Annotated in this window: 52 protein-coding genes and 1 riboswitch (2 of these 53 cut by a window edge); of the genes, 20 read left to right on the top strand and 32 right to left on the bottom strand. The window is 52.3% G+C overall.

The features are described 5' to 3' along the window. Both ppk1 and ppx read left to right on the top strand, forming a co-directional pair. Window positions 1-449 carry the end of a polyphosphate kinase 1 gene (ppk1, locus tag VFA_RS22245; RefSeq protein WP_004729458.1) on the top strand. Its footprint begins 1,666 nt before the window's first position, so the window shows 449 of its 2,115 coding nt (coding positions 1,667-2,115); its start codon lies beyond the left edge, outside the window; the stop codon is at window positions 447-449. Next, window positions 424-1,938 (top strand): exopolyphosphatase, encoded by a 1,515-nt coding sequence (gene ppx, locus VFA_RS22250; RefSeq protein ID WP_004729460.1) that lies wholly within the window; start codon window positions 424-426, stop codon window positions 1,936-1,938. Before ppk1 ends, ppx begins: the two co-directional genes overlap by 26 nt. 67 nt (window positions 1,939-2,005) lie before the next feature. Here the strand turns inward: ppx and VFA_RS22255 are convergent, their stop codons facing one another. Genes VFA_RS22255 through phoB form a run of 3 tightly spaced genes read right to left on the bottom strand, consistent with a single transcriptional unit; the run spans window position 2,006 to window position 4,965 of the window. After that, on the bottom strand, window positions 2,006-2,959 hold the full coding sequence (locus VFA_RS22255) for a PstS family phosphate ABC transporter substrate-binding protein (protein ID WP_004729462.1): 954 nt from the start codon (window positions 2,957-2,959) through the stop codon (window positions 2,006-2,008). Beyond that, window positions 2,956-4,254: a phosphate regulon sensor histidine kinase PhoR gene (gene phoR / locus VFA_RS22260; protein WP_004729463.1), complete on the bottom strand. Its 1,299-nt coding sequence runs from the start codon at window positions 4,252-4,254 to the stop codon at window positions 2,956-2,958. Before phoR ends, VFA_RS22255 begins: the two co-directional genes overlap by 4 nt. A gap of 21 nt (window positions 4,255-4,275) precedes the next feature. After that, window positions 4,276-4,965, bottom strand: a complete 690-nt coding sequence (gene phoB / locus VFA_RS22265) for a phosphate regulon transcriptional regulator PhoB (RefSeq protein WP_004729465.1) — start codon at window positions 4,963-4,965, stop codon at window positions 4,276-4,278. 215 nt (window positions 4,966-5,180) lie between these two features. Here phoB and rdgC point away from each other — a divergent pair, with 215 nt between their 5' ends. From rdgC to VFA_RS22280, 3 genes are all read left to right on the top strand, one after another. Continuing rightward, window positions 5,181-6,095, top strand: coding sequence for a recombination-associated protein RdgC (gene rdgC / locus VFA_RS22270; protein WP_004729467.1), 915 nt, complete (start codon window positions 5,181-5,183; stop codon window positions 6,093-6,095). Between the two features lie 156 nt (window positions 6,096-6,251). Continuing rightward, on the top strand, window positions 6,252-7,652 hold the full coding sequence (trhP, locus tag VFA_RS22275) for a prephenate-dependent tRNA uridine(34) hydroxylase TrhP (protein ID WP_004729469.1): 1,401 nt from the start codon (window positions 6,252-6,254) through the stop codon (window positions 7,650-7,652). A gap of 2 nt (window positions 7,653-7,654) precedes the next feature. Continuing rightward, complete coding sequence (locus VFA_RS22280) at window positions 7,655-7,909, top strand: YfhL family 4Fe-4S dicluster ferredoxin (protein ID WP_014205669.1); 255 nt, start codon at window positions 7,655-7,657, stop codon at window positions 7,907-7,909. Between the two features lie 176 nt (window positions 7,910-8,085). Here the strand turns inward: VFA_RS22280 and VFA_RS22285 are convergent, their stop codons facing one another. From VFA_RS22285 to VFA_RS22300, 4 genes are all read right to left on the bottom strand, one after another. Beyond that, window positions 8,086-9,507: an MDR family MFS transporter gene (locus tag VFA_RS22285; protein ID WP_004729473.1), complete on the bottom strand. Its 1,422-nt coding sequence runs from the start codon at window positions 9,505-9,507 to the stop codon at window positions 8,086-8,088. A 144-nt stretch (window positions 9,508-9,651) separates the two neighbouring features. Continuing rightward, a complete protein-coding gene (locus VFA_RS22290) occupies window positions 9,652-10,320 on the bottom strand; it encodes a ChrR family anti-sigma-E factor (protein ID WP_004729475.1) in 669 nt (222 codons plus the stop codon). Continuing rightward, window positions 10,317-10,901 (bottom strand): RNA polymerase sigma factor, encoded by a 585-nt coding sequence (locus tag VFA_RS22295; protein ID WP_038152801.1) that lies wholly within the window; start codon window positions 10,899-10,901, stop codon window positions 10,317-10,319. The genes VFA_RS22290 and VFA_RS22295 overlap by 4 nt, the downstream gene beginning before the upstream one ends. 176 nt (window positions 10,902-11,077) lie before the next feature. After that, window positions 11,078-11,656, bottom strand: coding sequence for an LON peptidase substrate-binding domain-containing protein (locus VFA_RS22300; protein WP_038152803.1), 579 nt, complete (start codon window positions 11,654-11,656; stop codon window positions 11,078-11,080). A 328-nt stretch (window positions 11,657-11,984) separates the two neighbouring features. Between VFA_RS22300 and VFA_RS22305 the strand changes: the two genes are divergently transcribed. From VFA_RS22305 to csdA, 4 genes are all read left to right on the top strand, one after another. Beyond that, window positions 11,985-12,800 carry a nucleoside-specific channel-forming Tsx family protein gene (locus VFA_RS22305; RefSeq protein WP_049781814.1) on the top strand — a complete coding sequence of 272 codons (816 nt, stop codon included), beginning with the start codon at window positions 11,985-11,987 and terminating at the stop codon, window positions 12,798-12,800. 106 nt (window positions 12,801-12,906) lie between these two features. Further along, complete coding sequence (gene panE / locus VFA_RS22310) at window positions 12,907-13,797, top strand: 2-dehydropantoate 2-reductase (protein WP_004729482.1); 891 nt, start codon at window positions 12,907-12,909, stop codon at window positions 13,795-13,797. Continuing rightward, on the top strand, window positions 13,794-14,393 hold the full coding sequence (locus VFA_RS22315; RefSeq protein ID WP_004729483.1) for a DJ-1 family glyoxalase III: 600 nt from the start codon (window positions 13,794-13,796) through the stop codon (window positions 14,391-14,393). The genes panE and VFA_RS22315 overlap by 4 nt, the downstream gene beginning before the upstream one ends. Before the next feature lies 1 nt (window position 14,394). Further along, entirely contained in the window at window positions 14,395-15,606 is a 1,212-nt protein-coding gene (csdA, locus tag VFA_RS22320; RefSeq protein ID WP_004729488.1) for a cysteine desulfurase CsdA, read from the top strand. 142 nt (window positions 15,607-15,748) lie between these two features. Here csdA and csdE read toward each other — a convergent pair whose 3' ends face one another. The 4 genes from csdE to VFA_RS22340 all read right to left on the bottom strand — a co-directional run bounded on the left by csdE (window position 15,749) and on the right by VFA_RS22340 (window position 18,813). Then, window positions 15,749-16,180 (bottom strand): cysteine desulfurase sulfur acceptor subunit CsdE, encoded by a 432-nt coding sequence (gene csdE / locus VFA_RS22325; protein WP_004729490.1) that lies wholly within the window; start codon window positions 16,178-16,180, stop codon window positions 15,749-15,751. Window positions 16,181-16,195: 15 nt separating this feature from the next. Further along, window positions 16,196-17,005, bottom strand: coding sequence for a tRNA cyclic N6-threonylcarbamoyladenosine(37) synthase TcdA (gene tcdA, locus VFA_RS22330; RefSeq protein WP_038152825.1), 810 nt, complete (start codon window positions 17,003-17,005; stop codon window positions 16,196-16,198). A 106-nt stretch (window positions 17,006-17,111) separates the two neighbouring features. After that, complete coding sequence (gene mltA, locus VFA_RS22335) at window positions 17,112-18,227, bottom strand: murein transglycosylase A (protein ID WP_014205679.1); 1,116 nt, start codon at window positions 18,225-18,227, stop codon at window positions 17,112-17,114. A gap of 70 nt (window positions 18,228-18,297) precedes the next feature. Then, window positions 18,298-18,813 (bottom strand): DUF2850 domain-containing protein, encoded by a 516-nt coding sequence (locus VFA_RS22340; protein WP_232281760.1) that lies wholly within the window; start codon window positions 18,811-18,813, stop codon window positions 18,298-18,300. 115 nt (window positions 18,814-18,928) lie between these two features. On the opposite strand from VFA_RS22340, the gene argA reads away from it, so the two are divergent. Together argA and VFA_RS22350 are read left to right on the top strand one after the other, a co-directional pair. Then, window positions 18,929-20,266 (top strand): amino-acid N-acetyltransferase, encoded by a 1,338-nt coding sequence (argA, locus tag VFA_RS22345; protein WP_038152805.1) that lies wholly within the window; start codon window positions 18,929-18,931, stop codon window positions 20,264-20,266. 264 nt (window positions 20,267-20,530) lie between these two features. After that, window positions 20,531-20,710, top strand: coding sequence for a hypothetical protein (locus tag VFA_RS22350; RefSeq protein ID WP_004729500.1), 180 nt, complete (start codon window positions 20,531-20,533; stop codon window positions 20,708-20,710). 142 nt (window positions 20,711-20,852) lie between these two features. On the opposite strand, the gene recD is transcribed toward VFA_RS22350, so the two are convergent. The 4 genes from recD to VFA_RS22370 form a co-directional block, all read right to left on the bottom strand. Continuing rightward, a complete protein-coding gene (recD, locus tag VFA_RS22355) occupies window positions 20,853-23,009 on the bottom strand; it encodes an exodeoxyribonuclease V subunit alpha (protein ID WP_004729502.1) in 2,157 nt (718 codons plus the stop codon). Then, window positions 23,006-26,650, bottom strand: coding sequence for an exodeoxyribonuclease V subunit beta (recB, locus tag VFA_RS22360; RefSeq protein ID WP_004729504.1), 3,645 nt, complete (start codon window positions 26,648-26,650; stop codon window positions 23,006-23,008). Before recB ends, recD begins: the two co-directional genes overlap by 4 nt. Window positions 26,651-26,945: 295 nt before the next feature. After that, complete coding sequence (recC, locus tag VFA_RS22365) at window positions 26,946-30,467, bottom strand: exodeoxyribonuclease V subunit gamma (RefSeq protein ID WP_004729506.1); 3,522 nt, start codon at window positions 30,465-30,467, stop codon at window positions 26,946-26,948. 94 nt (window positions 30,468-30,561) lie between these two features. Then, window positions 30,562-31,530, bottom strand: coding sequence for a TDT family transporter (locus tag VFA_RS22370; RefSeq protein WP_004729508.1), 969 nt, complete (start codon window positions 31,528-31,530; stop codon window positions 30,562-30,564). 146 nt (window positions 31,531-31,676) lie between these two features. Between VFA_RS22370 and VFA_RS22375 the strand changes: the two genes are divergently transcribed. From VFA_RS22375 to VFA_RS22390, 4 genes are all read left to right on the top strand, one after another. After that, window positions 31,677-32,567, top strand: a complete 891-nt coding sequence (locus VFA_RS22375; protein ID WP_004729510.1) for a LysR family transcriptional regulator — start codon at window positions 31,677-31,679, stop codon at window positions 32,565-32,567. 100 nt (window positions 32,568-32,667) lie between these two features. Further along, entirely contained in the window at window positions 32,668-32,958 is a 291-nt protein-coding gene (locus tag VFA_RS22380; protein WP_004729512.1) for a YebG family protein, read from the top strand. Window positions 32,959-33,224: 266 nt separating this feature from the next. Next, window positions 33,225-34,256 (top strand): 2,3,4,5-tetrahydropyridine-2,6-dicarboxylate N-succinyltransferase, encoded by a 1,032-nt coding sequence (dapD, locus tag VFA_RS22385; protein WP_004729516.1) that lies wholly within the window; start codon window positions 33,225-33,227, stop codon window positions 34,254-34,256. Window positions 34,257-34,496: 240 nt separating this feature from the next. After that, a riboswitch (purine riboswitch) is annotated at window positions 34,497-34,596 on the top strand. A gap of 81 nt (window positions 34,597-34,677) precedes the next feature. Next, entirely contained in the window at window positions 34,678-35,685 is a 1,008-nt protein-coding gene (locus VFA_RS22390) for an adenosine deaminase (RefSeq protein ID WP_004729518.1), read from the top strand. Between the two features lie 68 nt (window positions 35,686-35,753). Here the strand turns inward: VFA_RS22390 and VFA_RS22395 are convergent, their stop codons facing one another. Further along, window positions 35,754-36,938 carry an NnrS family protein gene (locus tag VFA_RS22395; protein WP_004729520.1) on the bottom strand — a complete coding sequence of 395 codons (1,185 nt, stop codon included), beginning with the start codon at window positions 36,936-36,938 and terminating at the stop codon, window positions 35,754-35,756. Between the two features lie 168 nt (window positions 36,939-37,106). Continuing rightward, window positions 37,107-38,210, bottom strand: a complete 1,104-nt coding sequence (locus VFA_RS22400; RefSeq protein WP_004729523.1) for a GNAT family N-acetyltransferase/peptidase C39 family protein — start codon at window positions 38,208-38,210, stop codon at window positions 37,107-37,109. 193 nt (window positions 38,211-38,403) lie between these two features. Between VFA_RS22400 and VFA_RS22405 the strand changes: the two genes are divergently transcribed. The 3 genes from VFA_RS22405 to VFA_RS22415 all read left to right on the top strand — a co-directional run bounded on the left by VFA_RS22405 (window position 38,404) and on the right by VFA_RS22415 (window position 41,508). Then, window positions 38,404-39,855, top strand: a complete 1,452-nt coding sequence (locus tag VFA_RS22405) for a RimK family protein (RefSeq protein WP_004729525.1) — start codon at window positions 38,404-38,406, stop codon at window positions 39,853-39,855. Window positions 39,856-39,902: 47 nt separating this feature from the next. Further along, window positions 39,903-40,844, top strand: coding sequence for a zinc transporter ZntB (locus VFA_RS22410; RefSeq protein WP_004729527.1), 942 nt, complete (start codon window positions 39,903-39,905; stop codon window positions 40,842-40,844). A 112-nt stretch (window positions 40,845-40,956) separates the two neighbouring features. Next, window positions 40,957-41,508 (top strand): gamma-glutamylcyclotransferase family protein, encoded by a 552-nt coding sequence (locus tag VFA_RS22415; protein ID WP_004729529.1) that lies wholly within the window; start codon window positions 40,957-40,959, stop codon window positions 41,506-41,508. Here the strand turns inward: VFA_RS22415 and VFA_RS22420 are convergent. Continuing rightward, on the bottom strand, window positions 41,505-41,849 hold the full coding sequence (locus VFA_RS22420; protein WP_004729531.1) for a tRNA-binding protein: 345 nt from the start codon (window positions 41,847-41,849) through the stop codon (window positions 41,505-41,507). The two genes, VFA_RS22415 and VFA_RS22420, sit on opposite strands and share 4 nt — an antisense overlap. Window positions 41,850-42,005: 156 nt before the next feature. Further along, window positions 42,006-43,052, bottom strand: coding sequence for a galactose-1-epimerase (galM, locus tag VFA_RS22425; protein WP_038152808.1), 1,047 nt, complete (start codon window positions 43,050-43,052; stop codon window positions 42,006-42,008). 384 nt (window positions 43,053-43,436) lie between these two features. On the opposite strand from galM, the gene chrA reads away from it, so the two are divergent. After that, a complete protein-coding gene (gene chrA / locus VFA_RS22430) occupies window positions 43,437-44,597 on the top strand; it encodes a chromate efflux transporter (RefSeq protein ID WP_081454516.1) in 1,161 nt (386 codons plus the stop codon). 102 nt (window positions 44,598-44,699) lie between these two features. Next, window positions 44,700-45,857 (top strand): HD domain-containing phosphohydrolase, encoded by a 1,158-nt coding sequence (locus VFA_RS22435; RefSeq protein WP_004729535.1) that lies wholly within the window; start codon window positions 44,700-44,702, stop codon window positions 45,855-45,857. 34 nt (window positions 45,858-45,891) lie between these two features. Here VFA_RS22435 and VFA_RS22440 read toward each other — a convergent pair whose 3' ends face one another. The 13 genes in view from VFA_RS22440 to VFA_RS22500 are tightly spaced (at most 27 nt apart) and all read right to left on the bottom strand, a layout consistent with a single transcriptional unit that may run on beyond the window. Next, window positions 45,892-46,950, bottom strand: a complete 1,059-nt coding sequence (locus VFA_RS22440) for a tetratricopeptide repeat protein (RefSeq protein WP_004729537.1) — start codon at window positions 46,948-46,950, stop codon at window positions 45,892-45,894. A 7-nt stretch (window positions 46,951-46,957) separates the two neighbouring features. Then, the gene (locus VFA_RS22445) at window positions 46,958-47,914 is read right to left on the bottom strand and encodes a type II secretion system F family protein (protein WP_004729540.1); all 957 of its coding nucleotides are present in this window, start codon (window positions 47,912-47,914) and stop codon (window positions 46,958-46,960) included. Between the two features lies 1 nt (window position 47,915). Beyond that, window positions 47,916-48,881 (bottom strand): type II secretion system F family protein, encoded by a 966-nt coding sequence (locus VFA_RS22450; protein ID WP_004729542.1) that lies wholly within the window; start codon window positions 48,879-48,881, stop codon window positions 47,916-47,918. A gap of 9 nt (window positions 48,882-48,890) precedes the next feature. Next, window positions 48,891-50,351 (bottom strand): CpaF family protein, encoded by a 1,461-nt coding sequence (locus VFA_RS22455; RefSeq protein WP_004729544.1) that lies wholly within the window; start codon window positions 50,349-50,351, stop codon window positions 48,891-48,893. Between the two features lie 17 nt (window positions 50,352-50,368). Beyond that, a complete protein-coding gene (locus tag VFA_RS22460) occupies window positions 50,369-51,592 on the bottom strand; it encodes an AAA family ATPase (protein WP_038152810.1) in 1,224 nt (407 codons plus the stop codon). 11 nt (window positions 51,593-51,603) lie between these two features. Beyond that, complete coding sequence (locus tag VFA_RS22465) at window positions 51,604-52,092, bottom strand: TadE/TadG family type IV pilus assembly protein (RefSeq protein ID WP_004729547.1); 489 nt, start codon at window positions 52,090-52,092, stop codon at window positions 51,604-51,606. Beyond that, window positions 52,089-52,520 carry a TadE/TadG family type IV pilus assembly protein gene (locus VFA_RS22470; protein ID WP_004729550.1) on the bottom strand — a complete coding sequence of 144 codons (432 nt, stop codon included), beginning with the start codon at window positions 52,518-52,520 and terminating at the stop codon, window positions 52,089-52,091. Before VFA_RS22470 ends, VFA_RS22465 begins: the two co-directional genes overlap by 4 nt. Continuing rightward, a complete protein-coding gene (locus VFA_RS22475) occupies window positions 52,520-53,743 on the bottom strand; it encodes a Tad domain-containing protein (protein ID WP_004729552.1) in 1,224 nt (407 codons plus the stop codon). Before VFA_RS22475 ends, VFA_RS22470 begins: the two co-directional genes overlap by 1 nt. Window positions 53,744-53,754: 11 nt before the next feature. After that, a complete protein-coding gene (locus VFA_RS22480) occupies window positions 53,755-54,012 on the bottom strand; it encodes a hypothetical protein (protein WP_004729554.1) in 258 nt (85 codons plus the stop codon). Between the two features lie 10 nt (window positions 54,013-54,022). Next, entirely contained in the window at window positions 54,023-55,492 is a 1,470-nt protein-coding gene (locus VFA_RS22485) for a type II and III secretion system protein family protein (protein ID WP_004729557.1), read from the bottom strand. 8 nt (window positions 55,493-55,500) lie between these two features. Beyond that, the gene (gene cpaB, locus VFA_RS22490) at window positions 55,501-56,250 is read right to left on the bottom strand and encodes a Flp pilus assembly protein CpaB (RefSeq protein WP_004729559.1); all 750 of its coding nucleotides are present in this window, start codon (window positions 56,248-56,250) and stop codon (window positions 55,501-55,503) included. Continuing rightward, complete coding sequence (locus tag VFA_RS22495) at window positions 56,247-57,596, bottom strand: ATPase AAA (protein WP_004729561.1); 1,350 nt, start codon at window positions 57,594-57,596, stop codon at window positions 56,247-56,249. The genes cpaB and VFA_RS22495 overlap by 4 nt, the downstream gene beginning before the upstream one ends. A 27-nt stretch (window positions 57,597-57,623) precedes the next feature. Continuing rightward, on the bottom strand, window positions 57,624-57,671 hold the 3' portion of the coding sequence (locus VFA_RS22500) for a prepilin peptidase (protein WP_038152812.1). Its footprint extends 468 nt past the window's final position; 48 of the gene's 516 nt are visible here — the last part of the coding sequence; the start codon falls outside the window, past its right edge; its stop codon occupies window positions 57,624-57,626.

Raw genomic sequence — 57,671 nt, forward strand, 5'->3', positions numbered from 1 at the left:
AAATCAAGATGATCATTCGCGGCATGTGTTCGCTGGTGCCGGGCATTGAAGGATTGAGCGACAACATTCGCATCATCAGTATCGTCGACCGCTTTCTGGAGCACCCGCGCGTCCTCATCACCCACAACGACGGCAATCCACAGGTCTACATCTCTTCGGCCGACTGGATGACGCGAAACATCGATCACCGCATTGAAGTCACCGCGCCCGTACGTGACGAACGTCTGAAACAGCGTATGATAGACATCATCAATCTGCAGTTTACCGATACGGTCAAAGCGCGCGTGATCGACAAAGAGATGAGTAACCGCTACGTCAAGCGCGGGAACCGCAAGAAAGTCCGTTCGCAACTCGCCATTTATGACTATCTTAAAAACGTAGAAAAACAAACGCGAACTCGGAATAAGGGGCAAACAGACATCCATGAACCAACCCAACATAACTCGTGACAATGTTGCGCGTGAAATTGCGGCCATCGATTTAGGGTCCAACAGTTTTCACATGGTGGTGGCCAAGGTGGTGGATCAGGATTTACAACTGATCAGTCGCCATAAACAGCGCGTGCGCATGGCCTCGGGGCTCGATGCACAAAAGAACCTCGATCACGCAGCCATTGAACGGGGGTTGGAGTGTTTGGCCATGTTTGCCGAACGCCTGCAAGGGTTTGAACCCGAGAACGTGCGCATCGCGGCCACGCACACACTGCGTCAGGCCAACAACGCGCATATTTTCATTCAACGCGCCCGAGAGGTGATGCCGTTTCCGATTGAAATCATTCCCGGCACTGAAGAAGCGCGCTTGATCTACTTGGGCGTGGCGCATACGCAGCCCCAAGCAGAATCGATGCTGGTGGTCGATATTGGCGGTGGCAGCACGGAAATGATCATCGGCAAAGGGTTTGAAGCGGAGCTGGTCAACAGCAAACAGATGGGCTGCGTGAGCTACACCGACCGCTACTTCGCCAACGGCAAACTGTCGAAAAAGAATTTTGCTCATGCCATTCTCGCCGCCGAACAAAAGCTGGAATCCATCGCCAGCAAATACCGCAAACTGGGCTGGCAAACCGCGTTTGGCTCATCCGGCACCGTGAAGGCAATTCACGAAGTGTTGGTTGGCCTGGGTCATGATGATGGCATCATCAATGCCGAACGACTGCAGAAACTCATCGACAAACTGTGCGAATGGGATTCGATTGACGACATTCAACTCGCCGGACTCACCGACGATCGCAAACCGGTGTTTGCCGCTGGCGTGGCGATTTTGGCCGCGATTTTTAAAGATTTCAAAATCAAAGAGATGTTCTTTTCCGACGGCGCCCTGCGTGAAGGCTTGCTGTACGAAATGGAAGAACGTTTCAAGTATTCCGATATTCGTCTGCGCACCACGGAAAATCTCGCCAGTAAACATCTGGTCGATCTCGAACACGCGGCCAAAGTGAAAGGCCATGCGCGTGAGTTTCTCGATCAAGTCGCCGATGAGCTGGGGCTGAAAAAGAACAGCGAGCTGTTTGATCTGCTGGAATGGAGCGCGCTGCTACATGAAGTGGGCCTGAGCATCAGCTTGCAGGCATTTCATCGCCACTCGGCCTACATTCTGCGCCACACCAACATGCCCGGCTTTAACAGCGAACAGCAACTGGTATTGTCCACGCTGGCGCGCTTTCAGCGCAAGTCACTCAAGCTCAATGAAATGGCCGATTTTTCGCTGTTTAAGAAAAAGCACATTATCGGCCTGATTCGTGTGCTGCGCTTGTCGATTCTGCTCAACAGCCAGCGCAATGATGATCCGCTACCGGAGCTAAGCCTTAGCGCGCACGATGATGAATGGAAACTCAAATGCGCCGATCACGAGTGGCTGGACAACAACAAGCTGCTGCATGCCGATTTGCTGACTGAGCAAGAATATTGGCGCAGTGTGGGCTGGCAACTGGATTTTTAATGTCATCCGTTCAAATCAGCCAATCTGTTCAACATGAAAAAGCCAGCGCGATGCTGGCTTTTTCATGTCATTCAATCCCAACCTTGGCAAGCTCTTCGCGAGCAAACTCGGGCGAGATCGGGAGATAACCATCTTTGGCCACCAACGATTGCCCTTGTTGGGAGAAGATAAAGCGAATGAATTCGCGCTCAATGGGCGTCAGCGGCCGTGTCGGGTGTTTGTTGACGTAGACATACAAATAACGCGACAGCGGGTACTTGCCCGACAGAATATTGGCATGACTCGGTTCGACATAGTCGGTGCCTCGGCGTGCAATGGGGATCAACTTCACACCCGAAACGCGATACCCGACGCCGGAATAGCCTAGCGTGGTGATAGATGACGCCACCGATTGCACCACCGATGCCGACCCCGGTTGCTCGTTGACGTTGCGTTTGAAATCGCCGCCACACAGCGCATTTTGTTTAAAGTAACCGTAAGTCCCGGACACCGAGTTGCGCCCAAAGAGTTGAATGCCCCGCCGCGCCCATTCATAGGGCAAACCAAGTTCCGCCCACGTGGTCACAGAGTGGTTCGCGCCACAGCGCAGCGTGGAAGAAAAAATGCTGTCGAGCTGAGTAAAGTTCAGCCCCTCAATCGGGTTGTCGCGATGGACAAAAATGCCAATCGCATCAATCGCGACGCGCAGCGCCGTCGGTTTATAGCCATGCGTGCGTTCAAACGCTTCAATTTCACGCGTGCGCATCGGGCGGCTCATCGGCCCAAACTGCGCGGTACCTTCGGCCAGCGCGGGAGGGGCGGTGGCCGAACCGGACGCTTGCACTTGGCCGTTGACGTTCGGATAAATCGATTTAAATTCTTCGACCCACAGCGTGGTCATGCCCGCCAGCGTGTCGGAACCCACCGAGAGCAAACTGCCCGCCACACCGGTGTGTTTGTGATACTCCGGTAGCTCATCGGCCTGCGCTTGCCAACACCAACCCAGCCACGCGGCAAGTACGAGGGTGACACGCCACTTCATTTCACCACCAGACGCTTAGGCAGCACAAACGAAAAGCGGCTCCCCACGCCCACGGTACTGTTAATCTCGAGATGCGAATCATGGTGGGACAAGGCGTGTTTCACAATCGCCAGCCCCAAGCCACTACCGCCGGTATCGCGCGAGCGCGCTTTATCGACGCGATAAAAACGTTCGGTAAGGCGATGCAAGTGCTGCGGCTCAATGCCATCCCCTTTGTCTGCCACTTCCAAACAAGCGCCCTGCGGCGTTTGGAACCAGCGCACGTTAATTTCTGCGCCCGGCGGCGTGTATTTGACCGCGTTATAGACCAAGTTGGAAATCGCACTGCGCAGTTGATCTTCATCGGCCAGCACGCGCAGCTGCTTATCGATGTCAAATTTGAGTTGATGCTGATCGTCACCGCTAAGGCTCACCGCCTCTTTTTCCAACACTTCGAGCATGGCCGGTACATCGACCACATCTTCCAATTCATGCATCGGCGCCGCTTCAATCTTCGACAGCGTCAGCAGTTGATTGACCAAGCTGTTCATGCGGTTGAGCTGCTCGGTCATCACAACGTGCGCTTTACCCCACATCGGGCCCACCAGCATGTCCGGATCTTCGGTCATTTCCAGATAGCCTTGCAGCACCGTCATCGGTGTGCGCAGTTCGTGCGACACGTTAGCAAAGAAGTTACGGCGCATGCCTTCCAGCTGTTTCAGTTGGGTTACGTCGCGCACCACCATCAGGTGTTCGCCTTCGGTGTACGGCACAATACGCAATTCAAGGGAGCGCTCCACATTGAGCGGAGAACGCATCTCCAACGGCTCAGTGAAGTCATCTTTTTGCAGGTATTTGATGAAATCCGGTGTGCGGATCAAGTTGGAAATCGGCTGCCCGGCGTCGTCCGGCCAACGAAACCCCAGCAGATGCTGCGCCAAGCGGTTGCACCACACGATATTGCCTTCACCGCGAAACACCACCACCGCATCGGGCAGCGATTCCGCCCCGTTGCGAAAACGGCGAATCAGGTTGGTTAACTCTTTGCGCTTTTTGCGCTGACGCTGCTGCAAACGGTAAATGCCGTTAAACAGGTATTCCCAGTTGCCGGAACCCGACGGCGGTGTCAGTCGCTTTTCATCCCACAACCACGCCGAGAGGCGCATCTGGTTGTGCAGATGCCACACAAGCTGCAACGCCGTGGCCGCCAACAGCAACCACGGCATGTATCCAAATATCCACCCGACCACAATCCATGGCAGGTAAAAAAAAGCCAGCTCCCAGGCCAGCTTTTTCCAAGTTAACCGTTCAACCATAATACTTCGCAGTGGATCCTCTTACGCTTTGGTTGAGAAACGATAGCCCGCGCCGCGCACGGTCTGAATCAGCTTGTCGTGACCCGCTTCTTCGAGGGCTTTACGCAGGCGACGAATGTGCACATCGACCGTGCGGTCTTCCACATACACATTGGTGCCCCACACGTTGTTCAGCAGTTGTTCGCGGCTGTACACACGCTCTTGGTGGGTCATAAAGAAGTGCAGCATTTTGAATTCGGTTGGGCCCATATCGAGTGGCGCGTCGTTGGCCGTGACACGGTGCGACACCGGATCCAGTTTCAGACCTTGCACATCAATCACATCTTCGAGTGCCGTGGGGGTCACGCGGCGAATCACCGCTTTGAGGCGAGCCACCAGCTCTTTAGGCGAGAAAGGTTTGGTAATGTAGTCGTCTGCACCCACTTCAAGGCCGCGGACTTTGTCTTCTTCTTCACCACGCGCCGTGAGCATCACCACCGGAATGTTGCGTGTCAGCTCTTCGCGTTTCATGTGTTTGATGAAGTTGATGCCGCTACCGCCAGGTAACATCCAATCTAACAGAACGAGATCAGGGAAGGGTTCAGCCAGTTTGTTGACGGCAGTGTCATAATCCTCTGCTTCCACGGCCTGGTAACCTTTTTGCTCAAGCACGAAACACAGCATTTCACGAATCGGCGCTTCGTCTTCAACAACCAGAATCCTTCTAGACATAATTGAATAACCTTTATTTTTAATCAACGCTACGCATTATGAGAAATGATTATGACACTTTTGTGACCATTGAAAACAATTTTTAATATAACTTTCTTATCAAATTCATCGTTCTATCTCAGTTGTATCAATCACGGAATTTTGAATTTGAGGTAAGACTTTAGCGCTGAAATCCCCTATGATGTGGGGCTTTCGAACAAGGAAAAGAAATAGATATGTGGTTTAAAAACTGTATGGTTTATCGCGTGAACCGCGAGATTGACTTCAATGCCGATCAGCTGGAAACACAACTGGCTGAGTTCCGTTTCACGCCATGTGGCAGCCAAGATAAACAGAAGTTTGGTTGGGTGCATGCGATGGGCAGACATGGCGACATGATGACTCACGTCAGCGAAGACCGCATTCTCATCTGTGCCAAGAAAGAAGAAAAAATGTTGCCAGCGTCGGTGATCAAAGACTCACTGAACGCCAAAGTGGAAGCGATGGAAGCCGAAGAAGGCCGCCCGCTGAAAAAGAAAGAAAAAGACAACATCAAAGAAGACATCATTGTCGACCTACTGCCACGTGCGTTTAGCCGCAGCCACCTGACGCCAGTACTGATCATGCCCAAACAGGGCCTGATTCTGGTCGATGCCAGCAGCTACAAAAAAGCCGAAGACGTCCTGGCGCTACTGCGTAAAACCATGGGTAGCCTGCCTGTTGTCCCTGCGATTCCAGAAGTCGCCGTCGAAACCACGCTGACCGAATGGGTCAAAGAAGGCAATCTACCACAAGGTTTTAACTTGCTGGACGAAGCAGAGCTGAAATCGATTCTCGATGATGGCGCTACCGTACGTTGCAAGAAGCAAGAGCTATCGAGCGATGAGATTCTGAGCCACATCGCCGCCAACAAAGTGGTGACCAAACTGTCCATCAACTGGCAAGATCGCATCAGCTTTATTCTGGCGGAAGATTGCAGCCTGAAACGTCTGGCATTCAGCGATGAACTCAAAGATCAAAACGAAGACATTCCTCGTGAAGATCAAGCTGCGCGTTTCGATGCCGATTTCTCACTGATGTGTGGTGAATTTTCGGTGTTCCTGCCGGATCTGTTCAACGCGCTTGGTGGCCTGCCACACTCTGACGCGTAACCCCTTCCCTCATCAGGCTTGCGTCTTACGACCAAGCCTGATGTTTGCTTGCAATCTCAACTGGTCATGAGTCACATTTTGGCGTAAAATTTGCGCCCCTTCCAATACCATCAGGTGGTATTGGCCTGACTTGAGATCAGATTGAGAATACAAGCAATGTCTACTGAAAAAACTTTCGTCCCTGAACTGCTGTCACCAGCAGGCAGCCTGAAAAACATGCGTTACGCGTTCGCGTACGGTGCAGATGCCGTTTACGCTGGTCAGCCGCGTTACAGCCTTCGCGTGCGTAACAACGAATTCAACCACGAAAACCTGCAAATCGGTATTAACGAAGCGCATGCCCTGGGCAAAAAGTTTTACGTGGTGTGCAACATTCAACCGCACAACTCAAAACTCAAAACCTTCATTCGCGATCTGAAACCTGTGGTCGACATGGGCCCAGATGCGCTGATCATGTCAGACCCTGGCCTCATCATGATGGTGCGCGAAGCGTTCCCGGATATGGCGATTCACCTGTCAGTACAGGCGAACGCGGTAAACTGGGCGACCGTCAAATTCTGGGCAGCAAACGGCGTAGAGCGCGTGATCGTGTCTCGTGAGCTGTCACTGGAAGAGATCGAAGAGATCCGCGAGCACTGCCCAGAAACTGAACTGGAAGTGTTTGTACACGGCGCACTGTGCATGGCGTACTCAGGTCGTTGCCTGCTGTCTGGCTACATCAACAAACGTGACCCGAACCAAGGCACGTGCACCAACGCTTGCCGTTGGGAATACAAAGTTGAGAAAGGCAAAGAAGACGACGCAGGTCAGATCGTGGAAGAGTTCGATCCAAATGCACCGCAAGCGATTGAAGTGCAGGAAGAACGTCCTGAAACCACCATCGGTCGTGGCAAGCCAATCGACGACGTGGTGCTATTGTCTGAAAGCCATCGCCCAGAAGAAAAAATGGCCGCGTTTGAAGATGAGCACGGCACTTACATCATGAACTCGAAAGATCTGCGTGCGGTTCAACACGTGGAACGTCTGACAAAGATGGGTGTGCACTCGCTGAAAATCGAAGGTCGAACTAAATCGTTCTACTACTGTGCACGTACCGCGCAGGTTTACCGTAAAGCGATTGATGACGCTGTCGCTGGCAAACCATTTGATGACACGCTGATGGGCACGCTGGAAAGCTTGGCGCACCGTGGCTACACCGAAGGTTTCCTTCGTCGTCACACGCACGACGCATACCAAAACTACGATTACGGCTACTCCGTCTCTGACGCGCAGCAGTTCGTGGGTGAATTCACGGGCAAACGCCGTGGCGACATGGTCGAAGTCGAAGTGAAGAACAAGTTCATCATTGGCGATAGCCTCGAGCTGATGACGCCAAAAGGCAACGTGGTGTTCACGCTAGAAGCGATGGAAAACCGCAAAGGCGAAGCAACCGACGACGCGAAAGGCAACGGCCACTTCGTGTTCATCCCCGTTCCTCAGGACATGGATCTGGAATACGGCCTGCTGATGCGCAACCTTAATGCTGGTCAGGATACCCGTAACCCAACAGGCAAATAATTATGGCACTGCTAATCACAGGTAAATGCACCAACTGTGACATGTGCGAGCCGGAGTGCCCGAACGGCGCGATCTCGATGGGTGACAGCATCTACGAGATCAACCCGGATTTGTGTACCGAGTGCAAAGGCCACTACGACAAGCCCACGTGTGAGTCAGTGTGCCCGATCACCAACTGTATCATCACCGATCCAGCGCACATTGAAACGGACGAACAGCTGTTAGAAAAGTTCGTCATCATTCAGGGACTCGCCTGAGACAAAAAAACGGCCTCAACGGGCCGTTTTTTATTGCTCTATTTTTATATAGCTGCATTTTTCATAGTTGCATTGTTGATGACTGCGTTGTTGATGACTGCACTATTGATGACGGCACTGTTGATGGCAGCACTCGGTTTATGGCTAGATGAGCGCCGTATTTACCACCGGGGCGCTTAGTTGTAATCATCCAACTGAATCCGTGGCGCACGCAGGGCATTGAGCAGACACAAGAACGCCAATCCTGCCGCCAGCAAATAGCCGGTTTGGAACGCATCAATAATCACATCGCGTGGCGTGTCGAGCAGGGCCGTCAGCGAGCTTTGCGCATTGAATCCCGGGATCTGCGAATAGATCAGCGTGCCAAACACCGCCGTCCCCACCGACGCTCCCAACGAACGCGACAACCCGGCCATTGACGTAATGCGCCCCAAACTCGCTTTGCCAGCAATGGTTTGAATCGTAATTTGTGTCGAAGGCATGATACTGCCGAGCCCCAAACAGCAGAAAAAGCCGATGGCGCTGACAATCGATGGGCTTAAATCCAACATCGCCAAGGCAAAAAATGCACTTGAACTGATCGACATTCCGCACACCGGCACCCACTTCGGCACACCAGTGCGGGCAATCACTTTACCGGTGATAAACGAGCCACAAATCACCCCAGCCGAGAGAGGAATCATCAACATGCCCGATTGCGCCACGCTAACGCCCAACCCCACCTGCAAGAAAATCGGCAAGAAAAACACCAGCGCAAACAGACACGACGCAAACAAAAACGTGGAGATGAGCGGAATATGGATTTCTCGTTTTGCCAGCAACGCCAACGGCAGAAACGACTGCTTCACCCGTTGCTGCTGAATCAAAAACAGCACCACCAAGACGGCAAAAAGCCCAAGCAATCCAAAGCTCATGCGAGAATCCCAAGCAAAGTAATGCCCACCGGCCGACAGCCAGTAGATGATCACCGTCATCATGCTCGGAAATAGCACCAGCCCGAGAATATCGATGCGCGTTTTGCTGGCGTGCTCTTGCGTCGATTGCAGTTTCGATAAGCGATAGAGCGCAAAGCCGACCAGCGGCAAGTTAATCCAAAACAGCCAATGCCATGTCAAATAGGTCACGATGACCCCGCCGAGCACCGGCCCGCCGATGCTCGCCAGAGCAAACAGCGCTGAAAAATAGCCTTGGAAGCGTGCTCGTTGACGCGGCGGTACCAGCTCACCGATCAAGGCTTGCGACAGGCTCATCAACCCGCCGCTGCCCAAGCCCTGCACAATGCGGCCTGCGACCAACAGCGGCATATTGACTGCTAGCGCACACACGATGGAGCCGATGCCAAAAATACTCAGCGCAATGGCCAGCATTTTTTTGCGCCCATATTGGTCACCGAGCCAACCATACACCGGCACAGACGCGGCACCCGCCAACATGTAGCCGACCGCAATCCAAGAAGAGAGCTGCATATCGCCCAGATCGCGCACCATCGCAGGCGTCGCGGTGGCGAGCAGCGTTTGATCCACCGCAGCCAAAAACATCGGCAAAAAGACGGTGGTAAAAATCGTCAGAAAGGTTTTTTTATCAACGGGCTGAGACATAACGGCATCTAAGTGGTGAAAACGTCGCCATCATACACTGAACGCCGCCTCCCCATGCCAGAAAAGTGTTGTCCTGTGTAAAAAAAGGCCACCGAAGGTGGCCGAAAGAAAGCACTCAGTAAGGTAGAACCATTGAGCGTTCGATTAGGGATACAGCCCCTTACCGAACAGATTGAAGATGCGCGCCACCCCTTGAGTAAATACCATCGGCTGCGTCAGCACCGTCAAACACAAACAATCTTGCTGCAACGCGGTTTGCGGTGAATGACGAATCGAGGCATCACGCTGCAAGAAATCGCCTGCATCATAATGACCATCTTCATCACTGAACGCCCCGTGCAGCACCAATGTGGATTCCAACCCGCGATGGGTGTGCTGAGGAATACTGACACCAGCGCTGATGTACATCAGGTTCATGTGAACATCGTCATCATGATGCAGGGGCAAACTAAACACCTTTCCGCCATAACTGCGCCATTTGGCGTGTGGCGACACCAGTCGCTTGAGCGAATGCGGCACCAGAATGCGGCGGCCATTCACCGACACCACCACCGGTTTGCTGCGCAGCGGCTTGGCGGCTGGATGGACGTCGCTTGCCGTGATCTGGCTCAGCATGTGCTGCCAATTCGATTCGTCACTCGGTATCGCTTCGGTGCTCAGTAGTGCCTCGCCATGTTGTTCCTCCAACTGCCTTGCCTGATGGCGACAATGGGGGCACATTTCCAAATGAGTGGCCACAGCTAAGCCGTGGGTTGCGTCAATTGAGCCTTCCGCATAGGCTTCGATCAATTGAAGATCAGGATGGTAGCTCATAACCGCTCCGCATCGATTGAAGTTCTAAGTTTTTCTACCGCTAAACGCAGGCGAGATTTCACCGTCCCCAAAGGAATGTTAAACATCTCCGCCACCTGCTGATGAGGTAGCTCCTCCAAATACACCGCTCGCACCACTTTCTGCTGCGCTTCCGGTAGCGTATCCAAAAATTTCAGCACCTGTTCTTTGAGCATTTCATGCTCTGGTGCGTAATGTTCCACCAGATCCGGCGGGCAAAAATCACTGGGCCAGATGTCCTCCGCCAGTACATGGGGCTCTTTGCCTTTCTGCTTACGCAGCAGGTCAAAACACAAATTGCGCGCAATCGTGTAAATCCAGGTTGATAACGAACTTTTGTGACCGTCAAATAGATGCGACTTTTGCCACACCGTGGCCATCGTCTCTTGCACCAATTCCAACGCCACTTGTTCATTGCCCAGATGCTTATAAACAAATTGTTTCAGGCGCGGCGAAAAAAAGTGAAACACGAGCGCAAACGCCGCTTTGTCGTGCTGCTTCACTTTGTCCATACACACAGTCCAGTCCTGCCGGCTGAAAGTTTGTGGATTCACACTCGTCATAGGATGTCCTGTCCTTCGCGACCCAATATTGAGCCGTCTGTCACCTCACGTCACCTTGTACGGGCGTGCAGCAGATTCGATCACTGTTATCAGTATAGATAGTGCGCTCCAATCGATCGTACGCCAAACGCCCCATCGGGAATTCAAGTTCCCCGTGATGGTTCAAGCGTCCTCACTTATTCGTCATAGGCCTCAATGGTCTGCGTTAAAAACGACAACGCATGACGACAATCGGCAAATTGAGCCAGTGAATCAAACTGCTGATTCGACAGCGGCAGCAGTTCCAGCCAGCGCTGCGCCACCCAACTGGCATCATCAAAAAAACAATGGGGATACAGTTCGCCAATCTGCGGAAACTCCTGATACAATTTTTGCAGATGATGGCTGAGGAACAGGTCGTCTTCGTCCAGCGCCTGTGTTGGCCAGCTTGGCTGCCACTCCACCTTCGCGCGGCGCAAGCCGTCGTACTCGACGCGCACCTTATGAATTGAGAAGCGCTTAATGCCCACCACCGTAACCCCCAGCAAGCCATCACCAAGTGTTTCAAAATCAACAATTTTTACCCACGTACCAAATTCAGAAAGTGGATTTGCATTTCCTTTAACTTTGCTATCAAACAAACACATGCCAAATCCGCTGTTTGCTTTACTGCACTCTGCCACCATGCGTTTGTATCTGGGCTCAAAAATGCGCAGTTTCATCTTCCCTTCGGGCAAAACAATCGAGCTCAGCGGGAATAACATAATCTCTTCCATGCCAAATACCTGTCTCCAAGTGTTTTTTCTGTCTACGAAATTGGCGTTTTCTGCGATCACTTACTAATTTTGTTGGTTAATCGATCGGCTTAAAACTCTGACATAGACTGAGAATTAATGATCTAAATCACAATAAAAATGCAACAAAATGAAACCCCAAAAAGTTCCGTAATATTTATTTGAACATGTGAAGTAGATCACCAAGTTTGATTATTTTTGCACCCTTTATCACTTTTAATTGAGAATTTAGTCGCTATTATTCCGGCCAATTGGAAGCGGCAAGGAATCATTGCTCTTCTGAATTAATACAACCATAGAGAGTCCCCTAATGCGTAAATCACTTTTAGCTCTTAGCCTTCTAGCGGCTACTTCAGCGCCAGTAATGGCAGCAGACTATTCAGATGGCGATATCCACAAAAACGATTACAAGTGGATGCAATTCAACTTGATGGGTGCGTTCAACGAAAAAGGCGTTTCTGAATCAAGCCATGACTACCTGGAGATGGAGTTTGGTGGTCGCTCGGGCATTTTCGACCTGTACGGTTACGTTGACATTTTCAACCTAACTTCAGACAAAGGCAGCGATAAGTCTAAAGCTGACAGCAAAATCTTCATGAAGTTTGCACCTCGCATGTCTCTGGACGCACTGACTGGTAAAGACCTGTCTTTCGGTCCAGTACAAGAGCTGTACATTGCGTCTCTGATCGAATGGGATGGCGCAAATGGCGGTGTGAACAACCAAAAAATCGGTCTGGGTTCAGACGTGATGGTTCCTTGGTTGGGTAAAGTAGGCGTGAACCTGTACGCAACTTACCTTGGTAACGATAAAGACTGGAACGGTTTCCACTTTGCAACCAACTGGTTCAAACCTTTCTACTTCTTTGAAAACGGTTCATTCATCTCTTACCAAGGTTACATCGATTACCAATTCGGTATGAAAGATGAATATGCAAGTGCAAGCAACGGCGGTGCGATGTTCAACGGTATCTACTGGCACTCAGACCGCTTCGCTGTGGGTTACGGCCTGAAAGCTTACCACGACATCTACGGCTTTGCTGATAACGAAGGCGTGCCATGGGATGCAAACACTAAAGCTGAATCATCAGGCTTTGGTCACTACATTTCTGTAACTTACAAGTTCTAATTCTGACTTGCAGTTACGCAGAAAAGGCGCCGATGGGCGCCTTTTTTATTGCTTTCAGCAAGCTGCGCATTATCCTTAGCGCAAACCCTCAACCAAAGCAGATTCAATGAATATCGTGGTCGTCGGCCCAGGTGCTATCGGCAGCTTATGGGCTTGCGCTTTGCACCAAGCCGGACATCAGGTGTCCCTGTGGGGCACAGGCAACAGCGCTCACTGGAAAATGCAGCTCGATGAGGCGCCTTGTATCGAGTTTGCCTACAACCAAGTCAGCGCTTTGCGCGACGCCGATGTGTTACTGGTCACCGTCAAAGCATGGCAAGTGGCCGCCGCGCTGCAACCCATCTGGGCACACATCGCCCCCGAAACGCTGCTGCTGTTTATGCACAATGGCATGGGCGCCTTGGATGATCTTGCTGAGCACTTGAGCACGTTCCCTGTCCTGCTGGCCACAACCACACACGGCGCGTTGAAGACTTCCGCTCACACGGTGAAACACACCGGCATCGGGCAAACGCAACTCGGCGCTTTGAATCCGCTCGGCGCGCAGTGCCGCTTTATGGCCGATGTGCTCCATCACGCGCTGCCGTCTGCCGTCTGGCACCCACACATTGAACACGCACTGTGGCAAAAATTGGCGGTCAACTGCGCCATCAATCCGCTCACCGCGATTCATCACATCACCAATGGTGAACTGGCGCAGCCTGAATTTCGTCACACCTTAGACGCAATCATCGCCGAAGTGGTGTGCGTGATGCAGGCCGAACAGATCCCGGTAGAAGGCGCCGCACTCAAGGCGACGGTCGATCGCGTGATCCATGCAACCGCCGCCAATCGCTCCTCGATGCATCAGGATATTGTTCATCAGCGGCGAACCGAGATAGACTTTATTAGTGGCTACGTGGTGCGCAAAGCGCAGCACCACGGCATCGCCGTTCCAGCCAATCAGGCACTTTATCAACACATTCAATCAATCGAACAAAGTTGGACACAATCATGACAAAACGAATTCTGGTCCCGATCGCACCGGGCACTGAAGAGATGGAAGCCGTGACCATTATTGATATTCTGGTCCGCGCGGGCTATCAGGTGGTTGTCGCCAGCGCTGATTTCGACGGCCAATTGAGCATGACTGCGTCACGCGGCGTCATCTTAACCGCAGCACACAAGCTGGTGGATGTCGCCGATGACGAATTCGACGCCGTGGTTTTAGCCGGCGGCGTGGGCGGCGCAGAAAACTTTCGCGACAGCCCCCTGTTGATGGAAGTAATCAAACAGCAAAAATACGATGGTCGCTTGGTGGCCGCGATCTGCGCATCTCCGGCCGTTGTGCTGCAACACCACGATCTGTTTCCGGGTGCACTGATGACCTGTCATCCGAATTTTCAGGATCGCATTCCACAGGACCTGTGGCGCAACCGCCGTGTGACCTTTGACGTCAACAACAACCTGCTCACCAGCCAAGGGCCGGGCACCGCGTTGGAGTTTGCCGTCGAAATCATCGTGCAATTGTCCGGCAAAGCCCTGGCCCGCGAAGTGGCGCTGCCATTAGTGGCGCTGCCGCAGCTCAATTACGAAAAGCTGGGTGAAGAGTAACATGTTAGATATCGCCGCCATTCGCGCGCAATTTCCCGCCCTCGATCAATCGGTCAATGAGCAGCCGCTGGTCTATCTCGACAGCGCCGCGACCACGCAAAAACCGCAAGTCGTGATTGATGCGATCGCCCATTACTACAGCGCGCACAATGCCAACGTACACCGCGGCAGTCACAGCCTGACGGCGCAAGCCACCAGCCAGTTTGAAGCGGCGCGCGACCGAGTGGCGCAGTTCATTGGCGCGCCGAGCAGTCACAGTATTGTCTGGACACGCGGCGCGACTGAAGCGCTGAACTTGATCGCACAAACCTACGCGCGCAGCACGCTTCAAGCAGGCGATGAGATTTTGGTCAGTGAAACCGAGCACCACGCCAACATCGTGCCGTGGCAAATGGTCGCCGAGCAAACCTGCGCCCGCGTGGTCAAAGTACCGATGACCGAGCATGGTGAATTTGGCCTCGACGCATTCCATGCATTACTCTCACCACGCTGTAAAATAGTTGCACTGGCCCACATCACCAATGTCACGGGTACCCGTCAGCCGATTGAAGCGGTGATCGCTGCCGCGCATCAAGTGGGCGCCGTTGTGGTGGTCGATGGCGCACAAGGCATTGTGCATGAGGCGGTGGATGTCACCGCGCTGGATGCCGACTTTTATGTTTTCTCTGGTCACAAACTGTATGCGCCCGCCGGCATTGGCGTGTTGTACGGCAAGCCAGCATTACTGGAGGCGATGCCGCCGTGGCACGGTGGCGGAAAAATGGTCGAGAAAGTGTCGTTCAGCGGCACCACGTACGCGGGCTTACCTGGGAAATTTGAAGCGGGCACCCCCAATGTGGCTGGCGCGATTGCACTCAAAGCCGCGATTGATTGGTACAGCCAATTTGCGCGTCAAGACGTGGAAGCGCATCTACATCACTTGCAGACGCTTACCTATCAAGCCCTGAGCCAAATGGACGACATTCGCGTGTTGGGTTATCAGCCTCAGGCGAGCATTCTGAGCCTAGTGATGGATGGCGTGCACCATCAGGATTTGGCCACCTTGCTCGATCAACAAGGCATCGCCGTGCGCGCAGGGCATCATTGTGCGCACCCATTAATGGATGCGTTTGGCGTCTCAGGAACCGTGCGAATTTCCTTTGGTATTTATAATTCAACGCAGGACGTTGAACGCTTGATTGCCGCCATCGAAAAAGCGGTCGATATTCTGTAAGTCGTGAAGGCATGGTCTCACGGATCAAAATAGCCGCATCTCAATGCGGCTATTTTGATGGGATCGATTGAGAAAACATGACGTGAGGAAAGCGAGTTCAAGCGATAAAAGGTGCTTTGAACGCGCTGAGGCGCAACATCGGTTATGCGTGCGTCATGGTTTGAATCTGCTCGACGATGGCGCGCAGACCGTTGCCGCGTGATGGACTCAAATGGGCAATTAGCCCCAGTCGGTCAAAATAATCATTGATGTCGAACGCCTGAATCTCAGCCGCTGTTTTTCCATCAAACGCCGCCATGACAATCGCAATTAAACCGCGCACGATGCGCGCGTCCGAATCTGCGCAGAAATGCCAGACGCCCTCGCGCGGCTCACCCACCAGCCACACCAGACTCTCGCAGCCCGAGACCGTCACCTGTTCACTTTTCAGCTCATCAGGCATCTGAGGCAGTTTTTTCCCCCACTGCACCACCTGACGATAGCGATCTTCCCAGCCATGCAGCGACTGCATGGTTGCGGCGATCTGTTCACTGGTGATTTCACAACCAAACGGAGATGTGGGATAGCGAGACATAACAACCCTGCCTATTTATTTTCTGTGTTTCTGAATCAGTTTTTCAACAATGCGTGAGACCGCCACAAAGCCAAAGGTTGCCGTCACGACAGTGGCTGCGCCAAAACCGCTGGCACAATCCATGCGTTTCGGGCCTTCTGCGGTCGATTTCACCGCGCACACGCTGCCATCCGCTTGCGGGTATTTGAGCTGCTCAGTTGAAAAGACGCAGTCAATCCCAAACTTACGCGCCGGATTGGTCGGGAAGTTATGGAAACGACGCAGGCGATCTTTGATTTTCTTCGCCAGCGGATCCTGAATGGTTTTGGTCAAATCCGCGACCATGATTTGAGTGGGATCGGTCTGACCGCCCGCCCCCCCCGTGGTGATCACTTTAATTTTATTGCTGCGACAGTACGCCAGCAACGACGCTTTGGCTTTCACGCTGTCAATGGCATCCAGCACGTAATCGAACCCTTTGCTCAGGTATTCATGCTGATTGTCCGGCGTGATGAAATCGTCAATCAAATTGACTTTGCATTCTGGGTTAATCAGTTTCACCCGTTCTGCCATCACTTCAATCTTGCTCTTGCCGACGTTGCCGCTCAGCGCATGGATCTGGCGATTGATGTTGGTCACACACACGTCGTCCATATCAATCAGCGTCAGTTCGCCAATGCCGGTACGCGCCAGTGCTTCCACCGCCCAAGACCCGACCCCGCCGATGCCGATGACACACACATGCGCCGCTCGCAAAATATCGACTTCAGAATGGCCGTATAAACGGCGGGTACCACCAAAACGCTGGTTGTAACTGTCTGAGGCTGGAGTATCGAGTTCACGCATGTTCATCATCCAAAATCGGGATCATTAATCCGCAATGATAAGGTTCACAAAAAGAAAGAGTGCGATTTATACGCACTCTTTTCGAAAAAGTCTAGCTGACCGCGGGCTATTGTAACTTCTCTGGCGGCAGAGCCCAAGGCGCTTGTGTCGGAGAGTTTTCCAGCCCCAGTTTCCACACGCGGCCGAAATGCTTGTAGTGACCCGCTTCAGTGCCCGCACGCGGGCCCATGCCGTGGTACAAATCAAGATGGTTCTGTTTCACCGCGCCGCCGGTATCGAGTACGATCAGCAGACGCAGCTGATGCGCGCCCGACCACGTGCCATCAGCATTAAGCAGCGGCACTTCGGCCAGAATCGGCGTGCCCATCGGGAACAGCGAGCGGTCGCCAGCGACCGAAGCCATAGGCAATAGCGGAATACCGGCGCTGCCCGTTACGGGCGCTGCGGCGCGCGGTTGGAAAAACACGTACGACGGGTTTTGTTCCAGTAGCTCTCGCACCGTTTCGTCATCGTTGGCCAGCACCCAGTCTTTGATCGCTTTCAGCGACATCTGTTCACGCGCCACCAACCCGCGTTCAATCAGAATGCGGCCGATGCTGACATAAGCCTTGTTGTTCTTCCCAGCGTAAGCAAAGTATTCCAGCGTGTCATCATCGCCAAAATGGACAAAGCCACTGCCCTGCACTTCCATAATAAATGGGTCAATGCGATTGGCCGCATATCCCAGCTCCAGTCCTTCACCATACAATGCGCCGTCATAAATCTGCGCGCGCGTCGGGCAATCCACATCACACGCGGGCATACCATACACCGGGAAATGGAATTCTGGGTCTGGCGTATGGCGCAATTCAATCACGGGCGAAAAGTAACCGGTAAACAGCACGTTGCCTTTTTTGTCACCGCCGCCCAACTGCGCCGCCTGAACGCCAAACTGCGCCAGTTCCGCAGGATCTCCACTTTGCATCACCCATTCGTTGAGTTGCTCATACAGCGGGCCGTAAATCGCAGCCATCGATGGCGACTTCTCGACCACTTGCTCACTCTGCTTGGCGAATGCGGTGAAATCGCGTGGTGTGTTGGAGGCCACTTGTGTCACTTGATTGAGCGTCTGCGGAAATTCATGGTCGAGGTATTGTTGCGCGCGGTCGGTCGGCTGCGCACAACCAAACAGGACTGTCAAAGGCAGCGCCACGGTGGCGAAGGGGAAAAGGCGTTTCATCACTGGAGTTGATCCGTTGTCTAATTTGCGAAAAGGATGACAAACTCCAGTGCTAAGCGCAATTGTCGAATTGTTAACGGAGGTTTTTTTGATGTTTTCCTGACAATTGGAAGGTCGGGTTGTAATGCGACGCAGGTTTCACGCGCTGCATTTCGGTGTTCTCTTCATTGAGCATTCTGTATTGAAACTCACGCGTGCCAATGGTGTATTCAAGCGTGCGACCATTAAAATCAAACGACGTGGCCACCACGCGCCCCTCAATCACCACCCCTTTAGCGTCCAAACGAATTTTTTTTGCTGCATAAGGCGCAACGTGCTGCTCCACCCAAAGCCCGTACACATCGCTTTTGGGCGGCAATAACATGTCCGCGACGCGGCTGAATAAATTGCTGTACATCATGATGGCGAGTGCTGTCCCGATGACCGCAATGGCTAACAGAATCCGTTCGACGGCTTTGCGTTTACGCTGACGAAGTTCATCATTCACAGGCACGATCGCCCCTCTTTTTTGCATGGTCTGTTCATCTGAATGGTCGGTTTGTGGCCTCGCGGCCATCCCATCACTCATCATCGAAATCAACGCGGTCATACCGCTGAAACGTCAGGACGATAATTTACACCAAACCCGAAAAAACCGCTTGTCTCTAGATGAATAAAAAGTCATTATTTGGACATATTTAAACAAACAAGTTGGATATCAGGCCGTGAAAATTCGTAGTACCGCCCTCGTCAAAGGATTTCGACAATCAGCGCCCTATGTTAACGCTCACCGCGGCAAAATCATGGTGGTGATGGTTGGCGGTGAGGCAATTGCTGATAAAAATTTCGCAAACATTATCAGCGACCTCGCTTTGCTACACAGCCTTGGCGTCAAAATAGTGCTGGTTCACGGTGCTCGCCCACAGATCAATCAGATTCTAGCTACACACAACCGTTCCACGCCCTACCACAAAGGCATTCGCGTGACGGATGAAGAGGCGTTAAGTTTAGTCATGCAGGCCGCCGGCCAGTTGCAACTCGCAATTACGGCCCGCCTGTCGATGAGCCTCAATAACACGCCCATGGCGGGGACTCAGCTTAACGTCGTCAGTGGTAACTTTGTTATCTCTCAACCTCTAGGTATAGATGACGGCATTGATTATTGCCATAGCGGACGCATTCGCCGCATTGACATCGATGGCATCAACCGCACGCTCGATCAAGGCTCCATTGTGGTGCTTGGCCCTATCGCAAGTTCAGTCACAGGAGAATGTTTTAATCTGCTCTCTGAAGAAGTGGCGACCCAAGTGGCGATAAGATTAAAAGCCGATAAGCTGATCGGCTTTTGTTCCGCACAAGGCATCATCGATGAAAACGGCAACTCCATCGCAGAACTGTTCCCCGCCGAGGTCGAGAAAATCGTTCACCGCTTGGAATCGGAAAGCAGCCCGACGGCCGACGACACCACAGGGACGTTGCGCTTTTTACGCGCCGCGATTGCTGCGTGCCGCGCGGGCGTGCCGCGTAGCCATTTAGTCAGCTACAAAGAAGATGGCGCGCTGATCCAAGAGCTGTTCTCGTTTGACGGCATCGGCACGCAAATCGTCATGGCGAGTGCCGAACAAGTGCGCCAAGCCCAAATCGATGACATCGGTGGCATCTTCGATCTGATTCGCCCGCTAGAAGAGCAAGGCATTCTGGTGCGCCGCTCGCGCGAACAACTCGAGCAAGAGATCCACAAGTTCACCATCATTGACAAAGATGGCTTGCTGATTGGCTGCGCCGCCTTGTACCCGTATCAAGATGAGAGCATGGCCGAAATGGCATGTGTGGCAATTCATCCTGAATACCGCGACGGCAACCGCGGCTTGCTGCTGCTCAATCACATGAAACATCAAGCCAAGCAAATGGGGATTCAACGCCTGTTTGTGCTCACCACCCACAGTTTGCACTGGTTTCGAGAGCAAGGCTTTACCGAAGTGGGCGTCGACAAACTGCCGATCGCCAAGCAGAGCTTATACAACTACCAACGCCGCTCAAAAATTCTTACTTTGAACCTCTAAGTTCTGTCATGCTGCTTGTTTTTAGCCAACAAGCAGCATGAATCACTAAAATTAAGCCACTCAGAACTGTGCAATCCTTTTCATTAAAATGATTACAAAATAACCACTTTGCAACACCCCATGATCTGTGTAAAATTCGCCCACTTGTGACTTAGATCGCTTTTTTGAGTCACTGGCAACAGGACGCATCCTAAGCTCTGGCTGGCTTAGACATCGCATGGATTGCTTTTATTACTAAAACAAGTACTTAAGAGCAAATTCTCTATGAAAACCGTTATTTGTAACTCTCTGCAAAGCTTTTGGGACATGGCCGACAACCAGTTTCTTGAAGGATTGGATGTACATTGCGTGTTTCCCGTCAGTGAAAATCTCAAGGCGTTTATCCTTGGCTCACAAGAGCGCTACCGCATTCGTCGCATCACGTTCACGAAAGCGTTTATCTGACCTCATTACTTCTGGCAGCCTCTTGGCTGCCAGATGAATATCAACACACTCAATCTTCATATCGCGCCCCGATGGCATCACGAACGGATCACATCACGCACTCCATCGCATCACTGACTCCGAGCATCACAGACGCAGAGCATCACGCAATCGGTTCGTCCGCATCCCGCAATCGTTCCACCAAGCCACTCGCCCGCTGCGTTTTGAGCTTAATGCCACGTTTGAGCACCCCCATATCGCAATACAGCGCGAGCTGCTTCTTGGCGCGAGTGATGCCAGTGTAAATCAACTCTCGGGTGAGAATCGGGCTGAATTCCGGCGGCAAAATCATCACGGTGAACTCAAATTCACTGCCCTGCGATTTGTGAATCGTCATCGCATAGGCGGTTTCATGTTGCGGTACTCGGCTTGGCAATACCGCTTTGACGCTGCCATCGGGCAGTTCAAAGTAAACTTTCAGCCGCTGCTGCTCATCTTGTTCATCGCGCAGACAAATTCCGATATCGCCGTTATACAAACCAAGGCCATGATCGTTACGCGTCACCATCACCGGGCGTCCGGCATACCAGATTTCATCCTGCACTTTAATTTTCTTGCGCGCCGCCAGCGCTCGTTCCATGCGATAGTTGAGGCCGCTGACACCAAAATCCCCTTCTCGCACCGCGCACAATAAACGCGCGCGGCCAAAGGCCTGCAACGCATCGCGCGCTTTTTCCGCCATGCTTTGCGACGGCGTGAGCGGCGTTGCCATCAACGCCAGATACGGCGAATAGGCGCCCACCAGAGATTGCAACATCTGGTTGTAGTGCTCGCTGCTAAGCGCAAAGTGTTGAATGTCGCTAAATGCGTCCTGCCATACTTTATCCACCCACACCGCCTGACCGCTGTTGACGGCTTTCGCCAACTGACCAATGCCGGAGCGCGCATCGAACCGGTAACTCTTTTGCAGCATGCACAAGCTATCAGCAATGCGATGATCCGCATGGCGCGGGCTGAGCGCCGCCGGCTGAAAGCCAGTCAACTCAGACAACACACGGCTCTGTTCTTTGCTGTAGCCTTGATAAAGAAACGAGCAGATATCGCCCAGCACGGCGCCCGCTTCCACCGATGCCAACTGATCTTTATCACCGAGTAGAATCAGCCGCGCGCTGTCTGGCAGCGCATCGACCAATTTGACCATCATCGGCAAATCGACCATCGACGCTTCATCGACCACCAGCACATCAAGGTGCAGGCGATTGCCTGCATGATGGCGAAACTCAGCGCTGTCAGGAATCGCCCCCAACAAGCGGTGAATGGTGCTCGATTCGGTGGGGATCAGCGCTTTGAGCTCAGGTTCGACGGCTAAGCTTGCCACCGCTTTCCCGATCGATTCCGTCAGCCGCGCAGCCGCTTTCCCCGTCGGTGCCACCAGCTTGATGGTCGGCGTGTGCTGCGCTTGTTGCGCCTGACTGATCAGCGCCGCCAGCAATTTGGTCACGGTGGTCGTTTTGCCCGTGCCGGGACCGCCAGAAATCACCGCAAAGCGGCGCGTCAGTGCAATCGCGGCTGCCACTTTCTGCCAGTTCAGGCAGTGCGCTTGGGGCACCAAGGTCTCCAGCGGCGCAAAATCCTCGCTGCGTTTGGCCTGTTGCAACACACTATCAATCGCTTCCCAATCGAGCCCAGACTCGTCGACCACATCAAGCATATCGCACACCAGACGCTGACGACCAACCTGATTCAATGCCGACGTTTCTCCCTTACGCTGCAAGGCTTGCTGTAAAAAACGATAGTCGCGGGCAAACAACGTATCCAGACGCTGGCGAAGGTTTTGGACTGCCATAGGCTTTAAGATCATGGGTGTCCCAAAGCACTGCAAACGCGCCGCCAAGGTCACTTCATAATGCCAATAACGATGCAGGTATAGGCGCTGACCATCAAACATCAGCGGCACCGCTTCACCACGCGCGCCAATCAGCGGCGTGCGCGCCACCAGCGCCGCCCAATCCACAGACAACCACAGCTGATTTAACGGCAGGGCAGCCTCGCCATACACCCCCAATTTGCTCGCCAGTTCAACCCAGTTGCCCTGTTCATCAACCAGCGGCAAACAGATATGACCGCGCCCCAGTTCGGCACTGACCGCCGCAGCGGCCAACATCAACGCCGCGCGCTCGTGATCGCTCAGCGTCTCCACGTCGCTTTGTTGTGCGAGGAAATGCGCAAACTGGTAATCGAGCTGGCGCAGGGCGCCCTGCCCCGCCAGTTGCTTTAACTGCGCGCTCACCTGCGTGAAATCCAAACAGACATCCATCATAAATCCAACTCCATCTGTCCGGCGGACGTGGTGCGCGCCGTCACCACTTTGCCCTGAATCAGTTCATCCAGCTCTTCCAACATCGCCTGACTCGGCTTGGCGCTGAAAATGCCGTGTTGCGACGAGCCATCCATACCGCGTAAAAACAGGTAATAGACGCCGCCAAAGTGCTGCTGATAGTCATAGCCCGCCAAACGGCTTCGTAGAAAACGGTGCAGCGCCAGCGCATAGAGCTGATACTGCAAATCGTAGCGGTGCTCAGCCATCGCCTGCGCTAACCGCTCGCCCTGATACGCGGCGACTTCATCGCCCAGATGGTTGGATTTCCAGTCCAGCACGTAATATTTGCCCTGATGTTCAAACACCAAGTCGATAAAGCCTTTCAGCATGCCCTGTACGGTGTAGAAGCCGAGATCGCCCGCTTTGGCCGATAGCGGATCGTGGCGCTGCACCACACGGTTCAGGGCGGGCGCACTGAGCACCTCGATGGGCAGTAAAAACTCCATCTCGGTCAGGCGCTGATGCGGCGCTTTTTGGTTGAGGCACAAGTCTTTGCCGTTGAGTGGCGTGCGCAGCACGGTATCCACCAGCAATTGCAGCACAGGCAGCCACTCGGCATCGATCTGCTCGCGCTCCATCAAGTCGGCAATAATACGCGTGTTGTGTTCATCGCTGGCTGGTTGGGTGAACTCCACTTCTTCAAACAGGCTGTGCAGAAATGTGCCGGGCTGCGCGCCGCGCGGGAAGGTGAAAATCGAGCGCTCGGGTTCAGCCAATGCCGCCTCATCGTGCTCATCCGCCGAGTCGACATCAAAGCCACCGATTTCAAAGCTCGCATCATGCTGATGACTGCCCTGTTTGACCAATCCGGAATAACTGGTGATGCGCCACAGGCGATCAATCTCGTGGCTCAGCGAACGCGCGCTCAGCGGTGGCAATGGCTCAGCCAACGGCACAAATACCGACTCAGGCACAGCGGGTGGCTCCGTGACCGCGACACACGCCAGCGCCGTGTGTTGATGCAGTGATTCTGCGAGCAGCGCCAAGCCGCCTTGCTGGGCATTTTGCAGCAGATAACCCAGTGCGCTGTGATGCACGCCGGTCGGTTCTTTGCTGGAACGGCCGTTGCGCAGCGGCGCCACGCCAATAAAACAGCCGTACACGGCGCGGGTCAGCGCCACATAAATCAGACGTAGATCTTCCGCCAGACGCTCTTTGTCCGCCTGTTGAATCGAGGCTTCCTGACCGCTGATGTCCAGCAAAGTCTGGCCACTGCTGGCATCGTAATATTTGCCTTCGCTCGCTTCGCGATAGCTGAGTACAAAGGGTAAAAACACCAACTCGTACTCCAGACCTTTGGATTTGTGGATGGTGACGATCTGCACCAGATTACGCTCAGATTCCAAGCGCTGAATCGCCTCATCGCTGCCGCCCAGCCCTTGCTCGGCATCAGCGATCGATTGCGCCAACCAGCGCAGCAGGCCATGATCGCTGTCGATCTCCTGCGTCGCTTGTTGCAGCAATTCACTCAGGTGCATGAAATCCGTCAGTTGACGTTCGCCGTCGGGTTCTTCCAGCCAGCGCTCGGCAATATGACGCAGACTCAGCACCGCGCGCAGCATCGGCAGCACACCGCGATCGAGCCACAACTGACGATACTGTTTGAATTCGTTCAGCGCGTTTTCCCACTCATTTTCATCGTTATTGAGCGCGTCCAACTGCTGCGCATTGAGCGCAAACAAGGGGGAAGCGAGCGCCGCGCGCATGGCGCGATCGTTGTCCGGGGTCAGCACCGCTTGCAGCAGACGCTGCATATCCGGCGCAATCGTGCTGGTAAACACACTGTCGCGGTTCGAGAGATACACGCTGGCAATGCCTTGCTGAGCCAGCGCCTCTTTGATCAAGCGCCCTTCATTTCCGGTGCGCACCAGCACTGCGATGTCACCCGCCTGAATGCTGTCGCCCGCTTGAATACTGTCGCTGGCTTGAATAGCTCCGCCGTGACGAAACTGCGCCTTTCCTTGCTGCGCCGCCGTCAGAATGGTTTGAATCTGGCTTGCGGTCGCCGCCGCCATGGTGTCGAGATACGCGCCTTTGGTCACCGGCGCGTCGGCCGCCATTGACCAGTAGGTCAGCGCAGGTTGCACCTCTCCGTTCAGCAGCCAAGCACGGCCACCCGCTTTCGGGCTGGCGCTGACCGGCAAAAACGGAATGTCGTTGTCGTAAATAAACGGGCTGTCTGGCAGGGTAAACACTTGATTTACCGCCGCCACCATGTCGGCGCTGGAGCGCCAGTTGGTGCCGAGCGTGTAGTGCGCGCTCACCTGATTACGCGCTTTGATGTAGGTAAAAATATCCGCGCCACGAAAGCCGTAAATCGCCTGTTTCGGGTCGCCGATCATAAACAGACCGCACTGCGGATGCGGCAAATAAATGCGGCTAAAAATGCTGTATTGCAGCGGGTCGGTGTCCTGGAATTCGTCGATCATCGCCACCGGATAGAGCGTGCGAATGCGCGCCGCCAGCGTGCCTTCATCATCACCATCCAGCGATGCGGACAACTGAGTCAGCAGGTCATCGAACGACAGCCACTGCTTGCTGGCTTTGGCTTTCGCCAGCAGCGTGCGACAGTGAGTGATCGCGTGCGCCAACAGCGGCGCTTCCAAGCTGACCGGCTCTGCCAAAAACGCCTGCACGGCCTCAAACACGGCATGACGCGGTGCGTCGCCCGATGGCGTTTTCTCTACCAGCACATCCTGAGCAAAACGCGCCAGCTTGTCCGACACCTCGTAACCATGGGTTGGCTGCGCCGCCCAATCCGACACCGCGGCGATCCACTCCGGCAATGATTTCTTGGTGTAGCTGCGCTTGTTAATGCCGGAATTGGCGATGCAATCATGAATGTCATCGGCCGCCGCCAGCCACGCTGCTTTCATCGCCTCAATGCGAGTCAGGTTGTGTTGATGCAGCGCCGCGAGGTCACCCTCCATCACCGGCGTTGTCAGCGACAGCGGCGCGCCCGTCAGATAGCCGCCGATTTTTTCCAGCAGCGCTGCCGGCGATGCCCACAAGCGGCGCACTTCCGCAGCCAGATTGAGCGGCAACGGATAAAACTGACGGCGCCAGTAATCGGCCACCACTTGCGCTTTCAGATGGCTTTCATCGGTGACAAATTCGTTGTTGAAACGGCTGCCAGACTCAAATGCGTTTTGCGTCAGCATGCGCTGACAAAAGCCGTGAATGGTGTAAACCGCCGCTTCATCCATTTGGCGCTCCGCGTTAAGCAAGAGCCGTGTCGCCAGTGGGTGATCGACAAATTCCGCCAGCAACGGCTGAATCACCGGGTCATCACTTTTCCCGCGGCTGAACGCCAGACGCGCATCGTGAATGCGGGCGCGAATTCGGTCTCGCAACTCAGCGGTCGCCGCTTCGGTAAAGGTCACCACCAGAATCTGATCGACCGTCAACGCGCTGGCGTGACGGGTGTGTTCACTCCCGTGACCAAGCAGCAAACGCAGATACAATCCGGCGATGGTAAAGGTTTTCCCCGTACCCGCCGACGCTTCAATCAGACGCGCGCCGTGCAGCGGAAACGTCATGGTTTCCAGTGGCGTCGCAGTGATGTTGGCAGTGACACTCATATTTCCAGTTGCCTTTGGGTCATTATTCGAAAATTTATGTGATCCGAATTAAATAATTCTATGAATCTGTGCAAAAACTTGCCCAGACAGAAGGTTATGGGATCGGACTCACAGCGCGCACCATATTGGATCATTACACTGCACCCCATTGATGCAGCCCTGCTTGCCATCTACCGAATCATGGTCCCTCTGACCTGTGGCCGTACAGCGAACGCCCTACACCAATAATGATTTTCTGGCGGCCACTCTACTCTCTTCCCGATATTCGATGCTTCCCAACATTCGATGCTAACCATCATGCCTGACTGGCCTTCTCGATTGAGATGTGGTCGGCGTAATCGCGCAACTGTAAACGCGGTGCCTGCAAGACCAAACTCGCCAACACACGCACCTGATGCGCCAGTTCGTCCGTCCATTGCGGCCACAAACGCGCGATGTAATGGTTGTTGCCTTCGCCGCTGGTCATGAAACCGTCATTAAACGTCTCGGCCATCTTCTTGAGCGATTTTTCTTCATCGTCGACCCATTGCCCGCGGCTAAATCCAGCTTCAACACTGGCCAACGCTGTTTTCGGGAAATAGGCCAGCGGCGCAGTCATGCCTTGGTAATAAAGGCGCGCCAATTCGTTCAGTTGCGCGAGTGCCAGCGCCGCGCTCTCACTGGCGTTGGCATTCAATGGCGGCAGCACCTGATGCACCACGCCGTCTTTGCGATCGTAGCCAATCACATGCGTGATCAAGTTGGCGCCCGATGCCGCTGCCGCCAGATGGTCGATCCACGCCGCCAGCATATCTTCCGAGCGAATCGCACCGCTGCGATAGCGCACCAGCCCCGATTGATAGCGCCGTGTCAGCCAGCCACTTAAATGCACCGGACGTGATTGGCCGAGCGCCGTGAGGGTCAGGTTGACATCGAGATCATCAAGCGGCGCCTGACAGAGAAATTGGACTTTTTCGACCAGCTCTTCGGCTTGCACGCGGTTGGTCTCAAATTCTAACTCACCAAACGCGCCGACCGGCAGCTTGCCTTGCGCGCGCTGCTGCTTATTGAACTGCGCCAACACTTCGTCACGCGCCTGCGCCGAGGGCGCATTGAGCAAGCCGTCCAACAGCGCGTCACGCAGCTGATAGCTGGCAAGGCCACCGAGCGCGAACGGCTCATCGTCTTCCATCACCGGCAAAGGCGGCTCAAACACCACTTTCAGGCGGCGATTGAAGAAATATTGCACCGGTAAGCGCCAAAAACGTTGCAGCTCGACCAGATCCAATTCCAGCGGGTAAATCGCATCGAGCAGATAATCATCCAACGCGCGATGGAAAGTGCCACTCGCGGTGCCTTGACGCAGCGCGGCAGGCAGCCACTCTTTGGCATAGCTGCCGACATCGGTCAAAAACGCTTGTGGGCTGAAGGGCACCATGGCATGAGTGAACTGCAACTGTTCAATCAGGCGCGCGCCGGACTCATCACTCGGCAGCGCTTCATCGCCGGCCAAGCAATAGTTCTGCTGGCAATATTCCAGCAATTCGGTCACCAGCACCGACGGCACGCGTTCGGTGTTGTCCTGAATCGAGCGGCCCACGTAACTGATGTACAAGGTATGCTGCGCGGAAAGCATCGCTTCGAGGAACAGATAACGGTCGTCATCGCGGCGCGAGCGATCGCCCGGACGTGTGCGGCCGTTCATTAAATCAAACCCTTCCGGCGGCATGGAACGCGGGTAAACCCCATCATTCATCCCCAACAGGCAGACGACGTTAAATGGAATCGAACGCATCGGCATCAGGGTACAGAAGTTGACCTGACCGGCGAGAAAACGCTGGCTGACGCGCGTTCCAGACAGCTTGTCGTGCAGGTACTGCCCCATGATGGCGGGCGATATCGCGTCTGCGTATCCGGCGTCGGCGAGCTGCTCTTTGAGCGCCGCGAGCGTGTCGCGAATCGATTTGAGCGCCATCTCACCATCCAGATCGACGCTGAAACAGTCATCAAGCAGCGATGACAGTAGTTCACGCCACGCCTCAATGGGCTGCGTTTGCGCCAGTCGCTGACGGTAATCGCTGATGGTGTCGATGAAATGCGCCAGTTTGCCAGCGAGTTCCGCGCTCATGCCCTGCACTTCGTTGTACGGTGCCATGGCGTGACCGCCCGCTTCAAACAAACCAACCGATGACGGCATCGCATAGCCCAGCAACATGCGGGCAATGCCGAACTGCCAAGTGTTCTGATGGGTCTGCGGCAACTCAAACTCTTGTGCAGTCGCGTCGTTGAGCCCCCAGCGAATGCCCGACTCTTCGACCCAGCGTTTGGCGGTGTCAAATTCGCTCGCATCAAGTGCAAAGCGCGCCATCATCGCTGGCGTTTCCAGAAGTTCCAGTAATTCCGACGCCAGACAGCGTGATTGTGGCAACGCGACCAACTGCATAAACGCATTGAGAATCGGACTTTCCTGATCGGCAGTGCGGTCGGAAATCGAATACGGAATGAAACGTTCTCCCGGCGCGTTACCAAACACCGCCTGAATGTAAGGGCTGTAGGCGTTGATGTCGGCCACCATCACAATGATGTCGCGCGGTTTGAGTTCCGGATCGCGGTCAAACATCGCCAGCAATTCGTCGTGCAGCACTTCCACTTCCCGCATCGGGCTATGGCAGGCATGCAGCGTCAGCGAGCGATCGCCGTGAGGCAGTGCGGGTTTGTGCGCGCTGCTGTCCAGCAACGTGTCGTCTTGATGTTCTTCGAGATGCAGAATGTCGGCCTGCAACTGATGCAGCAGCGAATCCCGCGGCACATCAATAAACAGTTCATGCTCTTCGTTGTCGCTTTGCGCCAGCAAATAGAGATTATCGCGTCCGAGTTTGCCCATCGAGGCCAACAAACTGTTGCCGACGGCTTGCGCGGTGTGCAGCTCATCGCCCGCGTAATCGTCCAGCTCGCCTTTCAGTGGCGAGACTTCCCCCTCAACCGTAAAGGTGTGTGTCTCCGCGTTGGGATGGAGGACCAATTGTTTGCGGCGCTGACTTTCCACCCGCGCCAGATATTTACGGTCGCGAATATCGCCCCAGTAATGCTGACATGGGTTGGTAAACATCAGATGCACGTCAATGTGTTCGCCGAGCGCTTTGAGGGCGTCCATGTAACGAGGGGGCAGCGACGAGATGCCAAAGATAAACAGGCGTTTCGGCAGCGCAGCGCGCAGCGCCTCATCGTGCGTCAGATCGATGTGCGCTAAGGCGTCGATGAAGCTTTGGTAGAGGTTGGCACGGTGATAATGCGATTGGCCTTGCGCCAGCGTGTAATCGTAGAGCGCTTTCCACAACACCGGCTGCCACGGGTGCTCCCCGTCGATTTCGGCCACGCTTTCCCCCGCTTCCCAATGGGCGATCCAGTCGGGGCGATACACCAAGTAACCATCGAAAATATCGGCGATTTTTTCTGCCAGTTGGTAGAGCTTCGATTGGTCGGTATCGTCTTGCAGGTAGCGGCGCAGCGGCGCGAACACATCCTGATCCAACTGCGAGGGCAGCAGTTCCATCAGTTTCCAGGTCATCGCTTCTTTGTTGAAGGCACTGCGTTTGGGCACGTTCGGCAACACCTGAGTGAACATCTCCCAGATGAAAGTTGCCGGCAGTGGAAAATCGAGATTGGCCGCAACACCGAGCTCTTGCGCCAGCGCCATTTTCAGCCACTGCGACATCCCCGGGCTTTGTACCAGAATCTGCTCTTTCTCAAACGGATTGGCCAGTGGATCGTTTTTAATCAGATGCACCAGCAGAATCTTCAGCGTATCAACTTTGTTGGCGTGGTAAACGGTAAACACAATGCACTCATGCTGCTCTAGCTTTCATAGCCACTGAGATTAGCATAAGTGCATTTGAGGAATGACAATTTTGCGGTTTTCGATGCGCAAAGGGTTACGCATTGCTCATAATTCGAGGCGCTGGCTGATAATACATCACATAACGCAGCGCCACGTAACTGACCACCACGGTAGCAACCAGCAGTTCCACCATCGCCAACGCGTGAACTTGATGAACATCTTGTGCCGCCATGCCGATGCTGTCCATCCAGTGCGCCATTTTGAACAGCGCGGTGGCACCAATCACCATCGGGAAGGTGAATGCCGCATAGCCCGGGCTAAATGGCAGGCGCAGCAAGCGAGTGAACGCCAAGTAGATGATCGCAGTCATCAGCACCGCAATCCCAAACAGCAGCGCAATCACCACTGGCGATGGGGTGGCGGTTACGGTCAGATAACCGGCCATCGACAGGCTGGCTGGCGCGGCCAGAATTGCCATGGTGGGTTTAGCCGCATCCGGCACTTCTTGGGTGAACATAAAGCGATAGATCATCACCGGCAGCATCACCGCGTAAGCCAGCATGCCAAACAGCAGCGCGCCATGAGCAATCGGAGCCAGCGCAGGGTTACCAGAAAACGCCACGTCAGCGACGATAATGCCCACCGGCGGCACAAACCAGCTTGGCACCATGTGGTGCAGTTCGAACGCTTTGGCGCGGTGGTACACAAAACTCGCCAGAAAAATCACATGCAGCACCACAGCCATCAGCCACAATGCATCGCCCGTGATGGGGAAAAACTGGCCGACGGAATGGCTGACAACCATGGTCGCCATCGCATAAGTGGGCACCACGCTGCCCACCACCGGATGGGCCAAATCTTGGCGCAATAGATGACCGTGGCACAGAAACTTCACAGTCAGGACCAGCAGCAACACGCTGGCCAGTGCCGCGCCAGTCCATTGACCGACACCATGCAAATCAGCGGCATTTTCCCAGCACCAGCCCAAACTGGCGATACCGAGCGCCAAACCCGCCATCGGTGTTGGCGCGCCCATCACTTTGTTTTTCGCAGTTCGAATCATAACCACCTCATCACTCGGTTACTTCAACAACACGACGAAACCGATCATCAACCGCGTCGTATTCGGGAATGGGGGCATAATACGCTTGCACTACGTTTGAATATATCTAATTATTCCTAACAGACGTTCAATCTAACTTAACGAAAATGGCATCTAATATTTCCCTCAAACAGTTGCGCGTGTTCACCACCATCACGCAGCACAAAACCCTGACGGCGGCGGCCGAGGTGCTGTTCCTCTCCAAAGCGGCGGTCAGCATGGCGCTCTCGGAATTGGAGAAGCAGCTCGGGCACGCGCTGTTTGATCGGGTCAACAATCGGTTGATCCTCAATCAAGAAGGGCAAAAGCTCTTGCCGTTGGCCGATGAACTGCTCAGCCGCGCCAAAGATCTCGATCACCTGTTTGAAGATAACCAAACCCTTTCCGGTCAACTGCGCATCGGCGCCAGTGACACCATCGGCAATCAGGTCGCGCCCTATTTGCTCAGCGCCTTTCGTGCCCAGTTTCAGCATCAGTCACAAAGCCTGTTTATTTCTAACTCGGCGCTGATCTGTCAAAAACTGGTCGACTACGAGCTTGATATTGCGCTGATTGAAGGCAAAACCTTGCACCCACAATTGATGTCGACTCAATTCAGCCAGGACGAAATGTGCATCGTGTGCGCGCCGAATCATCCGCTGGCGAGCAAAGACAAAATTGTGCTCAGCGACTTTGAGCACAGTGAATGGGTGCTGCGCGAAGCCGGTTCCGGCTCACGGGAGTTTTTCCTGCGCGTGATGGCGCCGCGCATTGAGCAGTGGCACGAAGCGTTTGAGCTCAACACCACGGAAGCGCTGATCAACAGCGTTTCCGCCGGGCTGGGCTTTGGCTGCCTGTCGCGCCTTGCGGCGCAAACCGCGATTCATGACGGGCGCGTGCACGTGCTCAATGTGCCGCTCGACATGAAGCGCCGCTTTTGGGTTCTGGTGCATAAAGAGAAATATCAAAGCCCGCTGCTCAAGCGTTTTATTGAATTCTGTCACCACTGGCCAGCGTGATGCCGTAGCTCTCAGTTTGACGTCGCTGGCTGGACTTTTGCATTTGAAAACTGTATAAACAGCCAGTAATTTTTTAGCAAAATAATGTAGAGGATGAACCATGGCTGTCATCGTTAAGTACGTGGTGGAACGCAACGGAGAAGAGAAAATGACTTTTACCTCGAAGGCCGAAGCTGACGCTTATGACAAAATGCTGGACACAGCAGATGAGCTGTTCGAGCTACTGGGTAAAAGTGAACTGATCGAAGACGAAGCGAAACAGGAAGAGCTGGCCATGTTCCTGGCACAGAACAAAGAAGAGATTCTTTATGCTCTGGGCGCGAAGCGCAAGCCAACCCCAAAAAAGCCTAAAGCGGTCAAAACCGAAGACGCGGTTGACGACGCAGCTTAATTCGACACGAAACCGCTGCCTAAGCAGCGGTTTTTTTATCTCTGGCGTTCAGATCGGTCGGCATAGCGGCCGATCAAGTCCCACTTCCATCTAAAGAGATGTGTCTCTCAAAAGACAAAAAGTATCGTTCGATGGACGGATCCTTTTTTTACCCTTTCTTCTCTGAAAGAGTCTCTCTATGATGATTTCAACCCAATGACTGGATGACGCTCAACCCATCACTGTCACACAATAATTTTAAAGCTTAACGATTAATGGAGACCAACATGGCAAACTTTGCACTGGGCTTTGGTACTGCAACCAAAAACCGCGACGGAAAAATCATTGAAGTATTCTTCCCGACGCCGATCCTCAACCCAAGCGATCAGCTGGTTGCTGATTTGGCAGCAGTGGCTGGCTACAGCGAAGGCAACCAAGCGTTGGAGATCACCGCAGCGCAAAGCGCTGAGCTGGCCAAAGCGTTTGCAGCGAACGATCAAGCGGCAAGCGCAGCGTTTGCCGAGAAAGCAGCCGCTTCAGCACAGCCATTGGTGTTGGTGATTCTGGCATCAGATGACAAACCACAAAGCGTAGCAGAAGGCTTTTTGAAACTGCAACTGATCTCAAACCGTCTGGTTCAGCCTCACGGCACCGTACTCGATGGCATTTTTGGTCTGCTACACAACATTGCTTGGACCAACGAAGGCCCAATCGACTTGCCTGAACTGGCAGAGCGCCAAATCGAAGCGCGTCTGGCTGGCCGCGCATTGAGCGTCGATTGTGTCGACAAATTCCCTAAAATGGTGGACTACGTGGTCCCAACAGGCGTGCGTATCGCTGATACCTCGCGAGTTCGTCTGGGCGCACACGTGGGCGAAGGCACCACCGTGATGCACGAAGGTTTCATCAACTTCAACGCAGGCACAACCGGCGTGAGCATGGTTGAAGGACGTATTTCTGCAGGTGTTCTGGTAGGCAACGGTTCTGACATCGGCGGCGGCGCATCGATCATGGGCACGCTGTCTGGCGGCGGTAAAGTCGTGGTGTCTATCGGTGAAAACTCACTGCTGGGCGCAAACGCCGGTCTGGGCTTCCCACTGGGCGACCGTTGTACGGTGGAATCAGGCTTGTACGTCACCGCGGGCACCAAAGTGCGCATGCTGGACAAAGATGGCAACGAAGTCGAAATCGTCAAAGCGCGCGACTTGGCTGGCGTGTCCGACCTACTGTTCCGTCGCAACTCTCAAACTGGTCAGGTTGAGTGTCTGGCGAACAAATCTGCGGTTGAACTGAACAGCGAACTGCACAGCAACAACTAAGTCAGCCCGATTGAATCAGCGCTAAAATAGAGCGAACTTGCCGCGAACATGTCGGCAACATTCAAAAGGAATCAAAAACAAGGTCAGCCTGCGGGTTGGCCTTTTTTGTCACTCCAATTCAGCGGGTTGAAAAAGGATTTTGCTCAATAGTGGCGTTTTGATTCAATTCAGTTATCATTTAATGAATTTCCGCACGCCATTGAATGCCACTCTGGTGACGAAACTCGTCAGCCATGAGAGCGGAAATCAACACTGTTGCTTCGTATAACCCCACTGATAGGGTGTGGGGGTCTCTACCAGAATCCGTAAAATTCTGATTACGAAGAGTTAAGCGCACGATCGCTTTTCTCTTTGTATGGCCCAACACAACCACCCAAGGTGAAAAGCGATTAATCTCAACTTTTTGATTAAGAGCCGATATATGAAAGAATTTATTCAGCAACTCCCTAAGGTGGAACTGCACCTACACATTGAAGGGTCACTCGAACCAGAACTGATGTTCGACCTCGCCCAACGGAACCAGATTGCGATTCCCTTTACTTCCCCGGATGAAGTGCGCGCGGCCTACCAATTTTCCAATCTGCAATCGTTCCTCGATATTTACTACCAAGGCGCCAACGTGCTGATCCACGAGCAAGACTTTTTCGATCTCACTTGGGCTTACCTGCTGCGTTGCCAGCAAGACAACGTAATGCACACCGAAATCTTCTTCGATCCGCAAACGCACACCGCGCGCGGCATCGCGTTTGAAACGGTAATTAACGGCATTACGCAGGCGCTGGAGAAAGGACAGCAAGAACTGGGCATCTCCAGCCAACTGATCATGTGTTTCCTGCGCCATCTCAGCGAAGATGATGCCATGCTCACCCTGCAGCAAGCACTGCCGTACAAAGACAAGATTGTCGGTGTCGGTCTCGATTCGTCTGAAGCGGGGCATCCACCGGAAAAATTTTCACGCGTGTTTCACCAAGCCCGTGAAGCTGGCTTTCTAGCCGTGGCACATGCAGGGGAAGAAGGGCCGGCGCTAAACATTCGCAACGCAATTGATTTGCTTGGCGTGCAACGCGTCGATCATGGTGTGCGCTGCGTGGAGGATGCTGAACTGGTTCAAGTGCTGCAAGAGACGCGCATGCCGCTGACCGTTTGCCCGCTCTCGAACCTAAAACTAAAAGTGTTTAGCGAGATGGATGAGCACAACGTGGTTGAACTGCTGCGCCAAGGGCTATGCGTGACCATTAACTCTGACGATCCAGCTTACTTTGGCGGCTACATGACCGATAACTTTATGGCGGTCGCCAACGCACACCCGATGTCGCACCAAGAGCTGGCGCAATTCACCCTCAATGCGATTGAAGCGAGCTTCATCTCCGCTGAAGACAAGGCGCGTATGAGCGCGCAAGTGCATGAGGTGCTGGCGCGCTTTGCATAACACCAGGCACTGACGCCCCTATCAACACAAAAGCTGCGCATGGCGCAGCTTTTCTTTTCTTCGCCCGATTAACCGGGGTGCCCATCGACTCTGGGCGTGAGTAACATCGCGCCAAATCGCCACACAAACAAACCAAACGCCAGCGCCCACAATCCGGCACTAAGGTTGATCCATTCCATCATGTGCGCCGGCCAGAACGCCACGCCCAAACTGCGCACCAACGCCGCCAAGAGCAGCGCGGCAAACGCCAACGCCATGTTCGGCCCTTGGTAAATGGCTCGGCCAGTATGTCCCATGGTCACACGCGCGATCATCGCCAAGATCAGTCCGGCGAGTGCCCCGATCGCAAACAGGTGTAACATGGTGTGCGACACAAAACCAGGATTGACGAACCCGCGTACCAGCAGACTCAGCGGAATACACGCATACGCCCCATGCAGCGACCACACCAAAGGTTCACTGAGCGTACGCCACGGTTGCCAACGCAACCAGCGAACCCATTGCGCGGCGCCTGCCAGCAGCATCAGCGGCTGCGCCAATTGCGCTTCAGCAATCGGGAAAAAGCTGACAATAAACAGCGCCACCAGCGGCCCGTTAGCCAGTACATCCAACCACAGTTTGGGTGCAGCTTTCTCAAACTGAAAACGGCGCGCGGTGAAAAACGGAATCACCCGCCCGCCCATTACTGACAACAGCAACATGAACCACCACAACATCGCCTGCCACACCGCAGAGGAAGGAAACGGCGGCATGCCTTTGATGGTGGCATAACTGGCAAAGTTGGCCACCATCGCTAGTGCAAACAGCGGCACAAAAAACAGATTACGCCAGCCTTTGGCTTTCACCACGCGCATACCAATTTCGTACGCCGTCAGCGCCAAAAACAACGCTTCAATACTCGACGTCAGCCACAATGGAACTGGCGTCCAAAACAGCACGCGCACCAGCAGCCACAACGTAACCAACAGCGCTAAACGTCTGCTTTTGGTGCCGGGGATGCTAGTCCAGTTTTGGACAGCAGTGAGCAAAAAACCCACCACAATCGCCATCGCAAACCCAAACAACATCTCATGCACGTGCCACCACAATGCGGGCACACGCAGTACATTCGGCTGCCCCTGCTGGAACATCCACACCCAAGCGACCACGGCAATCACCGCGTACACGCTGCCCAATAAAAAGAACGGTCGAAACCCCAACCGCAAGTAAGCCGGAATGCGCTCTTCAACCCGTTTATCGACAATATTTAACACGCTGACCTCTTCTGCCTCGTTCAGGGAGTATGACTTAGCCTAGGCATAAAGCGAGCCAGAAAATTATTCATTAAAGATCAATCAATTAAAATAGAACCTTTTGTTTTCGAGTCAAAAAAACACAACAAAAAAGGAGTCATTAAGACTCCTTTGATTGATGATGACTCACTATGATGACACTGGGTCGCGGCGGCTAATCACCACACAAGCAATTTGCTTTTGTTTGCCAAAGCCGATGATCTGCGACAACGCTTTTTTGCCCACCGGCACGTAAGCCGATGCCACAGCGTGATCTTCCGATTCCGCATGTGGATCATGAAAGAAAAAGAACTTGTCGCTCATGCCACTCAAGACGATCCAGTGCGGCTCTTTCTTGCCATCAAAACGATAGGTGCTAATGAGCAGTAGCACGCACGAACCCTGCGTGACCCACATTTCGAGCTGCGCTTGGCTTGGCGGCGCGTCAATGATCTCAACATCTTCTTGTGCCAATTGACGACAAAAGTCCTGATGCACCAGCTCAATCACCTGTTTCTTGTTCGGATCGCGCACGCTGTCGATGAATGGTGTGCTGCGTGACTGGTTCCACAGCTCGACATGAAAACCGCGCCGCGCTGCCGAGAGCGCGAGGCCCTGTCCGCTGCATCCGCCATGGCCAGCCGCCATGAAAATGGTGGTCGCTTCACGCCACAATTGCAGCTCTTGCGTGCGGCTGGGTTCAAAGTGCTCATCGAGGCATGAAAAGCTCATCATCAGACATGCGGCACCGCAGGTAAACGGCGTGGTTTGCACGTACAACGGCATGGGTAGCAGCACTTTCTGACCATGGGGCGTCAACCGTTTCTGCATGCGACGTCCATCACATAAATCGTCATAGTAATGGATGAGCAGCTTCAAAGTTTTGTAGCCCATTTTTTCATATAAATTTATCGCTGCTATATTGTCTTCACGTACTTCTAGCCGTAATGTAGTAGAGCCTTGATCAAGAGCTGCACGCTCGCATTGCTCGACTAATGTCTGAGCAATCCTCCGTCCTCTGAAATCAGGTTTAACGGCAATCGAATACAACCTTGATAGCTGTGTACCTTGATGAAATAGTAGCAATGCATATCCAGCCAGTTCCTCACCGGCGTCCGCCACGAAAATAATCGCCTGGTTGGAGTGTAAAAAACGCTTCATTTGACGCGGAGAAATTTTATCCCCATCAAATAGCTGTTGTTCTAACGCATTAAGCGCATTGAGATCAGCACTGTTCGCAAGACGAAAGTCCATACGATGTCCTTACTGAATTTACAGGATAGTGGTTGGCAAGATTGCGATTTAGATTACCCAAAACACTTGGCGTCACCGCCATGCAAACCGTCGAGAACGCTTTCTCCACCGGAGAAAAGAAGTTGGGCAGTCTGACGTGGGGTGTCAAGTCTGAGGGCTATGATACACCTATTGTGATAGGAAAAAATTAACTATGGCAAACCTTTTAATCGTGACAGATCAAGCCAGTGACTGGCAGCAATACTTCCCATCCGAACAAGTAATCAGTGTCGATCAATACCTCGATGCTGATTGGAAAGACAGTCACCGCAGTTTACAAGTGGTCAACCTGTGTCGCGATTACGACTACATGAGCACTGGCTATTACTGCTCCCTGATGGCGGAAGCTCGTGGTCACCGTGTGATTCCTCGCGTCATGGCGATCAATGACATCAACCAACCGTTTTTGCTCTCCAGCGGCTTACTCAAACTGCATAAGTTGTGCAAAGACACCGACTCGATTCACTGCAAAATTTACTTTGGCCGCACACCGGAACCCGGGTTAGAAAAATTGGCCCGCCATCTGTTTGAACAGTTTATGGTGCCGGTGATTGAGCTCAGCATGACCAAACACCAAGGCCATTGGCAAATCAGCAAGATCGCGCCGTTCTCTTTCCAGAACCTAGACGATCCAGAGCAAGATTTCTTCATTGAGTCACTGGAACAGTTCTCCACCAAAATCTGGCGTAAACCCAAACAAGAGAAAAAGTATCGCTACGACATGGCGATGTTGGTCGACGACGAGGAAAAAATGCCGCCATCCGATGCGTCGGCTTTGAAGCGTTTTCGCCGTGCAGCCAACCGTTTGGGCATGAACTTGGAAACTATTTCTCCCGACGATTTGTCCCGTTTGGGCGAATTTGATGGCCTGTTTATTCGTGCGACCACCAACATCAGCAACTTCACCTACCGTTTCGCCAAAACGGCCGAGAAGATGGGTTTGGTGGTGATGGACGATTCCGAATCGATCATGAAATGCACCAACAAAGTGTTCCTGACTGAGCTGCTGCAACGCCATAACATTCCGGCCCCACGCAGTGTGATCGTGCAGAGTTTCGATCCCAACTGGAAAGCTTACCTGATGGAACATTTAGAGTTCCCGATGGTGTTGAAGATTCCCGATGGCGCTTTCTCACGTGGCGTGGTCAAAGTTCGCAACGAACAAGAGCTGGAAAACGAAGCCAACGCACTGTTTGAAAAAAGTGCGCTGATCTTGGCGCAGGCGTTTATGCCAACCGACTTTGACTGGCGCATCGGCGTGCTGAACCACCAACCGATTTTCGCATGTAAATACATGATGAGCCGTGGCCACTGGCAGATTTACCAACACCACAGCAGCGGCCGTGTGTCTTCCGGCGGTTTTGAAACATTAGACTTGAAACAGGTGCCCAAACACGTGGTGGATGTGGCACTCAAAGCGGCCAATCTCATCGGAGGTGGGCTATATGGTGTTGACTTAAAAGAGATTGACGGTCAAGTTTATGTTATCGAAGTCAATGATAACCCGAGCATTGACCACCATGTCGAAGACGCCTTCCTCGGCGATCTGTTGTACGACCGGGTGATGACCGAGTTTCTCCGTCGCATTCAGATGCGCGGATTCTAAACTGAAAGCCAGGGTAACCCCTGGCTTTTTCGCATAAGAGGATTGTTATGGATTTTCTCATTGACCACTGGCGTTTTAGTGACGATCAGGCAACGCAACCTGAAGGGTCACCGCAACACATTGAAGCCGGTCACTGGTATCACTGCCAACGCGATGCTGCGGGCGTTCGAGACTGGTTGATCGCCAATACCATTCCCGCCTCCATCGTCGACAGCTTACTGGCTGAGGATACCCGTCCGCTGTTTGAACAGTATGACGAACAAAACTTTTTGCTGATTCTGCGTGGCGTCAATCTAAACGACAACTCCGACCCAGCCGATATGCTCAGCGTGCGCATTCTGTACTACAACGGTGCGTTGATTTCGAGCCGGAAGATTCCCTCCAAAACCATCAATACCTTGCGCAATGCCTTGCTCGACGGCAATGGCGCCAAGAGCTTGGCGGAATTGGTGCTGGGCATCATCGATGGCTTAAACCGCAACATCGATTACTACCTCGATTTGGTCGAAGACAAAATCAGCGCCTTTGATGATGAAGTCGAACTGAGCGAAGAGCTGATGGACACCCACAAAGCGCTGCTGAAAATCAAACGCTTCATTAAGCCGCAGCAATACGCCATCGACGATTACCTCAACTCCAGCGTGCCACTGGCGGGCAGTAAGCACCTGCGCTTGCGCCACAGCGTCAACACCATCACGCGCATCAACGAAACACTGGATTTCTACCTCAGCGAACTGGAAATCATCAAAGGCGAACTGCGTCAGTACCACGCTGAGAAGATGAACCAGAACACCTATTTGTTCTCGGTTATCGCGGCGATTTTCCTGCCCACCAGCTTTTTAACCGGCCTGCTTGGTGTTAACGTGGGAGGCATTCCCGGCACTGAATCCCCACTGGCCTTTGGCTTCTTCTGTGCCGGCTTGGTGGCAATTTTTGCGCTGGAGTTCTGGATTCTGCGTCGTTTGCAGTTTTTCAGCAATCAGCCTTAACCCCCGTTTCGCTCGGGCTGCAGCATGATGTCACGCATGATCGCATGGCGCGTAGCCCGAACCCACTTTCTCGTCGAACTGCTCGACGTTCAACCGGAGTCATGGAGACACTATGTACATTTTCGGCTACGGAAGCCTGATGAATTCTGCATCCCGACAACTGACCGGCAACACCGGGCGTGCGCTGCCCGCCACGGTGCATGGCTTGGTACGGTATTGGGGGAAAATCGATGATAGCTACGTCATTTCACCGCTGGTCGTCAATCCGGGCGATGGCCAAGTGAACGGCGTATTGCTGGAGATTGATGAGGCAGCCTTGGCGGAATTTGATCGCCGCGAACGCGGGTATCAGCGCATTGCGTTGACCGCAGAACAAATCGAAACCGATGCCGAGTTTGACGCGAGCCAAGCGATTTGGGTGTACGTCACCGCGCAGCATCAACCGCCGTGTGAACGTAGCCCGATAGTACAAACCTACGTGGACACCGTCTTGGCGGGCTGCTTGGAAGTTTCTGAAGCGTTTGCGCGTCATTTTGTGGAGCACACCATTGGCTGGCAGCACCCCTTGGAAAATGATCGCCATGCGCCCAAATATGGCAATTTAGCCGGCGTGACCCCAGCGCATCAATCGGTGATCGACGCACTGATAGCACACGTGCGTTAAACAATCCGAACCCCTGAGGCAATCGGGCGCTCGGGGGTTAACAACACACTCTCTTCCCCATCAACCGTTTCGGCGCACAGCAACATACATTCCGACAACTCACCGCGCATGGTGACCGGTTCAAGATTACACAGCACGACCACTTGACGGTTCATCAGCTCATCGGCCTGATAATATGGCACCAAACTGGTGACCGTTTGCAGCGTCTGTTCCCCCACTTCGATTTGCACGATGTAAAGCTTATCGGCGTTCTCGTGGCGTTTCACCGCACGAATGATGCCAACGCGTAAATCAAGTTTGGCAAACGCGTCATAACCGACGGTGTGAAAGGTTGAGTCCATGGCTGAGTTCCGAAAGTGAATAATCGCTCACACTAGCAAGCCCTTGCGAAAGTACAAGTCACATTGAGCGGAATTATGAACACTCGCACGTCATTCACGTGACAAAAAAATGCCCTCGTCACATGGCGAGGGCAAACATCGCTTCACCGTGAAACGTTACAGTTTCTCCCCCATCAGTTGAAACTGATACACGGTTGAGTAAGCGTATTCTTGTTCAGGAAGCAGCATGCAGCTCGCCTGTTGCCATTCTGGATGGTTGGGTGAATCGGGCAGGAATTGAGTTTCCAACGCCAGTCCTTGATAGTTCTGATAGACCGAACCGTGACGCCCCGGATTCCCTTGTAGCCAGTTGCCACTATACAGTTGCAGCGCGGGCTTGTCGGTGTAGACGTGCAGAGTGACCAATTCATCATCGGAGATGAGCGTCGCCGCACAGGCGCCGTGGCGACAGGCGTCGTTGAGCCAATAGCTGTGATCGTAACCGTTGGCCGGCACTTGCTGCTCATCAAGCATCAGATCCTGACCGACAGGTTTAATGCGGCGAAAATCGAACCCGGTGTCGGTAACGCTGTACAACTCGCCAAGCGGAATCGCCGTTTCATCCGTCGGCAAATAATCATCGGCGTTGATTTGTAGTTTATGGTGCAGCACGCTCGCGCCAGAATCGGCGCCCATGAGGTTAAAGTAACCGTGGTTGGTTAAGTTCACAGGCGTTGCTTTGTCGGTGACCGCGTGATAACTGATGCAGACTTCATTGTTGTCCGTCAGTTCATAGGTCACGGATGCCTCGACATGGCCCGGAAAGCCCTGCTCGCCATCCGCTGAGACGATTGAAAATACCGCTTGATTCTCGGTGTGACGGGTCAATGTCCAACGGCGATGACTCCAGCCCGGCTGTCCACCGTGCAGGCAGTTTTCACCCTGACTCGCCGTCACGTGCACGGTTTGACCTTGGTATTGATATTGCGCTTTGGCAATGCGGTTGGCATAACGCCCCACCGTGGCACCAAAAAAGCAGCCTTGCGCTTCAAACGCGGCCATGGTGTCGACACCAAGCAGCACTTCACGTACTTCGTTTTCCAGCGGCAACTGACAACTCAACCACGTCGCACCGATATCCATCAGCACAATGCGCATGCCATGACGGTTGGTCAGTTCAACCAACGTCGCCACGTTTCCGTCTTGAAACGGTTCGCGAGTCATCGACTCAAACAACGGACTAACCACCCAACACCTCCGTTGCCGTGCCATTCGATTTCACGGCACATCGCCATCCAGTAAATACTTTTTTCATGTCATTCATTCTCTACATCGACATCAATGAATGGATGGCAGTGTAGCAACCGACCCCAACGGCATACTGTGATTGAATTGGCATTAATGGAAACGTTTACACAATCAGCCATCTTGTCCATTGTTTATGGACAGTCCCTCACCTCAACGATATCGATTCACATCATTGTTGCGTTTGATTCATCATCGTTACGTCACAAACCTGCTGTATTTTCTTACAACTTTTTCGTTGAGCTCGATGCTATCTCTCCCTACATTGCGGGCGGAAGACGGGCGACAAACAAGCAGGATGAGATGGTCAACATATTCAGAATCTTCTTTACGTTGGGGTGGGCCTGCTTTGGCGGACCGGCAGCGCACATCGGGTATTTCAGACAAACATTCGTGCACAAGCATCGCTGGTTGAGTGATGAAGAGTACGCACAAATTGTCGCGCTGAGCCAGTTTTTGCCCGGCCCGGGGTCAAGCCAAGTTGGCTTTGCGATTGGCTACCGACAAAGGGGGCTAGGCGGTGCCTGCGCTGCTTTTCTCGGTTTTACATTACCATCAGTACTGCTGATGTTGCTTGTGGCGATGGTCAGCAGCCAATTGCTCGAACAACCGCTATTTTTGCACATCGTGCATGGCCTGAAGTTGCTGGCTGTGCTGGTCGTGGCCGATGCGGCTTGGGGCATGTATCACAACTTTTGCCGTCAAAAGCTGACAGTGATGCTCTGCTTTCTGACCGCCATTGCATTACTCTGCCTGCCCACCCTGTCGACGCAAATGCTGGTGCTGCTGGTCGCCGCTCTCGTGGGTGCCGTGCGCTTGAAAGCGACACCACCCGCAGCGAACTCAGACAGGATAAAATACAACGGGGCTTTCTTCGCTTGGCAGCCGCTGAGTCTTTTTGTCGCCCTCTTGGTTAGCTTGCCACTGCTGGCCGCTTATGCTCCGCTATTGAGTCTATTCAACCATTTTTATCAAGCGGGCAGTTTGGTGTTTGGTGGTGGCCATGTCGTGCTACCGTTATTGCAAAACTCACTCGGCGCCCAACTCACGACCGATACCTTTCTGACGGGATACGCCGCAGCGCAAGCTGTGCCTGGCCCCATGTTTACACTCGCGACCTACCTCGGTTACGCACTCGCTCCTGATTTCCCGGTCAGTGCTGCACTGCTCGCCACGCTGGCAATTTTCCTACCGGGATTCTTGTTGTTACTGGCGGTCTTGAAGCAGTGGCGCGCGCTCGCAGCAATACCAGCGGTTCATGGCGCGCTGGCGGGCGTGAATGCGTCGGTGGTCGGGCTGCTCGTGGCAGCGCTATACCAACCGGTGTTTGTGAGCGCAGTCAATCAGCCCTTAGACATCGCTTGTCTTTTGTTGGGGTTCGTGTTGCTCAAAATACTGCGTCTGCCCATTTTACTGATGGTGGTTTATTTCGCCGCAGCGGGTGTGTGCTTGGGGTTCATCTAGATCAAGATTTGGTTGGATTTGTTGGCGATCCGTTGGTGGTTTCTCTTGGCAATGACCTAAACTTAAGTTCGGGGTAAGCACCGTGAGCAAGGAGGCGCCGACATGAATACCCACAGCAAATCAGGTGAACACAGTTTCTTTCCCACTGCGGGCACATTGAATAATCAGTTGGCCGATATTCATCATCGATTGTTGGTGACCGAACCCAACATCGACCGCATCTCATTTGCGCTCTATGATCATGAACATGATTTGCTCAAAACATACGCCGACAGTACGTTTCATGGCTTTGAACTGATGCATTACGAGTTTCCGCTCAGCGAATTACCCGCGCTCAAACTCTGCGCTCAATCCGGTGAGTGCCGCTATGTGAACGATATTCCCTTAGAGCTGAAACCCACTTACCCGCACACAAAATGGTTAATTGAACAAGGTTTTCGCTCATCGTTAGCCATTCCGGTTTATCACGAGAAAGCCTTCATTGGATTTTTATTTCTCAATTCCTGTCAACGGGAATTTTTCAATGAAATCAAAGCATCCAGCTTAAAACCTTACATTGAAATTTTGCGTTTTGTCGTTTCATCCGAATACGATCTGGTCCATACGCTGCTGGATTCGGCCAACCACCTTAACGCAAACTCTCCTGAGCATTTAAAAGAGTCACGTGAGCATCGTGAACGCATCAGCCGATTTGCAAAAGTGATTGCCGTGGAAGTGGCACCGATCTATCAGCTCGACGATGAAACCATCGAGAACATCAGCCAATTTTCACGCTGTCACGACATCGGCAAGCTGTCCGTGCCAACGAGCGTGCTGACCAAGCCCAGTCATTTGGAAGAGGACGAACGAGCGCAACTCAACGGCCATGTGGAAAAGGGCGTCGAGATCATCAATCACATCATTGACGACATGGGGGCGCCCAACCATCCGTGCGTGTCCGTCTTAAAAGAAATCGTGGCTTACCATCACGAATTTCTCGATGGCAGTGGCTATCCGTATGACTTGACGCAAGATGACATCCCGGTGTCCGCTCGCATCATTTCGGTTGCCAACGTGTTTGATGCGCTAACTAGCCATCGCCCTTATAAACAAGCGTGGTCAGTGCCATTTGCGTTACTGGAATTGGAGAAAATGGTGTTGTCTGGCAAGCTCGATAAACACTGCGTCAATGCGCTGCGTTACCACCAAGAATTTCTGAAGAAAGTGATTGAAGCCTATCCTGAGCCAGACCCCAAAGATAGGCTAGATACACATCACTGACCTCGCCTCTCGGCCTTGCTATCTGGCCATGCCATCACTGCGTTGTGACTGTCGTTACTGCAGCAGCGCCTGAATTTGCAGCAGAGCCTGAATTGGCGCCTGAGGTGTTGGCGCGAACTTCCAACAGTGCACGCTCCAAGTTTTCATTTGCCACTTTGTAGTAAGAGGGTTTCTTGTCAATCGCTTGTTGCAAGTACGGAATCGCTTTCTCCGGCTTGCCCTGCAACATCAAGAAATAGCCCACGTTGTTTAACGCTTCGGGCGCATCCATAAAGCGCATAAACACATTCAATGCCCGCTGTTCTTCGCCGGTAGCGAGGTAAATTAAGGCGAGGTTGTTCTGCGCCCGTTCATTGGTTTTGTCTTGCTCTAACGCTGCCACGGTGTAGCGCTTGGCGTTGTCGTACTCGCCACTCATGTAATAAGAGTACCCCATGTTCATCAGGGCCTTGCTTGACTTCGGTTCAATTTTCAAAGCGTGTTGATAAAACGCTTTGGCAACGTGATGTTTGGCTTTCATATCATACAAAATCCCCAAGCCCATATACGCCAGCGCGGGCGATTGATTATCACTGCTGAGCTGTTCAATCGCGGTGATCGAGACACTGTTGAGCGCTAATTTCTCACGGCTGGCCAAACGCAGTTGGTCTGCATTAATCGCACGAATAAAGTAACTTTCCCCCTGCTCAACATCCCCTTGTTTGGTGTAGTTAGACCCCAGTTGTTGCAACACTTTGATGTTGTTCGGGTTGGCATCTAAAGCCAGAAGATACGCTTTTTCCGACAGTTCCAGATTGCCCCGCGATTGATGAATACGCCCAATGGTGTACAAGGTTTTGTCGCGATATTGCGCATCAGGAAAATCCAACGAACGAATGTACTCATATAGCGCCAAGTCAGTGTTGTTACCTTTTAATGCGTAATCACCGCGTTTAATCGCCTCCACTTCAGTCAACGGCGCAGCGTCAGAGTTAAACGTTTCAACCGGACGACCATCATAAAGTTCATTTTCGAAAGGTTTGGGTTGATCGGTTTGACTGGCACAACCGCCCAACGTGATCAGCATCAGCAACGTCGCGTAACGTCTTCTCATAAATACCTCATCGTCCGAAATGCGCCGTCAAAGACAGCATGGAAGGACCAACTGCTACGATAAAAAAGCAGGGCCAAATAAACAGAAGCAGCGGAAAAATCATTTTGGTCGGAATTTTAGCGGCAATTTCTTCAATTTCTTGATTCCGTTTATCACGGAAGTCTTCCGTGTAATCGCGTAAAGTTTGCGAAATACTGCCACCGATACGCGAGGCATGCGCCAGCATACTCACCAAGCCGCTAATTTCAGTAAGGCCAGTTCGCTCGACCAACTGCGCCATCGCTTCAGACATCTCAACACCCGCTTTAATCTTCGCGCACACGGTATCCAACTCATCTGCCAGATCCGGATGGGAGATCATCAACTCGTCTGCAACGCGGCGCAGTGCGGCATTAAACCCTAACCCCGATTCCGTACACACCACCAGCAAATCCAACGCATCCGGAATACCGCCTTTGATTCTCGATTTGCGTTTTTTAACCATTCGATCCAAAAGAAAATTGGGTAGAAACAGCCCCATGGCCACACTAAAAACCACGATTAACTTGAGATTTTTCATGTCTGGATAGAGAAAATACATCAGCGCACTGATGGACACCCCGGCGAGTGTTGACAGCACTTTCAACGCATAAAAAGTATTTAATGCGCTCGCATCATGATAGCCCGCATGCATCAATTGATGACGTACACTCTCTCGCTCTTTGATGTTTTTGGGTGACATAATTGGCGCAATCGATTCCAAGGTATTATGGATTTTGTCGCGTTTTTTAGCCAAATTGCCGGGTGTTTTCACCGTCCCCTCTTTGCGAATTTCTTCAAGTTGACGTTGAATCGGCGCTTTGGTTCCCACCACAATCAGCGCCACCGACATGATCAACAACACTGTGGCGATCAAAATCAACCCCAGAAACACGGTCTGCTCGTTCAGTTGAAATGAGGATAATGCAGTCAGTAAATCGTCCATATTACACCTCGAAATTGATGATATGTCGCATCCACAAAGAGCCCAGAAATAGGCTGACAATCCCGTAGCTAATCACTCCCACACCTCTCGGGTCTTCGTACAGAGGAGACACGTATCCAGGATGGATCAGTGACATCACGATAAATAAAACAAAGGGTGACAACACCAATATCCAAGCAGACATGCGGCTTTCGGCAGAAATGGTTTTGATTTTTCGAGCTAACTTAAACCGCGCCCGCAACACCTTCGACACTTTGTCTAGGTTCTCAGACAAGTTGCCGCCCGTCTCTTTTTGCAATAACACGGCACTGGAAAATGCCAGCATCGATACCGTGGGCGTTCTGTCCGCCATCTGCATAATCGCGAGGCGCAAGTCATAGCCGTAATTCAGCAAGTTAAAGGTATTTTTGAATTCAACCCCAATGGGCGCGGGCATTTCATTCCCTACCTCATTGAATGATTGTGTGAGCGGCTGACCTGCTTGTAGCATGCGACGAATGATATCCAACGCATCCGGCAGTTGTTCTTCAAACTTTGATAAGCGGTCAGATATTTTTTTCTGTAACGTCATGTGTAGGCATACCCACACAAAGGCGACAGAAGCGAGGCACAAGTACCAGACTTGCCCGAGAATGAGTAAAAGTAGCCCCAGCCCCAAACTCAAAACCGTTGTGACGCCAAGCGTCTGCGAGAGCGACCAATCAAACCCGGACAACTCAATGCTTTTTTTCAGCGAAGCGAACGCCTTCACTTGCACCAAACGACGATCCAATGGCGTCAGGCTTTTCAGATAGTGCTCTTGCAACAATGAGCGACTTTCTTCATCCAGATTAGATTGTGTTTCTTTAAGCCGATTCGCCAGTTCTTTGTGTTTCGCCTTACTCCCAGCCGCCGGGAGAATCAAGGCCTGTGAAATAAACACCACCGCAAAAAACAGCAGCACAAAAAACATCGTGATATCTTGCATAGAGACCTCCTACTGGTACGTCTCATTGAAAATTTCATACGGCAAATGGAAGCCTCGTTTTGACAACGAATCATGGCACTGAGGAATCACCCCGGTTGCCGTGTAGTGCCCCACCACATTGCCTTCATCATCCATCCCTTGACGTTGGAACTTAAAAATTTCCGACATGGTGATGATGTCTCCTTCCATGCCATTAATTTCTGAAACGCTCACCATACGACGCTTCCCGTCTTCCTGACGCTCCATTTGCACCACCAAATGAATCGCAGAAGCGATTTGAGCACGCAAATTCTTGGTCGAGATATTCCAGCCTGCCATCGCAAACATATTCTCTACCCGGCTCAATGCATCACGCGGTGTATTGGCGTGAATGGTCGCCAACGAACCATCGTGACCTGTATTCATGGCGGCAAGCATATCCACCGCTTCACTACCACGGACCTCCCCCAGCACAATACGATCCGGTCGCATACGCAATGAGTTTTTGACCAAATCACGCTGCGTGATTTCCCCTTTGCCTTCCAAATTCGCCGGACGGGTTTCCAAACGCACCACATGAGGTTGTTGCAGTTGCAGCTCCGCTGAGTCTTCGATGGTGATGATGCGATCTTCTTTGGGGATGAAACCGGAAAAAATGTTGAGCGTGGTGGTTTTACCGGAGCCGGTACCGCCCGAGATCAGGATGTTCAGTTCACCTTTCACAGCCGCTTCGACAAATTTAGCCATTTGCTCAGACAGGGAATTGAAAGACAGCAGGTTATCCATGGTCAGCTTGTCGACCGCAAAACGACGAATGGAAACGGATGGGCCATCCAATGCGAGGGGGGGAATAATGGCATTCACACGCGAGCCATCCGCGAGTCGCGCGTCCACCATCGGTGAAGCTTCATCGATACGACGCCCAACTTGGCTCACGATACGGTCGATGATATTGCGCAGATGGCGATCATCCAAAAAGGTGTAGGGGGTTCGTTCCAGTTTACCGCGGCGTTCAACGAACACACTTTTAGGGCCATTCACCAAGATATCCGAGACGGTGGAATCATGCAGCAAAGGTTCTAAGGGGCCGAGGCCAAACACTTCATCCTCGATCTGTTTGATCACACGCTTGCGGCCTTCTGCACTCAGCGCATGCGTTTGATCATCAGCCATCAATTGTACGATCGCATCATGCAAATCTTTCTTAGCGCGATCTTTTTCCAAGCTTGAAAGCAGTGCCAAATCTAACGTTTCCAACAAGCGCTGATGATAATAGTGCTTCACAGCCAGCTCTTGCTCTAGCTGCTTACGCGCATCATCGATTTCGCGGTTTTTAGCATCCGATTCGCGAAGTTTTCTCTCCAAAGGACTTTCATCCTGCTTGGGGCCAGATGCTAAAAGCGTGGATTTGGGTTCTATATGGGGTAAATCCTCAACTTTGAGCACCTGGTCTTGAAACTCGGTATTGATGTTTTTTCTTTTGAAGAACATGCAACCCTCCTAATCCGTCAGGAAAATAAACGCTTAATCCAACCTTTTTTCTCTTTGACTTCAGGCGCTAACGTTTGAGATAACTCAATCACTGATTTAGTAATCGAGCTGTTTTTCTTCGATTCAACCACAGGTTTTCCTAAGTTGGCACTTTCAATCGCCGCCTTAAAATCATTCGGAATCATATGTACGTTGACCCCCGTGATCGTCTGTTCAATATCCTTCATCTTAATTTGCTGACGCTTTTCATAGCGATTCACAATCAGCTCGATCTGTTCTTTGGAAATCCCATATTCCAGCATCAATGACTTGGCGATGCGCGAGGTATTTTTGATCCCCACTAAGTTTTGTTGCGTCACCAAAAACACTTTGGATGAATGAGACAACACCGGGGCAAACATGCGATCAACCCCCATCGACAGATCCACAAAAACATAGGGATAGTATTCCATCAACGTCGGCAGCAACTTGCCCAGTTGCATTGCTTTGTCAAAATTCTCGTTGTGATTTTCATGCTTAAAGCTTAGTACATGTAAGCCCGATGGATGCTTGGAAACCAAACTATGCAGCGAAATTTCGTCCAAATCTGCCACGTTCGCAATGGCATCATTGATGCTGTAAGTCGGGTTTAAATTGAGGTAATCCATGATCACCCCAAAGTGAATGTCTAAATCCAGTAACAACACTTTATTTTTGTGCTGCAATGCCACTTCAACGGCGGTATTCAACGCAATCGTCGTCGCGCCAGAGCCCCCTTTGGTATTAATAAAGACGAAAAGCTGCCCTAACTTTCTGGCTGCAATTTTCTCTTCAGCCGTGTTTTTTAGTAATGGGACCAGTTCCTCTAACGTGGCTTGATCCGACACAAAATCAGCCGCGCCAATACGCAGGGCAATTTTGAGCGCGCCATTATCACTCTCATCACCAAACACAATCAGAGAGGTATTAACCTCTTCTTCATCCACTTCTGGACTTTCGTAATTTTGTAGTTCAATGACTTTCTGCGCCCAATTGGGGCCGGTTTCGACAAAAATTAAATCTGGCGGCGAAAAATGCTTAAAGCTGTCAGACATCACACCATGCAGCGAAATGACTTCAAAACTGATGCTATGGCATTTCGATAACTCGCTCATCATATGGAGCTTGAACCGGTCGCTAGAATACAGAACCCATACCGATAAACTGGTTTTGAGCCTCAAATTACTGCTGTCACCTCGTGATAACTTCACGGCCTCTCCCATAGCAATCCCTCTTAGCAATCGGTCTTATCATCAGGATCTGAAGAACCAGGGCGCAAAACGCCCAAAGACTCTGAAGGTAAAGTGGTTTCAAAATCAGGAACAGAAACCACGCCACTTGAACCTAAAAAACTCAGCAACCCTGAAAACTGGTAGCTATAACCGGTAACGCGAGCCCTCACGTAATAAATGTCCGCTTGATAACTGGTTGGCGGGTCTGTGACTTTGCTGCCATCCGCGCCCAAATATTCAATCACCAAATTGGCTGAAGTAAATCCATCCGGCGCCCCATCGTTCAATGCCAACGACGGTATATCCGGATCGGATACCACACACACGGTGGCAAAACGAGCCGCTTTTCGCGTGATGTTGTTGATGGTCTGCATCGAGTAGGCATAAAGCCCCATTTCTATGATCGCAAATAAAATGAGCAGTAATACTGAAGCGAGCAATGTAAATTCAACGAGTGCCAATCCTCGCTGTATACGACGAAACGATTTCATAGCGTCGTCCTCATCACCGCTGACGAACTCAGTACGATATTGGCCAGCAAGGCATCTGGTAAAATATTCAACAATGGTACGTAGTCATAACTGGCTGACACCACCACAAACTTATCCGCATGAGTCACCGTGACATCGTCCACAGTCAAGGTCGTGAGCAATGGCGTTCCGGTCCCTGCTTTGTTGCCATACACCACCATATTTTTGATGTCCGCCACCAGTGCAATCGAGTCGGAATTGGATGTACCATAAATATCAGTGACCGCATATCGGCAGCCATTCTGGACGGTTTTGCTGAGCGTGTTATAGCGCACGAAGGCATTACCAAATTCAACAATTCCCCCCAATAACACCAGCAACAACGGCACGGTAATAATGAACTCCACCGCGGCTAAACCAGCTTGCTTTTTCATGAGGCGTTTCATCATTACGACTCCTCACTATTGGGGTCCTTGTACAGGACAATTCGATGAGGACCATTGGACGTACTGGTGCCATTGTTACGAGTATTTTTCACGGTGCAATCTTCGATAAACTCGCCAAAAATTGAAGTATGTCCACCGTTAGAATTGGGCGCCTTTTGCAGCAAAAAGAAACACCCGATCGCGGATACGGCAAAGTTGTTTGTCCCACCACTTGCACCCGAACAGTCCACAACCGGAATCGCCAGAATCCGTCGCTCGGCATCACCATTGCTTTTGCAATTCGTCGCATCACCAGGGCACACATTGTCATTCAAATCGTCTTTGTAATCTTGATACCCCCACGCAGGGGTCGAGCCGACATCTGCATCCGTCAATGTCGGTGTCGTTTGTTTAACATACAAATCCGGAGGGTAATCTGTGGCACTCAGGCCACCACCTGAATAGTCGCCAAACCGAGTATTCAGCCCTTGCCCGACCGGCCCGACGGTATTACCCGGTTTGGTGGTAACCGTTTCCCCGGCATCCAAATCAACACAGCCGGCGTAACCACCGGCCAATGCTTCACGCACCGTGCTCGCACCAGAACCAAAATCAAGTAATTGAAAATTACCAGACCCCATCGCCGGATCGTTTTGGTCAGCAATTTTGAGGGCATACACGACGCCTGCGTCATAACCATTCGTTCCAGCATCATCGCCTTCACACACCGCCATTGGCACAATATTACACGCATTCCCGCCCGGGCTAGGCCCTGCGACAGCGCTGGCTGTTAAGCGTTTAGTCACCCCCATGACTCGAGCGAAAAAAAAGCTTTCTAAATCCAATTGATTGATCACCACGCGAACATAGCGATCACCGTCAGGCGAACTCGAATAACCTGAATCAGGAAAAACCGTCGGATCGTTGGAAAACTGCACCTCAACGTTCACCACATTCGAGACATCCAGAGTCAACTCAGCGTTACCTGCGGCGGTCGACATTTTGGTTAATGTCGACCGCGCAATCGTGTCGGCTTGCGCCTCTGTCCCATCTTTATCCAATACAATTGCCGCTGCCAGAGCCGCTGCATCCACGCTATTTTGCAACTTGGTCCGATTCATCATTGCGTGGTTGATATCAATGGCAAAGGCGGCAACTGCGATGAGCACCAACATTGCTATGGTAACAATCACAACAACCAGACCTCGCTGCTTACGAATTCCACGAAGTGGGCGTTGTGTATTCATAACGACCTCGACTATTTAAAGCCCTCAAGAATCTGACTGGTTGAGCCCCCTTTGAGCTCTTCCCCTTTCTTACCAGTATAGGTGTTGTAAACACCTTCCATACGTTCCCCAGTACCATCAGGCAAAACCTCTAGGTTTTCTTTCGTGGCATTGGGGTTATAAGTTTGTAACTGTTTCACCTGCGCGACATGGGTCCCTAATCGAGGCTCGTTGGCACATCCACTCAGCAGCATCAACGGTAGCGACAAAATCAAAACAACATATTTCATAAGATGCTCCTTACAGATCATGACCAAAAGAACCTTCCGAACCACCCTTACCCGTCGTCGCCATTTCGTCGTAGCTATCTGACGCTTTGGTGCGTTTCACATCACGAGGCCCTGCGATATAAGCCCCTTGTCCCAACAAGTAGTATTTCAGATCGGTCGGCTCGACAAATGCATCCGTCGGCAACACCACTTTGCTACGATCAATCGGTTTTGCTAGACGCGGGGTGACCAAAATCACCAGCTCAGTTTCACCCGAAACATATTCTTGGCTATTGAACAGTTGTCCGAGAACCGGAATGTCCCCAATGCCCGGAAACTTGCTCACCGAGTCGCGCACATTTTCACTCAATAGCCCGGCAATCCCGATGGTCTGTCCATCAGCAAGTTCCAAGGTGGACGCCGCGCTTCGACGCGTGATCGGTGGAATGTAGTACGCCGCATTGGTGCCCGATGGCGAAACCGTTAAGGTAGTTGAACTGGCGATTTCACTCACATCCACAGCCAGATTCAGGTTGATTTTTTTGTCACTCAACACGGTCGGAATGAATTTCAACCCAACCCCGTACTCTTTGTATTCGATGGTGATGCCGTCTCGATTAGGGACAGGAATAGGAAATTCCCCACCCGCTAAGAACTCAGCTTTGGCCCCACTTAATGCTGTGAGGTTAGGCTCGGCCAAGACTTTGGCCACCCCATTCTCTTTGGCAACATCTAAGGCCAACGTAAATAGGGTATCGCCATCAATAAAGGTTGATAACAACCCTGTACTATCAATCGTGGGAGCATTAAACACTGGCCCCGCGACTCCCGTGATGTCATCAATGTAGCCCCCCGCAGATGTTGCACCCCACGAGAACTTGCCGTTCCCTTCGAAGAAATGGAAATTGGAGTCAAAACGGCGAACTAAGCTGCGTTGTACTTCTGCAACCGTGACTTCAATCATCACTTGCTGCGCACCACCAATCGACATCAAATTCACCACGCCTGTTTTTTCCGCCTCTTTATTTCTTGAATCCGTCGCCTTATCCGCGGTATCGCCTGACGCGTAGGTTTCCGCGAGTCGTAATGCCAAATTCATTTTTTCTTGTGAACTGACCTGCCCGCTCAAAATCAAACGATTTTGCGCGCTGTGTACGGAGATCGTTTCGTTGGGTAAAAATTCATACAGTTTGGCTTTCAGGCTATTCACGTCGTGCGTGACCTCAATGTTGATCGACTCCAGCAATTGGCCTCGTCTATCCCAAGCCATTAAGTTGGTCGACCCTAATCGCTTCCCGATCAAAAACAGTTCATCAGCTTTGAGCATCACAATATCCAAAACCTCTGGATCCCCAAGCGAAACTCGGCTCGCAGCCCCTTGAAGTTTCACGTAAGTTGATTTGTGATGAGGAACGGTCACCACTTTACCGCTCTGATTCGCGGCATAGACCCATTGACTGCACGTCAGGAAAAGGATCAGCGTTGTCATTATCGTTTTCATCTTTCACCTCACTCTTTTACACGAACATTCGATGAGTTCGTTCCTTTGATGATGGTGACACTAGGCGGCGGCACATAACGACGCACCACTTTTTCCTCAACCGCATGCGGATTACGCAACACCAGCTGAATGTCTCCCTTACTTTTGGCACTCAATAGTTTTTCTGCCTCTTTGGGAGAGACTTCCAACGTCACGGCTCGAACAATAATCGGCTTGTTTTCTTGCGTCTTTGCGGTTTGGTCAACGGCTAACACACGAATGTCTTTCAAAATGGTGGTCGTGTTGGCAGACGTTTTGCTGTACTGAATCGTGTTCAACACATCGACTTTATTCCCCGGCAGCAAGAAGCCCGCGACACCAATCACGTCATTCACGCGAATGGTGACCGCTCGTTTATCTTCAGGAATCAACGCGGCGAGCGTGGCCCCTTCACCGGGAATACTAAGACGTTGCGCGACGATAATTTCATTGGGGTAGATATCGGATTCGGCGATCTTTCCTATCACTTCCGTGGGCTCAGAAAATTGATTTTCGGTCATCCATGATTTTTCTAGCAAACGGGTGGTTAAGTATTGCTCTTCAATCACCGTACTGGCTGGAATATCACGGGATGCCACCACGACAGGCACCCGCTCAACCACTTCCACTTCGGTTTGTGGTTGTACTTGCCGGTCCATCCATTGTTTGGCAAAAAACACCGCGCCAAGCCCAAACAGTACAGACAGCAGAAATAACAAAATCACTTGATTACGACTCATCGAGCACCTCCTCCTTTGCCATCCGCAGTGAAGTAAACTTCCCAAGCTCGCTCCATAATGACCGGAGTGATGAGGGGATCACTTTCTTCAAATGCGATGATGTCTCGACTGATTCCGATTAAGTCTTTCGGCAAACAGGGATAAAAGCCCACTGCGTGTTGTCTGTGCAAACTGTACAGAACCTCAAAAGACGAAGCATGAACCTGTAAATTTCGATTAGAAGCCATTTCTTCCCACAATGCGTGGTATTCAGATTGCTCCAGAGGATGAAACTGAACTTTGTAACCTAGTCGACGCAAGAATGCTGGGTCACTGATTTTTTCCGGATCCAAGTTGGTCGAAAACGCCAGTGTTAATATAAAAGGAATGGTGATTTGTTGACCGTTGGGCAATGACAGATAGTCATAGAAGTATTCCATCGGAACGATCCAACGGTTAAGTAGAGTAGCCACTGGCATGGGCTGTCGCCCTAAATCATCGATGATGAAAATGCCGTTATTGGCCATCATTTGTAGTGGCGCCATCCAAACACGGTTATGCTCCGTGTGGTTCACTTCCAACATATCCATAGTGAGCTCCCCGCCCACTTGAATACTTGGTCGTTCACACAACACCCAGCGGCGGTCATATTGATCTTTGTACGACAGCGATTGATTCTGGTTGTTGGCATCCACCGCACGATGATGCTGCCGCGAGTACACCTTAATGATGTTCCCCATGGCATACACCGAATAAGGCACGAATACCGATGTATTGAGAGAATTGAGAATGCGGGTGGCAACGAAGGTTTTCCCGGTCCCAGCATCGCCATAAAGGAGCAGCGCTCGACCCGAGTTAATCGCCGGCCCAAGCACCGAGACCAACCGCTCCGAACCAAAAACATCTTTCAGCGCAAATTCGACATCAGGACGCGTAATGATTTTAGAGCGAACATCTTGCGCCTGAACCATGGCATTATAGTCTTCAAGAGATACAGGCGCCGGCCCGAGATACGCATCTTTCGTAAACGCCACGTCGGCTTCCCGCATACCGCTTTCCGATAAACCGTATCTCACGTGCCCTGATGTAGGATTGAGGTAGGAGGAGAGTTCCGCTTGAAAGACCTCTACCAGTGATTTTTGCCTTAAAACAGCAATCAAATCCTCAATCATATGACTGTTGATCGCCATGTGCCGAGTCAACTGCAACACGTCCGATTTGGGATAAGCGGCCAGATGCTTTAACAGCAGGTTTTCTAACACGGCTTTCGGAACTTTAAGATCCTCAAATGATGTCGGAACCTTCGGCGCAGTTGCTTGAGGCGTCAGGGCGGATCGGTGAAGATCGTTGGATACCGCTGTTGCCATAATGACTCCTTGTCATGGTTGCGCTGTTTAAAAGTAGGCTTGTGCATATTGTGCTAAGGCAACACCAACAACGAC

The organism is Vibrio furnissii CIP 102972, assembly GCF_000176175.1.
In the GTDB taxonomy this organism is placed as follows: domain Bacteria; phylum Pseudomonadota; class Gammaproteobacteria; order Enterobacterales; family Vibrionaceae; genus Vibrio; species Vibrio furnissii.

Excerpts from the sequence above, each read along its gene's own strand:
- ppx (WP_004729460.1), top strand. The coding sequence starts at position 424 with ATGAACCAACCCAACATAACTCGTGACAATGTTGCGCGTGAAATTGCG.
- VFA_RS22255 (WP_004729462.1), bottom strand. The coding sequence starts at position 2,959 with ATGAAGTGGCGTGTCACCCTCGTACTTGCCGCGTGGCTGGGTTGGTGT.
- phoR (WP_004729463.1), bottom strand. The coding sequence starts at position 4,254 with ATGGTTGAACGGTTAACTTGGAAAAAGCTGGCCTGGGAGCTGGCTTTT.
- phoB (WP_004729465.1), bottom strand. The coding sequence starts at position 4,965 with ATGTCTAGAAGGATTCTGGTTGTTGAAGACGAAGCGCCGATTCGTGAA.
- rdgC (WP_004729467.1), top strand. The coding sequence starts at position 5,181 with ATGTGGTTTAAAAACTGTATGGTTTATCGCGTGAACCGCGAGATTGAC.
- trhP (WP_004729469.1), top strand. The coding sequence starts at position 6,252 with ATGTCTACTGAAAAAACTTTCGTCCCTGAACTGCTGTCACCAGCAGGC.
- VFA_RS22280 (WP_014205669.1), top strand. The coding sequence starts at position 7,655 with ATGGCACTGCTAATCACAGGTAAATGCACCAACTGTGACATGTGCGAG.
- VFA_RS22285 (WP_004729473.1), bottom strand. The coding sequence starts at position 9,507 with ATGTCTCAGCCCGTTGATAAAAAAACCTTTCTGACGATTTTTACCACC.
- VFA_RS22290 (WP_004729475.1), bottom strand. The coding sequence starts at position 10,320 with ATGAGCTACCATCCTGATCTTCAATTGATCGAAGCCTATGCGGAAGGC.
- VFA_RS22295 (WP_038152801.1), bottom strand. The coding sequence starts at position 10,901 with ATGACGAGTGTGAATCCACAAACTTTCAGCCGGCAGGACTGGACTGTG.
- VFA_RS22300 (WP_038152803.1), bottom strand. The coding sequence starts at position 11,656 with ATGGAAGAGATTATGTTATTCCCGCTGAGCTCGATTGTTTTGCCCGAA.
- VFA_RS22305 (WP_049781814.1), top strand. The coding sequence starts at position 11,985 with ATGCGTAAATCACTTTTAGCTCTTAGCCTTCTAGCGGCTACTTCAGCG.
- panE (WP_004729482.1), top strand. The coding sequence starts at position 12,907 with ATGAATATCGTGGTCGTCGGCCCAGGTGCTATCGGCAGCTTATGGGCT.
- VFA_RS22315 (WP_004729483.1), top strand. The coding sequence starts at position 13,794 with ATGACAAAACGAATTCTGGTCCCGATCGCACCGGGCACTGAAGAGATG.
- csdA (WP_004729488.1), top strand. The coding sequence starts at position 14,395 with ATGTTAGATATCGCCGCCATTCGCGCGCAATTTCCCGCCCTCGATCAA.
- csdE (WP_004729490.1), bottom strand. The coding sequence starts at position 16,180 with ATGTCTCGCTATCCCACATCTCCGTTTGGTTGTGAAATCACCAGTGAA.
- tcdA (WP_038152825.1), bottom strand. The coding sequence starts at position 17,005 with ATGCGTGAACTCGATACTCCAGCCTCAGACAGTTACAACCAGCGTTTT.
- VFA_RS22340 (WP_232281760.1), bottom strand. The coding sequence starts at position 18,813 with ATGACCGCGTTGATTTCGATGATGAGTGATGGGATGGCCGCGAGGCCA.
- VFA_RS22350 (WP_004729500.1), top strand. The coding sequence starts at position 20,531 with ATGAAAACCGTTATTTGTAACTCTCTGCAAAGCTTTTGGGACATGGCC.
- recD (WP_004729502.1), bottom strand. The coding sequence starts at position 23,009 with ATGATGGATGTCTGTTTGGATTTCACGCAGGTGAGCGCGCAGTTAAAG.
- recB (WP_004729504.1), bottom strand. The coding sequence starts at position 26,650 with ATGAGTGTCACTGCCAACATCACTGCGACGCCACTGGAAACCATGACG.
- VFA_RS22370 (WP_004729508.1), bottom strand. The coding sequence starts at position 31,530 with ATGATTCGAACTGCGAAAAACAAAGTGATGGGCGCGCCAACACCGATG.
- VFA_RS22375 (WP_004729510.1), top strand. The coding sequence starts at position 31,677 with ATGGCATCTAATATTTCCCTCAAACAGTTGCGCGTGTTCACCACCATC.
- VFA_RS22380 (WP_004729512.1), top strand. The coding sequence starts at position 32,668 with ATGGCTGTCATCGTTAAGTACGTGGTGGAACGCAACGGAGAAGAGAAA.
- dapD (WP_004729516.1), top strand. The coding sequence starts at position 33,225 with ATGGCAAACTTTGCACTGGGCTTTGGTACTGCAACCAAAAACCGCGAC.
- VFA_RS22390 (WP_004729518.1), top strand. The coding sequence starts at position 34,678 with ATGAAAGAATTTATTCAGCAACTCCCTAAGGTGGAACTGCACCTACAC.
- VFA_RS22400 (WP_004729523.1), bottom strand. The coding sequence starts at position 38,210 with ATGGACTTTCGTCTTGCGAACAGTGCTGATCTCAATGCGCTTAATGCG.
- VFA_RS22405 (WP_004729525.1), top strand. The coding sequence starts at position 38,404 with ATGGCAAACCTTTTAATCGTGACAGATCAAGCCAGTGACTGGCAGCAA.
- VFA_RS22410 (WP_004729527.1), top strand. The coding sequence starts at position 39,903 with ATGGATTTTCTCATTGACCACTGGCGTTTTAGTGACGATCAGGCAACG.
- VFA_RS22415 (WP_004729529.1), top strand. The coding sequence starts at position 40,957 with ATGTACATTTTCGGCTACGGAAGCCTGATGAATTCTGCATCCCGACAA.
- VFA_RS22420 (WP_004729531.1), bottom strand. The coding sequence starts at position 41,849 with ATGGACTCAACCTTTCACACCGTCGGTTATGACGCGTTTGCCAAACTT.
- galM (WP_038152808.1), bottom strand. The coding sequence starts at position 43,052 with ATGACTCGCGAACCGTTTCAAGACGGAAACGTGGCGACGTTGGTTGAA.
- chrA (WP_081454516.1), top strand. The coding sequence starts at position 43,437 with ATGGTCAACATATTCAGAATCTTCTTTACGTTGGGGTGGGCCTGCTTT.
- VFA_RS22435 (WP_004729535.1), top strand. The coding sequence starts at position 44,700 with ATGAATACCCACAGCAAATCAGGTGAACACAGTTTCTTTCCCACTGCG.
- VFA_RS22440 (WP_004729537.1), bottom strand. The coding sequence starts at position 46,950 with ATGAGAAGACGTTACGCGACGTTGCTGATGCTGATCACGTTGGGCGGT.
- VFA_RS22445 (WP_004729540.1), bottom strand. The coding sequence starts at position 47,914 with ATGGACGATTTACTGACTGCATTATCCTCATTTCAACTGAACGAGCAG.
- VFA_RS22450 (WP_004729542.1), bottom strand. The coding sequence starts at position 48,881 with ATGCAAGATATCACGATGTTTTTTGTGCTGCTGTTTTTTGCGGTGGTG.
- VFA_RS22455 (WP_004729544.1), bottom strand. The coding sequence starts at position 50,351 with ATGTTCTTCAAAAGAAAAAACATCAATACCGAGTTTCAAGACCAGGTG.
- VFA_RS22460 (WP_038152810.1), bottom strand. The coding sequence starts at position 51,592 with ATGGGAGAGGCCGTGAAGTTATCACGAGGTGACAGCAGTAATTTGAGG.
- VFA_RS22465 (WP_004729547.1), bottom strand. The coding sequence starts at position 52,092 with ATGAAATCGTTTCGTCGTATACAGCGAGGATTGGCACTCGTTGAATTT.
- VFA_RS22470 (WP_004729550.1), bottom strand. The coding sequence starts at position 52,520 with ATGATGAAACGCCTCATGAAAAAGCAAGCTGGTTTAGCCGCGGTGGAG.
- VFA_RS22475 (WP_004729552.1), bottom strand. The coding sequence starts at position 53,743 with ATGAATACACAACGCCCACTTCGTGGAATTCGTAAGCAGCGAGGTCTG.
- VFA_RS22480 (WP_004729554.1), bottom strand. The coding sequence starts at position 54,012 with ATGAAATATGTTGTTTTGATTTTGTCGCTACCGTTGATGCTGCTGAGT.
- VFA_RS22485 (WP_004729557.1), bottom strand. The coding sequence starts at position 55,492 with ATGAAAACGATAATGACAACGCTGATCCTTTTCCTGACGTGCAGTCAA.
- cpaB (WP_004729559.1), bottom strand. The coding sequence starts at position 56,250 with ATGAGTCGTAATCAAGTGATTTTGTTATTTCTGCTGTCTGTACTGTTT.
- VFA_RS22495 (WP_004729561.1), bottom strand. The coding sequence starts at position 57,596 with ATGGCAACAGCGGTATCCAACGATCTTCACCGATCCGCCCTGACGCCT.